The sequence below is a fragment of the Variovorax sp. GW821-FHT10B04 genome, from assembly GCF_059415645.1.
In genome coordinates, this window is record NZ_JBWKNQ010000010.1 from 1 (window position 1) to 54262 (window position 54262).

59 protein-coding genes and 1 riboswitch (1 of these 60 cut by a window edge) are annotated in these 54262 nt (G+C 67.8%); of the genes, 36 read left to right on the forward strand and 23 right to left on the reverse strand.

From position 1 onward, the window contains the following. The 7 genes from AC07PZ_RS22555 to AC07PZ_RS22585 form a co-directional block, all read right to left on the reverse strand. Positions 1-435, reverse strand: a 435-nt coding sequence (locus AC07PZ_RS22555) for a hypothetical protein (protein ID WP_495297387.1), incomplete at its 3' end; no start/stop codon positions are given. 72 nt (positions 436-507) lie between these two features. After that, positions 508-792, reverse strand: coding sequence for a hypothetical protein (locus tag AC07PZ_RS22560; RefSeq protein WP_495297388.1), 285 nt, complete (start codon positions 790-792; stop codon positions 508-510). A gap of 95 nt (positions 793-887) precedes the next feature. Beyond that, positions 888-1286: a SecDF P1 head subdomain-containing protein gene (locus AC07PZ_RS22565; RefSeq protein WP_495297389.1), complete on the reverse strand. Its 399-nt coding sequence runs from the start codon at positions 1284-1286 to the stop codon at positions 888-890. A 472-nt stretch (positions 1287-1758) separates the two neighbouring features. Then, complete coding sequence (locus AC07PZ_RS22570) at positions 1759-2649, reverse strand: thiamine phosphate synthase (protein WP_495297390.1); 891 nt, start codon at positions 2647-2649, stop codon at positions 1759-1761. Beyond that, complete coding sequence (locus tag AC07PZ_RS22575) at positions 2646-3473, reverse strand: thiazole synthase (protein ID WP_495297592.1); 828 nt, start codon at positions 3471-3473, stop codon at positions 2646-2648. Before AC07PZ_RS22575 ends, AC07PZ_RS22570 begins: the two co-directional genes overlap by 4 nt. Positions 3474-3491: 18 nt before the next feature. Further along, positions 3492-3689, reverse strand: coding sequence for a sulfur carrier protein ThiS (gene thiS, locus AC07PZ_RS22580; RefSeq protein WP_495297391.1), 198 nt, complete (start codon positions 3687-3689; stop codon positions 3492-3494). After that, entirely contained in the window at positions 3686-4741 is a 1056-nt protein-coding gene (locus AC07PZ_RS22585) for an FAD-dependent oxidoreductase (protein ID WP_495297392.1), read from the reverse strand. The genes thiS and AC07PZ_RS22585 overlap by 4 nt, the downstream gene beginning before the upstream one ends. A 23-nt stretch (positions 4742-4764) precedes the next feature. Between AC07PZ_RS22585 and thiD the strand changes: the two genes are divergently transcribed. Further along, positions 4765-5607 carry a bifunctional hydroxymethylpyrimidine kinase/phosphomethylpyrimidine kinase gene (thiD, locus tag AC07PZ_RS22590; RefSeq protein WP_495297393.1) on the forward strand — a complete coding sequence of 281 codons (843 nt, stop codon included), beginning with the start codon at positions 4765-4767 and terminating at the stop codon, positions 5605-5607. Between the two features lie 81 nt (positions 5608-5688). Beyond that, a riboswitch (TPP riboswitch) is annotated at positions 5689-5791 on the reverse strand. 53 nt (positions 5792-5844) lie between these two features. Here thiD and AC07PZ_RS22595 read toward each other — a convergent pair. From AC07PZ_RS22595 to AC07PZ_RS22625, 7 genes are all read right to left on the reverse strand, one after another. Further along, positions 5845-6909, reverse strand: a complete 1065-nt coding sequence (locus AC07PZ_RS22595) for an NAD(P)/FAD-dependent oxidoreductase (protein ID WP_495297394.1) — start codon at positions 6907-6909, stop codon at positions 5845-5847. Then, on the reverse strand, positions 6867-7196 hold the full coding sequence (fdxA, locus tag AC07PZ_RS22600) for a ferredoxin FdxA (protein WP_495297395.1): 330 nt from the start codon (positions 7194-7196) through the stop codon (positions 6867-6869). The genes AC07PZ_RS22595 and fdxA overlap by 43 nt, the downstream gene beginning before the upstream one ends. A 62-nt stretch (positions 7197-7258) precedes the next feature. Beyond that, the gene (locus AC07PZ_RS22605) at positions 7259-8584 is read right to left on the reverse strand and encodes a sulfate adenylyltransferase subunit 1 (protein ID WP_495297396.1); all 1326 of its coding nucleotides are present in this window, start codon (positions 8582-8584) and stop codon (positions 7259-7261) included. A 106-nt stretch (positions 8585-8690) separates the two neighbouring features. Next, complete coding sequence (cysD, locus tag AC07PZ_RS22610; protein ID WP_495297397.1) at positions 8691-9653, reverse strand: sulfate adenylyltransferase subunit CysD; 963 nt, start codon at positions 9651-9653, stop codon at positions 8691-8693. A 24-nt stretch (positions 9654-9677) separates the two neighbouring features. Further along, positions 9678-10298: a phosphoadenosine phosphosulfate reductase domain-containing protein gene (locus tag AC07PZ_RS22615; RefSeq protein WP_495297398.1), complete on the reverse strand. Its 621-nt coding sequence runs from the start codon at positions 10296-10298 to the stop codon at positions 9678-9680. 224 nt (positions 10299-10522) lie between these two features. Further along, the gene (locus AC07PZ_RS22620; RefSeq protein WP_495297399.1) at positions 10523-10924 is read right to left on the reverse strand and encodes a DUF934 domain-containing protein; all 402 of its coding nucleotides are present in this window, start codon (positions 10922-10924) and stop codon (positions 10523-10525) included. Next, positions 10921-12699 carry a nitrite/sulfite reductase gene (locus AC07PZ_RS22625; protein ID WP_495297400.1) on the reverse strand — a complete coding sequence of 593 codons (1779 nt, stop codon included), beginning with the start codon at positions 12697-12699 and terminating at the stop codon, positions 10921-10923. Before AC07PZ_RS22625 ends, AC07PZ_RS22620 begins: the two co-directional genes overlap by 4 nt. A 282-nt stretch (positions 12700-12981) precedes the next feature. On the opposite strand from AC07PZ_RS22625, the gene gnd reads away from it, so the two are divergent. After that, entirely contained in the window at positions 12982-14001 is a 1020-nt protein-coding gene (gene gnd / locus AC07PZ_RS22630) for a phosphogluconate dehydrogenase (NAD(+)-dependent, decarboxylating) (RefSeq protein WP_495297401.1), read from the forward strand. 39 nt (positions 14002-14040) lie between these two features. Here the strand turns inward: gnd and AC07PZ_RS22635 are convergent, their stop codons facing one another. The 3 genes from AC07PZ_RS22635 to AC07PZ_RS22645 all read right to left on the reverse strand — a co-directional run bounded on the left by AC07PZ_RS22635 (position 14041) and on the right by AC07PZ_RS22645 (position 17295). Beyond that, positions 14041-14937: a transglutaminase family protein gene (locus AC07PZ_RS22635; RefSeq protein WP_495297402.1), complete on the reverse strand. Its 897-nt coding sequence runs from the start codon at positions 14935-14937 to the stop codon at positions 14041-14043. A 105-nt stretch (positions 14938-15042) separates the two neighbouring features. Further along, on the reverse strand, positions 15043-16914 hold the full coding sequence (gene mnmC, locus AC07PZ_RS22640; protein ID WP_495297403.1) for a bifunctional tRNA (5-methylaminomethyl-2-thiouridine)(34)-methyltransferase MnmC2/FAD-dependent 5-carboxymethylaminomethyl-2-thiouridine(34) oxidoreductase MnmC1: 1872 nt from the start codon (positions 16912-16914) through the stop codon (positions 15043-15045). Positions 16915-17025: 111 nt separating this feature from the next. Next, on the reverse strand, positions 17026-17295 hold the full coding sequence (locus tag AC07PZ_RS22645) for an oxidative damage protection protein (protein ID WP_495297404.1): 270 nt from the start codon (positions 17293-17295) through the stop codon (positions 17026-17028). Between the two features lie 151 nt (positions 17296-17446). On the opposite strand from AC07PZ_RS22645, the gene AC07PZ_RS22650 reads away from it, so the two are divergent. The 14 genes from AC07PZ_RS22650 to AC07PZ_RS22715 all read left to right on the forward strand — a co-directional run bounded on the left by AC07PZ_RS22650 (position 17447) and on the right by AC07PZ_RS22715 (position 30003). Continuing rightward, positions 17447-18466 (forward strand): sulfate ABC transporter substrate-binding protein, encoded by a 1020-nt coding sequence (locus tag AC07PZ_RS22650; protein ID WP_495297405.1) that lies wholly within the window; start codon positions 17447-17449, stop codon positions 18464-18466. Positions 18467-18493: 27 nt separating this feature from the next. After that, positions 18494-19078 carry an NADPH-dependent FMN reductase gene (gene ssuE, locus AC07PZ_RS22655; RefSeq protein WP_495297406.1) on the forward strand — a complete coding sequence of 195 codons (585 nt, stop codon included), beginning with the start codon at positions 18494-18496 and terminating at the stop codon, positions 19076-19078. Between the two features lie 163 nt (positions 19079-19241). Continuing rightward, positions 19242-20204, forward strand: coding sequence for a sulfonate ABC transporter substrate-binding protein (locus AC07PZ_RS22660; protein ID WP_495297407.1), 963 nt, complete (start codon positions 19242-19244; stop codon positions 20202-20204). Positions 20205-20253: 49 nt separating this feature from the next. Then, on the forward strand, positions 20254-21423 hold the full coding sequence (gene ssuD / locus AC07PZ_RS22665; RefSeq protein ID WP_495297408.1) for an FMNH2-dependent alkanesulfonate monooxygenase: 1170 nt from the start codon (positions 20254-20256) through the stop codon (positions 21421-21423). 8 nt (positions 21424-21431) lie between these two features. Continuing rightward, complete coding sequence (gene ssuC, locus AC07PZ_RS22670; protein WP_495297409.1) at positions 21432-22280, forward strand: aliphatic sulfonate ABC transporter permease SsuC; 849 nt, start codon at positions 21432-21434, stop codon at positions 22278-22280. 21 nt (positions 22281-22301) lie between these two features. Then, on the forward strand, positions 22302-23282 hold the full coding sequence (locus tag AC07PZ_RS22675; protein ID WP_495297410.1) for an aliphatic sulfonate ABC transporter substrate-binding protein: 981 nt from the start codon (positions 22302-22304) through the stop codon (positions 23280-23282). A gap of 61 nt (positions 23283-23343) precedes the next feature. Continuing rightward, on the forward strand, positions 23344-24168 hold the full coding sequence (locus tag AC07PZ_RS22680) for an ATP-binding cassette domain-containing protein (protein ID WP_495297411.1): 825 nt from the start codon (positions 23344-23346) through the stop codon (positions 24166-24168). A 34-nt stretch (positions 24169-24202) separates the two neighbouring features. Continuing rightward, positions 24203-24418 carry a TOBE domain-containing protein gene (locus AC07PZ_RS22685; protein ID WP_183026473.1) on the forward strand — a complete coding sequence of 72 codons (216 nt, stop codon included), beginning with the start codon at positions 24203-24205 and terminating at the stop codon, positions 24416-24418. Positions 24419-24619: 201 nt separating this feature from the next. Then, positions 24620-25963, forward strand: a complete 1344-nt coding sequence (locus tag AC07PZ_RS22690) for an LLM class flavin-dependent oxidoreductase (RefSeq protein WP_495297412.1) — start codon at positions 24620-24622, stop codon at positions 25961-25963. A gap of 198 nt (positions 25964-26161) precedes the next feature. Next, on the forward strand, positions 26162-27031 hold the full coding sequence (locus AC07PZ_RS22695; RefSeq protein WP_495297413.1) for a methionine ABC transporter ATP-binding protein: 870 nt from the start codon (positions 26162-26164) through the stop codon (positions 27029-27031). Further along, the gene (locus tag AC07PZ_RS22700) at positions 27024-27686 is read left to right on the forward strand and encodes a methionine ABC transporter permease (RefSeq protein ID WP_495297414.1); all 663 of its coding nucleotides are present in this window, start codon (positions 27024-27026) and stop codon (positions 27684-27686) included. The genes AC07PZ_RS22695 and AC07PZ_RS22700 overlap by 8 nt, the downstream gene beginning before the upstream one ends. A gap of 43 nt (positions 27687-27729) precedes the next feature. Next, positions 27730-28545 (forward strand): MetQ/NlpA family ABC transporter substrate-binding protein, encoded by an 816-nt coding sequence (locus AC07PZ_RS22705; RefSeq protein ID WP_495297415.1) that lies wholly within the window; start codon positions 27730-27732, stop codon positions 28543-28545. A gap of 107 nt (positions 28546-28652) precedes the next feature. Then, complete coding sequence (gene epsC / locus AC07PZ_RS22710; RefSeq protein WP_495297416.1) at positions 28653-29573, forward strand: serine O-acetyltransferase EpsC; 921 nt, start codon at positions 28653-28655, stop codon at positions 29571-29573. Then, positions 29554-30003, forward strand: a complete 450-nt coding sequence (locus tag AC07PZ_RS22715) for a ribonuclease HI family protein (RefSeq protein ID WP_495297417.1) — start codon at positions 29554-29556, stop codon at positions 30001-30003. Before epsC ends, AC07PZ_RS22715 begins: the two co-directional genes overlap by 20 nt. Positions 30004-30034: 31 nt before the next feature. Here AC07PZ_RS22715 and AC07PZ_RS22720 read toward each other — a convergent pair whose 3' ends face one another. Continuing rightward, positions 30035-30748: a YebC/PmpR family DNA-binding transcriptional regulator gene (locus AC07PZ_RS22720; protein WP_495297418.1), complete on the reverse strand. Its 714-nt coding sequence runs from the start codon at positions 30746-30748 to the stop codon at positions 30035-30037. Between the two features lie 87 nt (positions 30749-30835). Between AC07PZ_RS22720 and alkB the strand changes: the two genes are divergently transcribed. The 4 genes from alkB (at position 30836) to AC07PZ_RS22740 (ending at position 33057) form a co-directional block, all read left to right on the forward strand. Continuing rightward, a complete protein-coding gene (alkB, locus tag AC07PZ_RS22725) occupies positions 30836-31471 on the forward strand; it encodes a DNA oxidative demethylase AlkB (protein ID WP_495297419.1) in 636 nt (211 codons plus the stop codon). A gap of 66 nt (positions 31472-31537) precedes the next feature. Next, positions 31538-31924 (forward strand): VOC family protein, encoded by a 387-nt coding sequence (locus AC07PZ_RS22730; RefSeq protein ID WP_495297420.1) that lies wholly within the window; start codon positions 31538-31540, stop codon positions 31922-31924. Further along, a complete protein-coding gene (locus AC07PZ_RS22735; RefSeq protein ID WP_495297421.1) occupies positions 31924-32487 on the forward strand; it encodes a nucleoside 2-deoxyribosyltransferase in 564 nt (187 codons plus the stop codon). The genes AC07PZ_RS22730 and AC07PZ_RS22735 overlap by 1 nt, the downstream gene beginning before the upstream one ends. A 27-nt stretch (positions 32488-32514) precedes the next feature. Next, the gene (locus AC07PZ_RS22740; RefSeq protein ID WP_495297422.1) at positions 32515-33057 is read left to right on the forward strand and encodes a DsbA family protein; all 543 of its coding nucleotides are present in this window, start codon (positions 32515-32517) and stop codon (positions 33055-33057) included. Between the two features lie 36 nt (positions 33058-33093). Here the strand turns inward: AC07PZ_RS22740 and panE are convergent, their stop codons facing one another. Next, positions 33094-34032, reverse strand: coding sequence for a 2-dehydropantoate 2-reductase (gene panE / locus AC07PZ_RS22745; RefSeq protein ID WP_495297423.1), 939 nt, complete (start codon positions 34030-34032; stop codon positions 33094-33096). Positions 34033-34153: 121 nt separating this feature from the next. Between panE and AC07PZ_RS22750 the strand changes: the two genes are divergently transcribed. After that, on the forward strand, positions 34154-34708 hold the full coding sequence (locus AC07PZ_RS22750; protein WP_495297424.1) for an NADPH-dependent FMN reductase: 555 nt from the start codon (positions 34154-34156) through the stop codon (positions 34706-34708). Between the two features lie 97 nt (positions 34709-34805). Here AC07PZ_RS22750 and AC07PZ_RS22755 read toward each other — a convergent pair whose 3' ends face one another. After that, positions 34806-35444: an FMN-dependent NADH-azoreductase gene (locus AC07PZ_RS22755; protein WP_495297425.1), complete on the reverse strand. Its 639-nt coding sequence runs from the start codon at positions 35442-35444 to the stop codon at positions 34806-34808. Between the two features lie 142 nt (positions 35445-35586). Here AC07PZ_RS22755 and AC07PZ_RS22760 point away from each other — a divergent pair, with 142 nt between their 5' ends. The 8 genes from AC07PZ_RS22760 (at position 35587) to AC07PZ_RS22795 (ending at position 42261) form a co-directional block, all read left to right on the forward strand. Continuing rightward, positions 35587-36549, forward strand: coding sequence for a LysR family transcriptional regulator (locus AC07PZ_RS22760; protein ID WP_495297426.1), 963 nt, complete (start codon positions 35587-35589; stop codon positions 36547-36549). A gap of 79 nt (positions 36550-36628) precedes the next feature. Then, a complete protein-coding gene (locus AC07PZ_RS22765) occupies positions 36629-37270 on the forward strand; it encodes a peroxiredoxin (RefSeq protein WP_495297427.1) in 642 nt (213 codons plus the stop codon). 10 nt (positions 37271-37280) lie between these two features. After that, entirely contained in the window at positions 37281-37856 is a 576-nt protein-coding gene (locus AC07PZ_RS22770; RefSeq protein ID WP_495297428.1) for an RBBP9/YdeN family alpha/beta hydrolase, read from the forward strand. Continuing rightward, positions 37853-38857: a sulfate ABC transporter substrate-binding protein gene (locus AC07PZ_RS22775; protein ID WP_495297429.1), complete on the forward strand. Its 1005-nt coding sequence runs from the start codon at positions 37853-37855 to the stop codon at positions 38855-38857. Before AC07PZ_RS22770 ends, AC07PZ_RS22775 begins: the two co-directional genes overlap by 4 nt. Then, positions 38857-39744, forward strand: a complete 888-nt coding sequence (gene cysT, locus AC07PZ_RS22780) for a sulfate ABC transporter permease subunit CysT (protein WP_495297430.1) — start codon at positions 38857-38859, stop codon at positions 39742-39744. Before AC07PZ_RS22775 ends, cysT begins: the two co-directional genes overlap by 1 nt. 1 nt (position 39745) lies before the next feature. After that, a complete protein-coding gene (gene cysW / locus AC07PZ_RS22785) occupies positions 39746-40645 on the forward strand; it encodes a sulfate ABC transporter permease subunit CysW (RefSeq protein WP_495297431.1) in 900 nt (299 codons plus the stop codon). Positions 40646-40657: 12 nt separating this feature from the next. Continuing rightward, positions 40658-41767 carry a sulfate/molybdate ABC transporter ATP-binding protein gene (locus AC07PZ_RS22790; protein ID WP_495297432.1) on the forward strand — a complete coding sequence of 370 codons (1110 nt, stop codon included), beginning with the start codon at positions 40658-40660 and terminating at the stop codon, positions 41765-41767. Then, the gene (locus tag AC07PZ_RS22795; RefSeq protein ID WP_495297433.1) at positions 41764-42261 is read left to right on the forward strand and encodes a disulfide bond formation protein B; all 498 of its coding nucleotides are present in this window, start codon (positions 41764-41766) and stop codon (positions 42259-42261) included. Before AC07PZ_RS22790 ends, AC07PZ_RS22795 begins: the two co-directional genes overlap by 4 nt. 37 nt (positions 42262-42298) lie before the next feature. Here AC07PZ_RS22795 and bla read toward each other — a convergent pair whose 3' ends face one another. Continuing rightward, positions 42299-43177 carry a class A beta-lactamase gene (bla, locus tag AC07PZ_RS22800; protein ID WP_495297434.1) on the reverse strand — a complete coding sequence of 293 codons (879 nt, stop codon included), beginning with the start codon at positions 43175-43177 and terminating at the stop codon, positions 42299-42301. Between the two features lie 117 nt (positions 43178-43294). Here bla and AC07PZ_RS22805 point away from each other — a divergent pair, with 117 nt between their 5' ends. Beyond that, the gene (locus AC07PZ_RS22805) at positions 43295-44155 is read left to right on the forward strand and encodes a LysR family transcriptional regulator (protein ID WP_495297435.1); all 861 of its coding nucleotides are present in this window, start codon (positions 43295-43297) and stop codon (positions 44153-44155) included. On the opposite strand, the gene AC07PZ_RS22810 is transcribed toward AC07PZ_RS22805, so the two are convergent. After that, positions 44156-44848, reverse strand: coding sequence for a P-loop NTPase family protein (locus AC07PZ_RS22810; RefSeq protein WP_495297436.1), 693 nt, complete (start codon positions 44846-44848; stop codon positions 44156-44158). A 265-nt stretch (positions 44849-45113) separates the two neighbouring features. On the opposite strand from AC07PZ_RS22810, the gene smc reads away from it, so the two are divergent. The 5 genes from smc (at position 45114) to def (ending at position 53076) form a co-directional block, all read left to right on the forward strand. Next, positions 45114-48626 carry a chromosome segregation protein SMC gene (gene smc, locus AC07PZ_RS22815; protein WP_495297437.1) on the forward strand — a complete coding sequence of 1171 codons (3513 nt, stop codon included), beginning with the start codon at positions 45114-45116 and terminating at the stop codon, positions 48624-48626. Between the two features lie 10 nt (positions 48627-48636). Next, a complete protein-coding gene (locus AC07PZ_RS22820; RefSeq protein ID WP_495297438.1) occupies positions 48637-49740 on the forward strand; it encodes a cell division protein ZipA C-terminal FtsZ-binding domain-containing protein in 1104 nt (367 codons plus the stop codon). Between the two features lie 4 nt (positions 49741-49744). Next, the gene (ligA, locus tag AC07PZ_RS22825) at positions 49745-51859 is read left to right on the forward strand and encodes an NAD-dependent DNA ligase LigA (protein ID WP_495297439.1); all 2115 of its coding nucleotides are present in this window, start codon (positions 49745-49747) and stop codon (positions 51857-51859) included. A 105-nt stretch (positions 51860-51964) separates the two neighbouring features. Further along, positions 51965-52486: a hypothetical protein gene (locus tag AC07PZ_RS22830; protein WP_495297440.1), complete on the forward strand. Its 522-nt coding sequence runs from the start codon at positions 51965-51967 to the stop codon at positions 52484-52486. Between the two features lie 50 nt (positions 52487-52536). Beyond that, positions 52537-53076, forward strand: a complete 540-nt coding sequence (def, locus tag AC07PZ_RS22835; protein ID WP_495297441.1) for a peptide deformylase — start codon at positions 52537-52539, stop codon at positions 53074-53076. A gap of 57 nt (positions 53077-53133) precedes the next feature. Here def and AC07PZ_RS22840 read toward each other — a convergent pair whose 3' ends face one another. Then, positions 53134-53538 carry a DoxX family protein gene (locus AC07PZ_RS22840; protein ID WP_495297442.1) on the reverse strand — a complete coding sequence of 135 codons (405 nt, stop codon included), beginning with the start codon at positions 53536-53538 and terminating at the stop codon, positions 53134-53136. A gap of 145 nt (positions 53539-53683) precedes the next feature. On the opposite strand from AC07PZ_RS22840, the gene AC07PZ_RS22845 reads away from it, so the two are divergent. Then, on the forward strand, positions 53684-54262 hold the 5' portion of the coding sequence (locus AC07PZ_RS22845; RefSeq protein ID WP_495297443.1) for an amino acid ABC transporter substrate-binding protein. Its footprint extends 456 nt past the window's final position; the window shows 579 of its 1035 coding nt (coding positions 1-579); the start codon lies at positions 53684-53686; the stop codon falls past the right edge of the window.

Consider the following 54262-nt stretch of genomic DNA (forward strand, 5'->3'; position numbering starts at 1 on the left):
CGGCCAGTAGTCCAGAGCCGCAGCGGTGCACTTGAGTGAGCGAGCCTTGACGAAGGCGGCTGACCGCTCTACTTCGTTTTGAAACGGTCCGCGCTCTTCGCCGTCATCCGAGAAGAGGTCAGCGGTGAACCCGACCAGGGCCGCAGTCGCCGGAAAATAGAGCATCAGGTGAAGCTGCTCATAGCCTTGGAACTGACCTTCGCCGAAGAACCCGAACTGGCGACAGAAGTCAACTTTGAACGCGGGCCGAAACGGTTGAAAGTCGAAATCGCAGAGACCGACATCTACTAGAACGTAGTCCTTGGCGCCGACGACCTCAACGCCAAGATGCTCTCGGAAGGCCTTCCAGGCAGTCTCGAGGTCCGGGCGCTCCAAGTCGAATCCAGCCTGGGCTAGACGTTTCTCAAGATCTGCTTTCGCGTCTGCAGGTGTCATGATGGAAATGCTTAGGAGATGCGTAGAAGGCGAAATTCTGAGCCGGCCTTGACCGTCCGATTCTGGCCGACTTCAGACTTCGGCATCATGGACTTCGCGCCCTAACGCCAGGGACATTCTGGCGCACAGAACCGTGAGCCACCCGGTCCACAAAGGCGTCTCGACCTCGCCAAAAAACTGGATACCGCCGGGTTCTACCGAGACTCCGATGTACCGCGCGTCACCTTCTCGACCGTACCAAGCCGCGCCGTTTTGGTCGCCTAGCCAGCCATCCAGCGACGCATAGACTCCCGCGACCTTTGCCCACTCCTCATCGGACAGGTCATACGCAATATTCAGGGTGATTTCTTGTCGCATGGCGCTTCTCCAGTGACGGCTACATGTGGCCCCTTTCTCGCTAATTTTGAGCCAAGGTTGACCGGCTGCTCCTGGCCGTGAGTCGACCTCGGGCGTCATACGCCACCAAGCCCTTGAGCAAGCCGTTGCAGCTCAGGCAGCTTGGCCCCGTCGATGCTCAGCTGGAGCGAGCCACTCGTGATAGCGCTGCGGATGACCGCCACAGAACGTATTTCGCCGTCGATAAGGACGACGATGGTCTGCCCAACAATCTGGCCGGTTGCCTTCTCAAGGACTTCGTGGCCTTCTGGGCTGAGCACGACCTTCAGCCGAGGTTCAGCGTATCGCCCTTCGTCCGGAAGCGGCGTCACGACGACAGCGGACGCAACGTGGCGGCTATTCAGTATCTCGGGGTCGTAGGCCGTCCATTTGCGTCCATTCCGGTCAGTGAGGCGGCTTACCCCGATGTTCAACACCTTGTCCTGAAGCTCGAAACCACTCGTCGCTCGCTTCACCTTGAAGTCGACTTTGTGTGTCAGAGGGGTCTTGCTCTGGCTGGCGATTCCAGAGGGGGCGGGCTGTGGCGCTGAGCTCGCTGCACATCCAGCTATGGCGAGGCAGACGCCGCATCCGAAGGTCGAGAAAAATCGTCTATGAAACATCATTCTTGACCTGAGTACGAAGGACTGCTGACGACGACCTCTGCGGTGTCGAGCCTGGACTATGACGAACGAATTCTGCCCGAGTTGTACGGCGCGCCGGAAGGTCCGGTCCTGGCCGAGAGCGGCCGGTCACGCCGAGCGGATTTTGCCTCACGAGGCTGCTGCAGCGAACTCTGACATCGCGCGCGCGTTGCCCTGGCGCAGAGCAGCGGGCCGCGCGACAACCAGCAAATTGGTTCGTAGTGAGCGTTCCTCGGGGAGCCAAAACAAACCCTCGTGGTTCCTGGAAGGCCCGCTATTCTAAAGATAGCGGGCCTTTTCATTTTCAGCGTCCTTGCAGCGCACGCATGAAGCGCTCGGCCTCCGCTTCGGGCGATGCCGCCGCGACCAGCGCGCGTACCACCGCCACCGAACCGACACCACTGGCCAGCACCTCGGGCAGCCGCGCGAAGTCGATGCCACCGATCGCCACCAGCGAGCGGTTGCGCATCAGCCGCGCATAGGCGGCGAGCCGCGCGGTCCCTTGCGGCGCTGTTGCCATCTGCTTGAGCGTTGTCGGAAACACGGCACCCATCGCGATGTAGCTCGGGCTCCAGGCGTCGGCGCGCAGCAGCTCTGCATAGCCGTGCGTGCTCAGGCCCAGGCGCAGCCCGGCGCGGCGGATGGCGCCGAGCTCGGCGGTGTCGATGTCTTCCTGCCCGAGGTGCACGCCATAGGCGCCGGCATCGATGGCCGCCTGCCAGTGGTCGTTGATGAAGAGCAACGCGCCGGTGCCGGCAACGGCGTCGATGGCGGCGTGTACCTCGCGGGTGACGGCTGCCGCGTCGTCCGACTTGAAGCGCAACTGCAGCGTCGGCACGCCGGCCCGCGCCATGCGGCCGATCCAGGCGGCGTCCGGCAGCACGGCGTACAGGCCCAGCGCGGCCGGGCACGGCGCGAAGGCGCCCTCGCGCGGCCATGGGCGAAGGCCGAAGTCGATTGGGTCGTCGGGCCAGGCAGCGGCGTCGAATCCGAGTCGTTCGCTGCGCGCAGCCCAGGCCTGCGCGAGGCATTCGGCGTCGCGCGCGATGAAGCCCAGGCGGAGGCAAGCCTCTTTGGCGGCGCGGTAGACCGGATCGTCGCGGGTGACGGCGTCGGTGACGTCCGTCGGAGCGGCCGCCGTGCCGAAGCGCTCGGTGTGCGCTTCGAAGATTTCTTGTGCAAGGGATCGGGTCATGACTGGTGCCAGAAAGGGGTACCGAGCACGGGCGTGCTCGGCTGGGCGCTGTCCTGTGCGCGCATTGCGCCGGCGCGGTGGGCCGCACGGCCGGCATCGACGGCATCGGCGAAGGCGCCGGCCATCGCGACCGGGTCTTGCGCAAGCGCCACCGCGGTGTTGAGCAGCACGCCGTCGTAGCCCCACTCCATCACCTGGCAGGCGTGCGAGGGCAGGCCGAGCCCGGCGTCGATCAGCATCGGCACCTCGAGTCGCTCGCGCAGCATCTGCAGCGCATACGGGTTGACCGGGCCGCGCCCGGTGCCGATCGGTGCCGCCCACGGCATCACGGCCTGGCAACCGACGTCGACCAGGCGGCGGCACAGCACCAGGTCTTCGGTGCAATAAGGCAGCACGCGAAAGCCATCGCGGATCAGCTGCGAGGCCGCGTCGACCAGGTTCAGCGTGTCGGGCTGCAGCGTGTAGTCGTCGCCGATCAGTTCGAGCTTGATCCACGGCGTGTCGAACAGCTCGCGTGCCATCTGTGCCGTGGCGATCGCCTCCTGCGCGCTGTGGCAGCCCGCGGTGTTGGGCAGCACGGGCACGCCGAGCTGGCGCAACAGCGTCCAGAAGCCGTTGTCGCTCGCGCTGCCCGCGGGCGTGGCTGCGGCCGTCTGACGGCGCAGCGACGCGGTCAGCATCGCCGGCCGTGCACGCCGCACGGCGGCCTCCAGCACGTCGGGCGATGGGTAGCGCGCGGTGCCGAGCAGCAGCCGGCTCGGGAAAGCCTGGCCGTAGAGAACCAGTGGATCGGCCATTGGGCCATCGCTCGCGTTGTCGTTCATCGGTGTGTTCTTCATGGGTCAGCCACCCGTCACGGGGCGGATCACTTCGATGCGGTCGTCCGGCTGCAGTGCGTGCCCGGCATGGGCCGAGCGCGGCACGAAGGCGCGGTTGACGGCGGCGGCGTAGGGCGGCACGGCCGCCAGCGCGGCGATCGCATCGGCCAGCGTGGCGCCTTCGGTCAGGGTGTAGGGCGTGTCGTTGATCAGGACGTTCATGGCACGGGATGGCTCAGCAGTTCCAGGGTCCGGTCCAGCAGGGCCGGGGCGATCAGGAAGCCGTGTCGGTACAGGCCGTTGACCTGCAGCACGCGTGGCTGCAACTGGCGGACTTCCGGCAGGTTGTCGGGGAGCGTGGGACGGCACTGCGCCGCGATCTCGAGGATGCGTGCCTCCGCGAAGCCGCTGTGCACCGTGTAGGCGGCGCTCAGCAGTTCGAGCGTCGACCGCACGCTGGCGGGCGACATGTCGTCGGACTCGATTTCCGTCGCGCCGATCACGAACACGCCGTCGGGCTTGGGCGCGATGTAGAGCGGATAGCGCGGATGCACGAGCCGTGTCGGCCGCGTCAGTCCAACCTCGGGCGCATGCACGCGGATCACCTCGCCACGCACACCGCGCAGCGCGGGCCATTGAGGCCGTGCGCCGAGACCGCGGCAGTCGATCACGCGCTCGGATGCGTCGGATGCGAAGTCTTCCGGTGTGCGCGGGCTGTGCCAGTGGAGCTGCACGTTCGGCAAGGCTTGCAACGTCGCCAGCAGCGCCGCGAGCAGGGCGCGGTTGTCGAGCTGTCCTTCACCGGGCAGCCACAGTCCCTGCATGAAGCGCTGGCCGATATCGGGTTCTAGCGCGGCGATGCCGGCTGCGTCGAGCCGCTGCAGCGCGGGCAATTCGGGCAGCGCCTGCGCATTGCGTTCGAGCGTGGCCGCGAAGCGCGCAGCCTCGGCGGCGTCCTGCCGGTGCCACAGCACGAGCGTGCCTTCGCGCTGGAAGAACACGGGCCGCGCCAGTTCCGCCAGCAGTTCGGGCCAGCGCCGCAGGCCGTAGTGACCCATGCGCGCGACCGAAAGCGGTGCGATCGCAGACTCGGCCAGCGGCGCGAGCATCGCTGCGGCCACGCGCGCCGCCGCGCCGTCGGCGTCGGGGCCGTACGCCTCGTGCAGCGACACCGCGCAGCCGCGCCGGGCCAGCGCGACCGCAACGAGGCGGCCCATCAGCCCGGCTCCGAGCACCGTTGCCTTGTCGAACGGAAGCGATGACGGCGCGGTCATGGGCCTGTCCGATAATTTTGGGAATGACCAACGCTCCCTTGCGCTACGCGCGCGTGCTCTCGATCGCCGGGTCCGACAGCGGCGGCGGTGCCGGCATCCAGGCCGATCTCAAGACCTTCGCGGCGCTCGGTTGCTACGGCATGACGGCGATCACCGCGCTGACCGCACAGAACACGTGTGGCGTGCGTGGCATCCATGCAGTGCCGGCGGATTTCCTGCGCGCGCAGATCGAGGCCGTGGTCGAGGACATCGGCGTCGACGCGGTCAAGCTCGGCATGCTGCACTCGCCCGAGGTGGTCGAGGTGGTGGCGTGGGCGATCGACCGCTACCGGCTGCCGAACGTGGTGTTCGACCCGGTGATGGTCGCGACCAGCGGCGATCGCCTGATCCAGGGCGACACGGTGCAGCGCCTGGTCGGCGAGCTGTTTCCGCGCGTGCGCGTGGTCACGCCCAACCTCGACGAGGCGGCCTTGCTGATCGGCCGCTCGATCGATGGCGTCGACGGGCTCGAGCGCGCGGCCGGCGACCTGCTCGCGCTCGGCGCGCCGGCTGTGCTGCTCAAGGGCGGCCACTTGCAAGGCGATGAAATCGTCGACGTGCTGGCCGAAGCCGGCCGACCGTCGCAGCGCTTCGGTTCGGCCCGCATCGCGAGCCGCAACCTGCACGGCACCGGCTGCACGCTGTCGTCGGCCATTGCCGCGTTTCTGGCGCTGGGCCGCACGCTGCCCGAGGCCGTGCAGCAGGCGCGTGGCTACCTGCTTGGCGCGATGCGCGCCGGTGCCGATGTGCGGATCGGTGCCGGGCATGGGCCGCTCGACCACGGCTTCGCGCCCGTGGCGACGCACCGGTTGCCGATGAAGATCTGAAGGCTGTGCCATCCATGGGCTCCCTGCAAAATGATCGGCAGGTCGCGGTTGGATGGCGGTGCATGCACGCGAGACGACGTGCTGCCACCCAAGCTGCTTCCCTGCGCGAGGATTACCTCAATCAGGTTCAAAGGGACTCTCTCAGCCGACCGTCCTTCGACGGCCAGCACCCCTAGCGATGGCCCTGCACTGGCAGGGCGGTCTGGATTCTAGGCGCGCGCGGCGCGCACCGTGTGGCTAACCGACCTGCAGCAGCGTGTGCAGCCGGGTGCTGGTCGTCGTGTACTGCAGCGGTATGGCCTTGCCGGGGAACACGATCGCGGTGGCGCCCCAGGCGGCCAGCGTGGCTTCGTGGAAACCGCAGACGATCAGCTTGCGCTTGCCCGGATAGGTGTTGATGTCGCCGACCGCGAACACGCCGTGTTCCGATGTCTCGAACTTCGCGGTGTCGACCGGCACCTGCTTGCGTTCCATCGCCAGGCCCCAGTCGGCAATCGGGCCGAGCCGCGGCGAGATGCCGTGGAAGGCGAGCAGCGCATCGACCGGCAACGTGACGGTCTGCGCATCGGGTGTGGCGACCTGCAACTGCGTGGCGTCGAGAGCGGTCGGCTGGCCGATCAGCAACTGCAGCGAGCCTGCGGCAACCTGCGCGCGCATCGTGGCGACCAGCGCATCGTCCGCCTGGAAGACGTCGCGGCGGTGCAGCAGCGTGACCTGCTTCGCCTGCCCGGCCAGATCCAGCGCCGCTTCGATCGCCGCCGTATCCCCGCCGTTCACCACCACGGCCCGACCGATGAATCGGTCCAGCGAAGCAGGGTGATAGAACAGGCGGCTGCCTTCGAAGGCTTCGATGCCGTCGAGCGCGATGCGCCGCGGCACGAAGGCGCCGACACCGGCCGCGATGAACACCGTTCTTGCCAGGAACTGCGTCCCGCCCGAAGTGCCGAGCAGCAGCCGGCCGTCGTCGGTGCGCGTCAGCGTCGCGACCTGCTCGCCCCAATGGAATTGCGGATGGAAGGGCGCCACCTGCTCGCGCAACGCGTCGATCAGCCCTCGGCCCGTGGTCGAAGGCACACCCGGGATGTCGTAGATCGGCTTGTCGCCATACAGCTCGACGCACTGGCCGCCCGCGTGGGGCAGTGCGTCGACGACGTGGCAGGAGATTTCAAGCAGGCCCAACTGGAAGGCCTGGAACAGCCCAACCGGACCGGCGCCGATGACGAGTGCGTCGGTTTCGATCGGAAGGGATGCCGCCTGGCTCAGCGCACCAGCTCCGACAGCTTGTTGGGCTTGTCTTTCCACTCGTCGGCATCCGGCAGCGCGGGCTTGCGCTTGGTGATGCTCTTCCAGCCATCGGCCTGCGCCAGCTCGGCGTTGATCTTGATGAAGGCGATCTGGTCGGCCGGAAGGTCTTCTTCGGCAAAGATCGCGTTGGCCGGGCATTCGGGGATGCAGACGGCGCAATCGATGCACTCGTCCGGATCGATCACCAGCATGTTCGGACCTTCGCGGAAACAGTCCACGGGACACACGTCAACGCAATCGGTGTATTTGCAGCGGATACAGGAATCGGAGACGACGTGGGTCATTTGGTCTTGTGGCCGAAGGAATCTTGGCAGGTAGAAACGGGGAAAACCCGGATTTTAAAGGCTCAGGCAGCCGGCCGTACGAGGACGGCGGCCGAAGTCCTGTGGGAAGCAGTGTCAACCAGCACCAGCGAGCCCAGCGCGCGCGACTGCGCGAAGGGCAGCACGGCCAGCGGCTGCTGAAGTGCGAGCACCACATCGCCGATGGCGTTGGCTTCGAGCTGCGTGGCGGGCTCGGCGTCGAGCGTCGTGATGTTCAGCCGATCGACGATGCGCGCGACCTTGGCTTTCACCCAGCGGTGCCCCTGCAGCGCCCAGTAGATGCGCCCGGCCACCAGCGGCTCGTCGTCGAGCCAGGCGACCGTGGCGGTGATCTCCCGCACGGGTTCGAAGGCGCCGGGTGCGAGCAGCCAGTCGCCGCGCGATACGTCGAGTTCGCGGTCGAGCACGATGCCGGCGCTGTGGCCGGCATGCACGGTGCCAGGCTGGCGCGTGTGGCTCAGCACCTGGGCGACCGTCGCGGTCTTGCCGCTCGGCAACACCGTGACTTCCTGGCCCGGCGCCACATGGCCGCTGGCCACGCGGCCCCAGAACACGCGGCGGCCCTGCGAGGTGTCCGACGACGACGAAAACTTTTCGACCCACTGGACCGGGAAGGCGAAGGGCACGGCCTCGTCCTGCACGGTCACCGGCAGGGCTTCGAGCAATTCGAGCAGGCTCGGGCCGGCGTAGCCGCACCAGCCGGCGTGGGGCGTGACCACGTTCCAGCCCTTGAGCGCGGACATCGGCACGACCGCCGCCACCGTGACGTTCGCTGCATCGGCAAAGCGCGCAAGAGCGGCCGAGATGCGCTGAAAGGCCGTGGCCGCGTCGGCGATGGCGTCGAGCTTGTTCACGGCGAACACGATCGACTGCACGCGCAGCAGGCTGCACAGCAGCGTATGGCGACGTGTCTGCGCCAGCAGCTCGTGCGTCAGCACGTCGCCACCATCGGCTTCGGCGGCCCAGCGCAGCTTGGTCGCGTCGACCAGCACCACGGCCGCGTCGGCGCTCGAAGCGGCCGTGACCATGTTGCGCGTGTACTGCTCGTGGCCGGGCGCGTCACCGATGATGAACTTGCGCGTGGCGGTCGAGAAGTAGCGGTAGGCCACGTCGATCGTGATGCCTTGCTCGCGCTCGGCGGACAGCCCGTCCGTCAGCAGTGCCAGGTCGGTCTCGCCGCCGCGCTGCACGCCCGCGAGCTGGTCCTGCAGCACGGTCTTGCTGTCGACCAGCAAACGGCCGATCAGCGTGCTCTTGCCGTCGTCGACCGACCCGCAGGTGATGAAGCGCAGGGCGGTACCGGTGTCGGTTGCGGCAGCAGCAGGAGATGAAAAAGCGGTTGCATTCATAGGTTTCTTTCCAGGGACACCGCGGAACCGGCTTCGCCGGGCCGCCGGTGCCGCCCCCTTGAGGGGGGAGTCGAGCTACACGAAGTGAGCGAGGGACGGGGGTGGGTCAGAAATATCCGTCTTTTTTCCGTTTTTCCATCGACGCTTCGGACGTCATGTCGTCCATCCGCGTGGCGCCGCGTTCGCTCACGTCGACCGTGAGCGTCTCGATCACCACATCGCCCGCGTCGGCGGCCAGGCTTTCCACCGGGCAGGTCGTCGTGATGTCGCCGACAGTGCGGAAGCGCACGTCGCGCACCTGCACGGTTTCGCCGTCACGCGGCGGCGTGAGGTCGGTCACCGGCACCAGCAGGCCGCGGCGCTCGACCACGTTGCGCTTGTGCGTGTAGTAGATCGACGGCAGCGCAACGTGCTCGCGCTCGATGTACTGCCAGACGTCCAGCTCGGTCCAGTTGGAGATCGGGAACACCCGGAAGTGCTCGCCCGGTGCCAGGCGCGTGTTGAATAGCGTCCACAGTTCGGGCCGCTGGTCCTTCGGCTGCCATTGGCCGAAGGCGTCGCGGTGCGAAAAGATGCGCTCCTTGGCGCGGGCCTTTTCTTCGTCGCGGCGGGCGCCGCCGATCAGCGCGTCGAAGCGGAATTCCTCGATCGCCTCCAGGAGCGTGACCGACTGGTGCGCGTTGCGCGATTCGCCGGGATGCGCGAGCCGCACCGTGCCGCGTGCCATCGAGTCCTCGACGCTGCGCACGATCAGGTTGGCGCCCAGTTCCCTGGCGCGCAGGTCGCGGAAGTCCGTGACCTCGGGGAAGTTGTGGCCGGTGTCGATCATCAACAGCGGATAAGGCAGGCGGCCCACGCCGAAGGCCTTCTCGGCGCACTTCAGCAGCACCAGCGAATCCTTGCCGCCGGAGAACAGCAGCGCGGGGCGCTCGAAGGCCGCTGCGGTCTCGCGCAGGATGAAGATCGCTTCTTCTTCGAGGGCGTCGAGATGCGTGTTGGAAATGCTGGCGTGGGGCGCGGTGGCTTGCATCGGGGTCTGCAGGAGATCGGGTTCGGTTCGGGCGTTCATCGCGGGAATGTCGTCGCTGGAATGTCAGTGCGCGAGATGCAGGCCGCACTCGCGGTTGTCTTCGCCCTTGGTCGGGTCGACGTAGTCGAAGTTGTTCGGCAGGCCGTGTGCCTCGCAATAGGCGTACAGCTCCTTGGACGACCAGTGCAGCAGCGGAGCGACCTTGATCAGCCCGTCCGGGTTGACGCTGACCGGGTCCATTTGCGCGCGCACCGCGGTGTCGGTGGCGCGCAGCGCGGTGAACCAGACCTTGGGTGCCGTCTCGCGCAAGGCGCGCGCGAAGGGTTCGAGCTTCACTTCTTCCGTGAAGGCGGCGTGGCGCGGATCGTCGAGCGCCGGCGTCGGGCCTTCCACCGCTTCGCGATGTGCGCGCGAACGCCGCGGCAGGTAGATGTGCAGGTCCAGCTTCAGTTGCTTCGTCACTTCGTCGGCGAAGCGGTAGGTGGCGTCGGTGTTGTAGCCGTTGTCCATCCAGATGACGGGCACGTCGGGCTTGGCGCGCGTGACCATGTGCAGGATCACCGCTTCGAAAGGGCGGAAGTTGGTGGTGATGATCGCGGGCTGGCCCAGGCCGATGGCCCAGTCCACGAGGCCGTTCGCATTGCGGCCGAGTTCAGCGTTGACGTGTGTGAGATCGATGCTCATTGGGCTGGATTCCGGTGGAGAACTGAACTTTAGGGAGAGGCCTTATGAAAGCAAACGATCTTTTAGTTCGCGCTTTATGCGGATAAGCAAATGCCCCAGTGTTCATGCGGGTTGCGGGACGATTCCGGCGCTGTCCTGGATATGGAGCGGGCCGGAGTCCGAGGCAGCGCACGGCGCGATGCGTGCGTGCCTCAGGCGCGGCCTGCGGGCCGCGCGATGCCGGCTCAGGCGCCGGCTGCGGGCTGCACGAAGTGCGGCGCAGTCTGCACCGCATCGCCCTGGTAGAACGCCGGGAAGCGATCGAACTGCCGCTGCGCATCGGCGGCGTCGACGCCTTCCTTCAGCACCGCGCTCGTGAAGCCGGTGCGCTCCATCTGCACCAGCTGGTCGATCAGCACGTCGCCGGTGGCACGGATGTCGCCCTGGAAGCCCAGGCGGCGGCGCAGCAGGAAGGCCTGGCTGTAGGCCCGGCCATCGGTGAACTTGGGGAAGTGCAGGTCGATGCGCTCGATGCCGTCCAGCGCCGTTTCCAGCGCCTGCGGATCGGCGTCGTTCTGCAGCTTCAGCACTTTCGGGTTGCCGTCGTCGACATGGTCTTCCGACGCGATCAATTGGAGCTTCTTCATGCTGCCACCTCCGCCTTGAAGCGCGCGCCATTGGCCGCGGTCTTGAACGGGTCAGGCCCGACGCGCCGCAGCGTGTCGATGAAGGTTTCGCCTTGCGAGCGCGTATCGCGGTAGGTGTTGAGGACCGCCTCGATCACGTCCGGCACCTCGGCCGCCGAGAACGACGGGCCGACCGCCTTGCCGGCTTGCGCGGCACCGCTCAGCGCGGAGCCGTCGGCGCCGCCGAGCGTCACCTGGTACCACTCCTTGCCGTCCTTGTCGACGCCCAGGATGCCGATGTGGCCGCTGTGGTGGTGGCCGCAGGAGTTGATGCAGCCGCTGATGTGCAGGTCGATCTCGCCCAGGTCGTCGAGCTCGTCGAGGTCCTGGTAACGCTCGGTGATGGCTTCCGCGATCGGGATCGAGCGCGCGTTGGCCAGCGCGCAGAAGTCGCCGCCGGGGCAGGCGATCATGTCGGTCAGCAGCCGCACGTTGGCGCTCGCGAAGCCGGCTTCGCGCGCGGCGAGCCATAGCGCGTGCAGGTCTTCGGCATGGACCCAGGGCAGCAGCAGGTTCTGGTCGTGCGTCACGCGCACCTCGCCGGCGCTGAAGCGGTCGGCGAGCTGGGCGGCGATGTCGAGCTGGTCGGCCGACGCGTCGCCGGGCGCCTGCTTCAGGCGCTTGAACGAGAGCGTCACGGCGCGCAGCGCGGGGTTCTGGTGCGGCGCGACGTTGCGCTGCAGCCAGCGTGCGAACTGAACGTCGTCGGCCGCCTGGGTGCGCAGCGCGGCGTCGGTCTGTTCGGCGCTCTGCAGCACGCGGGTGGCGAGCGCCGGCGGCACGAAGGACGCCGCCACGCGGTCGTACTCGGCCTGGGTGATGGTGTGCGGCGCGCCGTCGTGCTCGAGGATCTGCTTGTATTCGGCATCGACGTCGTCGATGTAGCGCTGGCCTTCGGCCTTCACCAGGATCTTGATGCGCGCCTTGTAGATGTTGTCGCGGCGGCCGTAGCGGTTGTAGACCCGGATCACCGCTTCGAGGTAATTCATGATCTGGTTCCAGGGCAGGAACTCGCGCAGCACGGTGCCGACGATCGGCGTGCGGCCCATGCCGCCGCCGACCTGCACGCGGAAGCCGAGCTCGCCGGCCTCGTTCTTGATCAGATGCAGGCCCACGTCATGCCAGCCGGTGGCTGCGCGGTCTTCGGTGGCGCCGGTGATCGCGATCTTGAACTTGCGCGGCAGGAAGGCGAATTCGGGGTGCAGCGTGCTCCACTGCCGCATGATTTCCGCGAAGGGGCGCGGATCGGCGATCTCATCGGCCGCGATGCCGGCGCGCTCGTCGCTCGTGATGTTGCGGATGCAGTTGCCGCTGGTCTGGATGCCGTGCATGTCGACGCTGGCCAGCAGGTCCATCACGTCGGCGCTCTTCGACAGCGGAATCCAGTTGTACTGGACGTTCTGGCGGGTGGTGAAGTGGCCGTAGTGCGTCGGCAGCTTCACGGAACCCAGCAGGCCCTGCTTCTCGATCGCGGTCTTGTAGACCTCGGCTTCCGGCTCGTCGTACTCGCGCGCGATGCGGGCCAGCACACGCAGTTGCGCGCTCGACAGTTCGCCGTAGGGCACGGCCACGCGCAGCATCGGCGCATAGCGTTGCACATACCAGCCGTTCTGCAGGCGCAGCGGCCGGAATTCGTCTTCTGCGAGCTTGCCGGCCTGCCAGCGCTCGAGCTGGTCGCGAAACTGCGCGGCGCGCTGGCGCACGAACTGGCGATCGAAATCTGTGTATTGGTACATCGTGTGTCTTGCGAGAGGGCGTGCGTCCACGTCGGCTGCGAGGAGCCGCGGACTGTAGACGCACGCTTTATGGAAGCAAACTATTTTTTGATTCGCGCCTTATGCGGATAAGCATATTCGCCAGCATCCATGCGGGTTGCGAGGCGTTCGACGTGTATTTCCGGATAAGCCGATCTGCTGCGGCAGGCACCGCGGCGGGCTGCGATTGTCGCGCGTCCGGGGTGCATGGCCGTGCCAGCGGCTAACCTCGGGGTATTTTCCTCAGGATCTCAGGAGTCAGGCATGCAACTAGGAATGATCGGCCTCGGCCGGATGGGCGCCAACATGGCGCGTCGCCTCATGAAGAACGGGCACGAATGCGTGGTGTTCGACCGCTCGCCCGATGCGGTGGCGGCGATGGCCGCGGACGGCGCGATCGGCGCTGCCTCGACGGCCGATTTGCTGCAGAAGCTGGCCAAGCCGCGAGCACTGTGGCTGATGGTGCCGGCCGCGGTGGTCGACGCGACCATCGACGCGCTGCTGCCGCTGCTCGACGCCGACGACGTGCTGATCGACGGCGGCAACTCGTATTACGTCGACGACATCCGCCGTGCCAAGGAACTCGCCGCCAAGGGCGTGCACTACGTCGACGTCGGCACCAGCGGCGGCGTCTGGGGCCAGGAGCGCGGCTACTGCATGATGATCGGCGGCGAGGTCGAGGCCGTGAAGCGGCTGGAGCCGATCTTCAAGACGCTGTCGCCCGGCATCGGCAGCATCGACCGCACGCCCGGCCGCGCAGGCGAACCGACGCAGGCCGAACAGGGCTACCTGCACTGCGGCCCGAACGGCGCGGGCCACTTCGTGAAGATGGTCCACAACGGCATCGAGTACGGAATGATGGCCGCGTATGCCGAAGGCCTCGGCATCCTGAAGTCGGCCAACATCGGCCACCGCGACCACGCGGTCGACGCCGAAACCACGCCGATGCGCAATCCCGAGCACTACCAGTACGACTTCGACCTCGGCGACATCACCGAAGTCTGGCGGCGCGGCAGCGTGGTGGCTTCGTGGCTGCTGGACCTCACGGCCAAGGCGCTGCAGGCCGACCCGGGCCTCGACCAGTTCAAGGGCCGGGTGTCCGACTCCGGTGAAGGCCGCTGGACCATCCAGGCCGCGATCGACGAAGCGGTGCCCGCACCGGTGCTCACCAGCGCGGTGTTCTCGCGCTTCGCCTCACGCGGCGAGGCCGATTTCCAGAACAAGGTGCTGTCGGCGATGCGCAAGGAATTCGGCGGCCACCACGAGTCGAGCGGCGGCAAGTAAGCGGGCAGGCAGGCGAAGCGGCGGGCCGGCGGGCAGGGCTCAGCCCGCCAGCCGCGTGACCGTCACGCTGGCTTCCAGGCCGACATAGGCGTCCGCCTCGCCGAACCAGCTGCCCGACACCGGCGCCGCAAAGGCCGGGTCGCGCGCCACCCCGACGCGGATCAACTGGCTGCCGCCGAGCAGGTTGTTGGTCGGGTCGTACGCCACCCAGCCGGCGCCCGGCAGGTACGCCTGCAGCCAGGCGTGCGTGGCACCGGCGCCGACCGTCGTCTCGCCGATCGGTGCGGCGTTCACGTCGAGCGCGGCGTCATAGAGATAGCCCGACACGAAGCGCGTCGCCACGCCGAGCCGGCGCGCGGCCTCCATCATCAGCAAGGCGTAGTCGCGGCAACTGCCGCTGCCGAGCGCCAGCGTCTGCAGCGGCGACTGCGTGCCTTCCTCGTCGCGCGTTTCGTAGCGGAAGTTCTGGTTGATGAACTGGTTCATGCGCCCGAGCAGGTCGCGCGTGCCGGTCGGGCCGTCGTGGCGAAAGAACTGATGCGCCCAGGCGATCAGCTTGCCGCCCGGATCGTCATGGTGCGGCCGCAGGTAGTGCTCCAGGTCGAGCCGGTCCTGCAGCGAATAAGCGAAGGGCAGGTACTCCGCGGACGGCGACAGCAGCGACAGGTCCTGCGACACGTCGGCCCGCTCGATTGTGAAGCTGCAGACCAGCCGCAGCTCGGTCGCGGGCTTCAGCGGTTGCACCAGCGCGACGGAATTGGAGTGCGGGTCCTGGATCATCCGCACGATGGCCTCGGGGCTGACCTGGAGGTCGGTGGCCAGCACGCGCAGATCGTGGCTGTCGCGCGGGCGGAACATCACCCGGTGTTCGCCGAAGGTGACGGGCTGGCTGTACTTGTAGATCGTGGTGTGGGTGATGGCGTAGCGGACGGGCATGCGCGGATTGTGGGACCCCGCCTGCAGCGCGGGCGGGATTTGCGCGCTTCGCCTACAGCTCGGCAACCGGGCCACGCGCCCCATCGCGGAAGCCTTTCCAACTTTCTAATCGGCGGACCGTGATGCGGCGCGCGTGCGGGCCGTGTCCAACGCCGCCGCCAGCCGGGATGGCAAGGGCAGGGGCTCCGCATGCCAGCGCGCTGCGAGCAGCTCGGCGCACAGCGCGACGAAGCTCAGGCCGCGCGAGCCCATCGCGGTACAGAGCCAGACGCCGTCCTGCGCGGTAGCGTCGCAAGGCCCGACGAGCGGGCGGCGGTCGGCGGAAGCGCAGCGGATGCCGGTCCAGGAGGCCACGCGGCCATCGGCGAAGGCCGTGTTCAGCAGGGCGGCGGCGCCCGGATGCAGCCGCAGCAGCCGGGCGCGGTTGGCCTCGAGGTCCGCAGCGTGCGCCTGCAGGTCGCGGCTGTCGCGATCGAAGGTGGCGCCGGCCAGCCAGAAGTCGCCGTCCGCGTCGGGCACCTGCGCGATCAGGTGGCCGTCGCCGTTGATCGGGACCACAGGCATCGACGACGGCGTTGCCGCGTCGGCCATGCGCCCCCAGCTGACTTGGCCACGCACCGGCTGCAGCGGGAAGCCGGACACGAGCACATGGCTGTCGGCGCCCGTGGCGATCACGATCCGGTCGGCCTGCGCAAGCGTCTGGCCATCGCTGCCGATCGCGGCCCAAGCACCGGCCGCGACGCGTTCCACCCGCGCGACCCGACTGCCGGCCTGGAAGCGGATGCCGGGCTGCGCGAGCCAGGCATCGATCAGCCGTGCGGGCTTCACCCAGGCGCCGCGGCCATGCCACAGCGCCTGCGCGTCGGCCGGAAGCCCCGCGTCGGCCAACTGCGCCGCCGATGCGTGCCAGGATTCGTTCGGCCCATCGGGCGTCCAGTCGGCGGGCAGGCGCACGTCGGCGGGGCCACGGCGTTCGACTACGCCGGTCGGCCGCCAGTCGGCGCCGGCCTGCAGCATCGTTTCGAGCTGCTGCCAGGTCGCGCGCACGCCGGCCCGCGTGAGCCGCGAGAGCAGCGCGTCGTCGGGCGACACGTGCGGCGCCATCAGGCCGACCGGCAGGCCCGAGGCGCCCGCGGCGGGGCCTGCGCCCGCGTCGATCACGGTCACGCGCCAGCCGCGCCGCGCGAGGCTCGCGGCGACGGCCGCGCCAGCCAGCCCGGCGCCGATCACGGCGCAGCGGCCTGGCGTTGCGGGGAGCGCTTCGGGCGTGCGGCGGCGTGGCGCCCAGGTCGGGTCATAGACGCCCTGCAGGCAGTCGCGCTTGGGCGGCAGGCCCTTTTCCTTGCGGACCTGGAAGCCGGCTTGCGCGAGCACGTCGCGAACGGCGCGCGCGATGGTCCAGGTTGCAATGCGGGTGCCGCGCCGCGCAAAACGTGCCACCGCCTTGAGCGTCTCGGGCGACCACATCGCCGGGTTGCGATCGGGGCTGAAGCCATCGAGAAAGATGCTGTCGGCCTCGAAGTGCTGCGCGCGCAGCATCGCCTGCACGTCGCCGATGCACAGTGTCAGCAGGACGCGCCCGCCATCGAAAGCCAGCCGGTGGAATCCGGGCAGCAGGCCGTGCCATTGCGCCGCCAGCAGGCCGGCCAGATCGGCGAGCGCCGGATAGGCCGACGCAGCGCGCCGCAGGTCGTCGGCCGACACCGGGTGCGCCTCGATCGACACGAAGTGCAGCAGCGTCGCGCGCTGCGGATCGTCGCGCCACGCCTGCCAGGCCGCCAGAAAGTTGAGGCCGAAGCCGAAACCGGTCTCCAGCACCCGCCACTGTGCTGCACCGGCCCAGGCCTTCGGCAGCCCGCAGCCGCCCAGGAACACATGCCGCGACTGCGCCAGCGCACCGGCTTCGGTGTGATAGATGTCGCCGAAGCGCGCGCTCATCGGCACGCCGTCGGCGCGCCAGGTCACAGCCTCACTCATCGGCATTTATTCCAGCAACACCACGGATCTGGCTTCGCCAGTCCGTCGGTGTTGCCCCCGGAAGGGGGTTGGCGAAAGGCGACACGCAGTGCGCCGAAGCCTGGGGGAGAGTCAAGCCTGCGGTACGTAGCCCTGCGCCGTGTCGGCACCGTCGCCGAAGAAATGCTTTTCCATCTGGCGGGCCAGGTACTGGCGCGCGCGCAGGTCGGCCAGGTTCAGCCGGTTTTCGTTGACCAGCATCGTCTGCTGCTTGAGCCAGGCGGCCCAGGCTTCCTTGCTGACGTTTTCCCAAAGGCGCTTGCCGAGGTCGCCGGGGTAGGGCGGGAAATCGAGGCCTTCGGCCTCTTTGCCGAGCTTGATGCACTGGACCATGCGTGCCATTGGGGACTGCTTTCTGAAGTGGGTTGTGGTGGCCGGACCGGCCGCCTTAGTTGATTTGGCTATTAGGAACTGAATAAACGGTAGTTCCTGTTTGAAGGGGCGACTTCCAGAATCCGCAGCTTCTACTGCTGATTGCCTCCGAAAGAACCCCATGAGCCTTCGCCGCGACTTTATCAAGCTTTCCATCGGTGCCGCGCTGGGCACGAGCATGGCCCTTGCGGCTCTGCCGTCGTTTGCGCAGACCGTGAATCTGCTCAACGTGTCGTACGACCCGACGCGCGAGCTCTACGTCGACTACAACGCCGCCTTCGCCAAGTACTGGAAGGCCAAGACCGGTCAGGACGTGGTGATCAAGCAGTCGCACGGCGGCTCGGGCAAGCAGGCCCGTTCGATCATCGACGGCATCGATGCCGACGTCGCCACGCTGGCGCTGGCCGGCGACACCGACGCGCTCGTCACCAACGGCGGCCTGGTCAAGCCCGACTGGCAGAAGCGCCTGCCGCACAACTCGGCGCCCTACACCTCGACCATCGTGTTCCTCGTGAAGAAGGGCAACCCGAAGGGTGTGAAGGACTGGGACGACCTGATCAAGCCGGGCGTCCAGGTGATCACGCCGAACCCGAAGACCTCGGGTGGCGCACGCTGGAACTACCTCGCCGCCTGGGAATTCGCCAAGCGCAAGTACGGTGGCGACGACAAGGCCAAGGACTTCGTCGCGAAGCTGTTCAAGAACGTGCCCGTGCTCGACACCGGCGCGCGCGGCTCGACCATCACCTTCGTCCAGCGCGGCGTCGGCGACGTGCTGCTGGCCTGGGAGAACGAGGCCTACCTGGCGCTGAAGGAATTCGGTCCCGAGAAGTTCGACATCGTCGCGCCTTCGATCAGCATCCTTGCCGAGCCCACTGTGGCCGTCGTCGACAAGGTGGTCGACCGCAAGGGCACGCGTGCCGTCGCCGAGGAATACCTGAAGTACCTGTACTCGGACGAAGGCCAGGACATCGCCGGCCGCAACTACTACCGCCCGACGTCCGAAAAAGCGAAGGCGAAGTACGACAAGCAGTTCCCGAAGCTGACGCTGTTCACCATCGACGAAGCCTTCGGCGGCTGGACGAAGGCCGACAAGGCGCACTTCGCTGACGGCGGTTCGTTCGACCAGATCTACGTGAAATAAGACGACGAAACGAACGAAAGCTGCTGCGTGACTGTTCTTCTCATTGCCGGAAGCCCTTCCGCTCCGTCGCGCTCCACCGCGCTGCTGGAGTCGGTGGGCGAACGCCTCGCACGGCGCGGCGCATCGATCGACCGGCTGACCATCCGTGAATTGCCTGCGCAGCCGCTGCTGCTGGCCGAATGGGGCCATCCGGCCATCGAGCGCGCGATCGCGCAGGTCGCACAGGCCCGCGTGATCGTGGTGTCGACGCCGGTCTACAAGGCGGCGTATTCCGGCGTGCTCAAGGTCTTTCTCGATCTACTCGCGCAGGACGCCCTGAAGGGCAAGACGGTGCTGCCGCTGGCCACCGGCGGCAGTCCGCACCACATGCTGGCGCTCGACTACGCGTTGCGGCCGGTGCTGCAGTCGTTGTCGGCGCGGCACATCCTTCCGGGCGTGTACGCCTCGGATGCGCAGATCACGCTCACGCCGGAGCGCGCCTACCAGGTCCATGCCGACCTCGCGCACCGGCTCGACGAGGCGGTCGAGACGCTGGCCACCGAAGGCCTGAAGCTGGCGCCGGCGCAGGGTTTCGCGCCGGTCGCGTTCTCGTCGGTGCGATGTAGCGTCTGACGGGCTGGCGCCGATCCGGCCGCCCGTCGTCGCTCCGCGTGCTGCGGTCGCCGTGCCTGCGCGGCTTTCCGCAGCGCCCGACCCGTCACTTTTCCTGTCCCGCACAACGCCGCCGATGCGCGGCCGGGACGAACGCATCCCGAACACAGACAACGGACCTCGAATGACCTCCATCTCGCTACCCCGCCGCCGCCTGATCCAGGGCGCTGCCGCCACTCTCGCACTGCCTGCCTTCGCCGCGCTCGCGCAGCCGGCGGGTGCCGCGCGCACGCTGCGCGTCGGTAACCAGAAGGGCAGCCTGAACCTGCTCAAGGGCCGCGGCACGCTCGAAAAGCGGCTTGCCCCGCTGAACGTCTCGGTCAAATGGACCGAGTTCACGGCCGGCCCGGTGCAACTCGAGGCGCTCAACGTCGGCTCGATCGACTTCGGCGACGTCGGCGAAGCGCCGCCGATCTTCGCGCAGGCCGCCGGTGCGCCGCTGGCCTATGTCGCCGCGACCGTGCCGCGTCCGCAGTCCGAAGCGGTGCTGGTGCCGAAGGACTCGCAGATCCGCACCGTGGCCGACCTGCGCGGCAAGAAGATCGCGCTGAACAAGGGCTCGAACGTCCACTACTTCATCGTCAAGCTGTTCGAGAAGGCCGGCCTGCCGTACAGCGACCTGAACCTGGTCTACCTGCCGCCGGCCGATGCCCGTGCCGCGTTCGAGAAGGGCTCGATCGACGCCTGGGTGATCTGGGACCCGTTCCTCGCCGCCGCCGAGAAGACGCTGGACGCCCGCGTGCTGGCCGACGCCACCGGCGTGGTGGGCAACCGCGCCTACTACTTCTCGTCGCTCGACTACGTCGCGAAGAACGCCGACGTGCTGGCCATCGTGACGGAAGAGATCAACCGCATCGACCAATGGGCCGTTGCCAACAAGGACGCGTTCTCCACCGAGCTGTCGGCGCTGTGGGGCATCCCGAAGCCCGTCGTCGACGTGGCGGTCGGCCGGTCGGGCTACGGCACCACGCCGATCACGAAGGCGATCCTGGCCGAGCAGCAGCGCATTGCCGACACCTTCTTCGACCTGAAGCTGATCCCCAAGAAGATCAACGTGCTCGACGCCGCTGGCGCCAGCATCGCCTGACGGCGACTGCGCCGCGCATCTCGGCGGCGCTTCCAGACAAGGACTTCCCATGCAAATCTTCTGGTTCCTCCCCACGCACGGCGACAGCCGCTATCTCGGTACGACCGAAGGTGCGCGCCAGGTCGACCTGGCCTACCTGCAGCAGGTGGCCGGCGCGGCCGATCGGCTCGGCTATGAAGGCGTGCTGATCCCGACCGGCCGCTCCTGCGAAGACCCGTGGGTCATCGCGTCGAGCCTGATCGGCGCGACGAGCCGGCTGAAGTTCCTGGTCGCGGTACGCCCGGGGCTGCACCAGCCGAGCCTGGCTGCGCGCATGGCGGCGACCTTCGACCGGTTGTCCGGCGGGCGCGTGCTGGTGAACCTGGTGACCGGTGGCGACCAGGCCGAGCTCGAAGGCGACGGCGTGTTCCTCGACCATGCATCGCGTTACGAGCAATCGGCGGAATTCATCCGCATCTGGCGCGAGATCATCGCGCGCAGCCATGACGGCCAGAGCTTCGACTACGAGGGCAAGCACCTGAGCGTGAAGGGCGCGAAGCTGCTGTTCCCGCCGACGCAGAAGCCGTATCCGCCGGTCTGGTTCGGCGGTTCGTCCGAAGCCGCCCATGAGCTGGCCGCCGAACAGGTCGACACCTACCTGACCTGGGGCGAGCCGCCCGCCGAAGTCGCGAAGAAGATCGCCGACGTGAAGGCGCGCGCAGCCCGCAAGGGCCGCAACGTGAAGTTCGGCATCCGCCTGCACGTGATCGTGCGCGAGACCGAGGACGAAGCCTGGAAGGCGGCCGAGTCGCTGATCAGCCGCGTCGACGACCAGACGGTGATCCGTGCGCAGGCCGCGTTCTCGAAGATGGATTCGGTCGGCCAGCGCCGCATGGCCGCGCTGCACGCCGGCGGCGCCAGGCGCAAGCGCGAGGACCTCGAGATCAGCCCGAACCTGTGGGCCGGGGTGGGCCTGGTTCGTGGCGGTGCGGGCACGGCCCTGGTCGGCGACGCGAAGACCGTGGCCGCGCGCATCGAGGAATACGCGGCGCTCGGGCTCGACAACTTCATCCTCTCGGGCTATCCGCACCTGGAGGAGTCGTACCGCTTCGCCGAACTGGTGTTCCCGCTGCTGCCGCGCAAGCAGCGCCCCGGCTTGCCGGGCCAGACGCTGACAGGCCCGTTCGGCGAGGTCGTCGCCAATCTCGATGCGCCGTCGCGCCTCGTTTCGCAGAGCTGAGCACCGCGATGAACGAACAAGTCCATGAACTGCCGCCAAGCAGCCTGAACGTGCCACCGGTGATCGGCCCGGCGCTGCGCCAGTTCGCCCTGCGTTCGGCGCAGCGGCTGATTCCCTGGCTGGTGCCGGTCGCGCTGATCGCCGTCTGGCAGGTCGCGTCGTCGCTCGGCTGGTTGTCGACGCGGGTGCTGCCGGCACCGGTCGACGTGGTCAAGGCCGCGTGGAAGCTCACTGCTTCGGGTGAACTCTGGACGCACGTCAAGGTCAGTGCGGGCAGGGCGCTCGGCGGCCTGGCGATCGGCGGCGGACTCGGGCTCGCGCTCGGGCTGCTGACCGGCTCGGTGCGCTTCTTCGAGACGCTGCTCGACTCGACGATCCAGATGGTGCGCAACATCCCGGCGCTCGCGCTGATCCCGCTGGTGATCCTGTGGTTCGGCATCGACGAGTCGGCCAAGCTGTTCCTGATCAGCATTTCGGTGTTCTTCCCGATCTACCTGAACACCTTCCACGGCATCCGCAACGTCGACCCGCAGCTCATCGAGATGGGTCGCACCTACGGGCTCACGCGCTGGCAACTCTACAAGGAAGTGATCCTGCCGGGCGCGCTGTCGTCGATCCTGGTCGGCCTGCGCTTTTCGCTCGGACTGATGTGGGTGATCCTGATCGTGGCCGAGACCATCTCGGCGCAATCGGGCATCGGCTACCTCACGATGAACGCCCGCGAGTTCCTGCAGACCGACATCGTGCTGGTTGGCATCCTGCTGTATGCGCTGCTGGGCAAGCTGGCCGACCTGTTCGCGCGCGGCCTGGAGCAATGGTGGCTCCGCTGGCATCCCGGCTACCAGAAGAAGGCCTGAGGCCTGAGTGAAAGACACTTCATGAATCCCACATTCGTTCTCCGCCGGCGCCATGCGCTCGGCGCACTGGCATCGCTGGCCGCCATCGGCAGCGGCCTGGCTTCGGCCCAAGGCACGGCACCGTCGACCGTGCGCATCGGCTACCAGAAGTCGTCGACCCTGACCGCCGTGCTCAAGGCGCAGGGCACGCTGGAAAAGCAACTCGCACCGCTCGGCGTCAAGGTCAGCTGGCATGAGTTCACCAGCGGGCTGCCCTTGCTGGAGGCACTGAACCTCGACAACCTCGACTTCAGCGCCGACGTTGCCGACACCGTGCCGGTGTTCGCACAGGCGGCCGGTGCCAAGTTGACCTTCGTGGCGCAGGAGGCGCCATCGCCATCCGCGCAGGCGATCGTCGTGAAGGCCGACTCGCCGCTGAAATCGGTGGCCGACCTGAAGGGACGCAAAGTCGGTTTCGCCAAGGCGGCCGGCGCGCATTACCTGCTGATCGCCGCGCTGGAGAAGGCCGGCCTGTCCCTGAAGGACGTCGAGCCCGCCTACCTGACACCGGCCGATGGCCGCGCGGCATTCGAGAAGGGCGCCATCGACGCGTGGGTCGTGTGGGACCCGTTCCTGTCGGCCGCGCAGCGGCAGTCGAACGTGCGCGTGCTGGCCGACGGCACGGGCATCGCGTCGTACCAGCGCTATTACCTCGCGGCGACGCGCTTCGCCCAGGCGCGGCCCGACGTGCTGAACGTGATCTACGCCGAGCTCGACCGGGCCGGCAAGTGGGTCAAGCAGAGCCCGAAGGACGCGGCTGCGCTGCTCGCGCCGGTCTGGGGCATCGACGCCGCCACGGTCGAGCAGGCCAACGAACGGCGCAGCTACGCGGTGCGCCCCGCGACGGCGGCCAACATCGGCGAGCAGCAGAAGATCGCCGATGCCTTCTTCGCCGAGAAGCTGCTGCCGCGCAGGATCGACGCGCTGGACGTGGCGCTGTTCAAGCCGGGAGCTGCATCATGAGCGCAGCGCCGGGCCGCCCCAAGCAAGCTCGTACCGCAGTGCGCAGCACGGAGGTTGACGAATGAGCGCAGTGATCGACGCGCCAGCCATTCCGGGCGGCGTGAAGCTCGAGATCCGCCACGTCCACAAGCGTTACGGCGAGCGCGAGGTGCTGCGTGACACGCAGCTGAAGATCGAGCCCGGCCAGTTCATCGCGATCGTGGGCCGGAGCGGCTGCGGCAAGAGCACGCTGCTGCGCCTGGTGGCCGGGCTGGAGCCCGCGTCCGACGGCGCGCTGTACACCGACGGCCGCGCGATCGACGGCCTGCACGACGACACGCGGATCATGTTCCAGGAGGCGCGCCTGCTGCCCTGGCGGCGGGTGATCGACAACGTGACGCTGGGCCTGCCCCCGAACCTGCGCCAGCGGGGCCGCGAGGTGCTCGCGCAGGTCGGCCTGGCCGAGCGCGAGGCCGAATGGCCAGCGCGCCTGTCGGGCGGCCAGCGGCAGCGTGTGGCGCTGGCGCGTGCGCTGGTGCATCACCCGCGGCTGCTGCTGCTCGACGAGCCGCTCGGCGCGCTCGACGCGCTGACGCGCATCGAGATGCACCGGCTGATCGAGAACCTCTGGCAGCGCCATCGCTTCACGGCCTTGCTGGTGACGCACGACGTGCAGGAGGCGGTGGCGCTGGCCGACCGCGTGATCCTGATCGAGGACGGCCGCATCGCGCTCGACGAGAACATCGCATTGGCACGCCCGCGCTCGCAGGGCGACGCGGCGTTCGCGGCGATCGAGAAACGCATCCTCGACCGCGTGCTGCAGAAGCCCGATGCCGAGAGCGGCGATCCCGCCAACGACACGCGCTGGGCCGACGGCCCCGCGCACGCCCTTCGCTGGGCGCTCTGATTCATCTTTTCGCTTTCAACCCAAGGAGTTTTTCATGTCCATCCAAGCCATCAACGTCCGCAATCAATTCAAGGGCAAGGTCAAGGAGATCATCCGCGGCGACGTCGTGTCCGAAGTCGACGTCGAAACGCCGTGGGGCATCGTGACCTCGGTGATCACCACGCGCTCGGTCGACGAGCTGCAGCTGAAGCCGGGCTCCGACGTGGTCGCGCTGGTGAAGTCGACGGAAGTGTCGATCGCCAAGCTCTGACGTCGGCGGGGCCGGGGGCGATGGGTGGCTCCTTCCGCTCATGTCCCCCGGATCGGCCTGCGCCCGATCCTCCTCCTTGACTTCGCTGCAGGAACCACCCATCGCCCCCGGCCCTGGACGCGCTGTGGCTGTTCGACCTGCAGCCTGCCAGCCCATCGGGATCGCCGCAGAATGCCGCGACCCTCTTCCGGATCTCCATCGATGGCCTCCAGCAAACAACTCCGGCTCGGCGCGTTCATGCGCCCCGTCAGCATCCACACCGGCGCCTGGCGCTATCCGGGCGCGTGGCGCGATGCCAACTTCAGCCTTCCGCGCCTCACGCAGCTGATCAAGACACTGGAGCGCGGGCGCTTCGATGCGTTCTTCATGGCCGACCACCTGGCGCTGCTCAACATGCCGGTGGAAGCGCTCAAGCGCAGCCACACCGTGACGTCCTTCGAGCCGCTCACGCTGCTGTCCGCACTGTCGCAGCACACCGAGCACATCGGCCTGATCGCGACGGCGTCGACCACCTTCGACGAGCCCTTCCACATCGCGCGCCGCTTCGCGTCGCTCGACCATCTGAGCGAAGGGCGCGCCGGCTGGAACATCGTGACCACGTCGAACCCCGACGCCGCGCTCAACTTCGGCCGCGACGACCACATGGAACACGACGAGCGCTATGCGCGCGCCCGCGAGTTCTACGACGTCGTGACCGGCCTCTGGGACAGCTGGGCCGATGACGCCTTCCTGCGCGACGCCGAGAGCGGCCTGTTCTTCGACACCGAACGGCTGCATGTGCTGAACCACAAGGGCAAGCACCTGTCGGTGCGCGGGCCGCTGCACATCGCGCGGCCGGTGCAGGGCTGGCCGGTGATCGTGCAGGCCGGTGCGTCCGAGGCCGGCCGGCAAGTTGCGGCCGAGACCGCCGAGGTCGTGTTCTCCGCGCCGGGCTCGCTCGCCAATGCGCGCAGCTTCTACGCGGACATCAAGGGCCGCATGCGTGCGCTGGGGCGCGAGCCCGATCACCTGAAGATCCTGCCCGGCGCCTTCGTCGTGGTCGGCGACACGGTGGAAGAGGCACATGCGATCCGCGCGCGGCTCGACAGCTTCGTGCATTACGACAGCGCGATCGCGTCGCTGTCGATAGCGCTGGGCCACGACGCGTCGAAGTTCGACCCCGACGCGCCGTTGCCCCCGATCCCCGAGACCAATGCGAGCAAGAGCAGCCGCGAGCGCACGATCGAACTCGCCCACCGCGAAGGCCTGACCGTGCGCCAGCTGGCGCAGCGGCTCGGCGGCTATGGCGGCCAGGCCTTTGTCGGCACGCCGCAGTCGATCGCCGACGAGATGCAGGAATGGCTCGAGACGGAGGCCAGCGACGGCTTCAACGTGATGTTCCCGTGGCTGCCGGGCGGGCTCGACGATTTCGTCGACAAGGTCGTGCCGGAACTGCAGCGCCGCGGCATCTTCCGCCGCGAATACGAAGGCCGCACGCTGCGCGAGAACCTCGGGCTGCCGCGGCCGGCCAACCGTTTCTTCGACAAGGGTGCCGCACCGGATTGAGCGGCGGCGCGCGCGCCGAGGCCTCTGCCGAGGAGGCCTGCCGAACTGCGCACGGAACGACCGCTTCGGGCGCTGCTTATGTTTTTTACAATATAAGCACTGCCCGATTTGTTCGTTCCCTTTTGTGGCGATCGTTCACATACTCGCCACCCGGCACCTGGAGCGCCTACCGCGCACCGTGCCACTGACCATTTCTCCATGAGCTCTTCTCCTCCCGCCACGCGGCCCGACGGCCCCGTGATTCGTCTCCAGTCCGTCCAGAAGTCATTTGCCCTGCCCAGTGGCGAGGTGTTCGACGCGGTGCGAACCGTGTCGCTCGACATCGCCCAGGGCGACGTGTTCGGCCTGATCGGCACCAGCGGCGCGGGCAAGTCGACGCTGCTGCGCCTCATCAACCTGCTCGAGCGTCCCGATTCGGGCCAGGTGTTCGTGGGTGGCCGCGACCTGATGACGCTGTCGCGCAGCGAACTGCGGGACACGCGCCAGAACATCGGCATGGTGTTCCAGCAGTTCAACCTGCTGCAGAACGCCACGGTGTTCGACAACGTCGCGTTCCCGCTGAAGATCCATGGCCGCCACTCGCGGGCCGAGATCGATGCGCGCGTGCGCGAATGCCTGGCGCTGGTCGGCCTGAGCGAGAAGATCGACACCTACCCGGCGCAACTCTCGGGCGGACAGAAGCAGCGCGTGGCGATCGCCCGTGCGCTCGCGCCGCGCCCGCAGGTGCTGCTGTGCGACGAGCCCACCTCCGCACTCGACACCGAGACCACGCGCTCGCTGCTCGAGACGCTGCGCGAGATCAACCAGAAGATCGGCGTGACGATCGTGATCGTGACGCACGAGCTGTCGGTGGTCGAGGTGCTGTGCCGCCACGTCGCCATCCTCGAAAAGGGCCGCGTGATCGAGCAGTTCGCCGTCGACGCACCGAGCGAGGTGCCGCGCACCTCCGCGCTGGGCCGCGAACTCGACACGCTGCTGCGCCGCCGCGTGCGCGACGCGCGCGAAGCCGCCGCTGCGCAGGCCGACGCCGGCGCAGGTGCTGGCGCTTCGGAGATCAGCTATGTTTGAAAACATCATCCCCATCCTTCCCGAGCTCTGGACCGCCATCGGCCAGACCTTCCTGATGCTGGCGATCGGCCTGTCGGCCGCGGTGCTGATCGGCGGCCCGCTGGGCATCCTGCTGTTCCTGCTCGGCCCGGGGCAGTCGCTGGCCAACAAGCCGGCTTTCCTGGTGCTGAACTGGTTCGTGAACACGGTCCGTTCGTTCCCCTTCATCATCCTGCTGGTCGCGATGGTGCCGCTCACGCGGGTCATCGCCGGCACCTCGATCGGCCCGCTGGCCGCGGCCGTGCCGCTGTCCGTGGCGGCGATCCCGTACTTCGCGCGGCTGGTCGACCAGTGCCTGCGCGAAGTGCCGCGCGGCGTCATCGAGGCGGCCCATGCCATGGGCGCGTCGGAACTGCAGATCGTCTGGCGCGTGCTGCTGGTCGAGGCGCGTTCCGGCCTGGTGCTGGCGCTGACCGTGCTGTCGGTGAGCTTCCTGTCGTACTCCGCCATTGCCGGCGTGGTCGGCGGTGGCGGCATCGGCGACCTGGCCATCCGCTACGGCTACTACCGCTTCCAGACCGACGTGATGGTGCTCACCGTGGCGCTGCTCGTGGTGCTGGTGCAGATCCTCCAGTTCGTCGGCAACACGACGGCGCGCCGTCTCGACAAGCGCTGATCCTCTTTTCCTCCAAGTCCTTTCCGCTTCCATGAAAAACACCATGCTCCGCCGTTCCGTTCTCGCCCTGTCGCTCGTCGCGCTGTCCTTCGGCGGCCTCTCGCTGCAGGCCCAGGCCCAGCCGGCCACTAAGAAGGAACTCGTGATCGGCGGCACCGCCGGCTCGAACACCGACCAGCTCAAGTCCGGCATCGTGCCGCTGCTCGAGAAGAAGGGCTACAAGGTCAAGCTGGTCGAGTTCAACGATTACGTGCAGCCGAACCTCGCGCTGGCGCAAGGTTCGCTCGACGCCAATTTCTTCCAGCATCTGGTCTACCTGAAGAAGTTCGCGGCCGATCAGAAGCTCGACCTCGTCGACCTGGTGCAAGGCCCGATTGCACCGATGGGCGTGTACTCGAACACCCGCAAGACGCTGGCCGAAGCCAAGGAAGGCGACCGCATCACGCTGCCGAACGATCCGAGCAACCTGGCGCGCGCGCTGCTGCTGCTCGAACAGAACAAGCTGATCACGCTGAAGCCCGGAATCGACCCGATCCGCGCGTCGGAAAAGGACATCGCCGAGAACCCGCGCAAGCTGAAGCTGCTGCCGCTCGAGGCCGCCCAGCTGCCGCGCACGCTGGGTGATGCCGAGTACGCCATCATCAACGGCAACTTCGCGATCTCGTCGGGCCTGAAGCTGACCGGTGCGGTGGCGCTCGAAAAGACGCCCGACCACTACCTGAACGTGGTCGCCGTGAAGCGTGCCGACAAGGACACGCAGTGGGCCAAGGACATCGCCGAGGCCTTCCACTCGAACGAGTTCAAGGCCGTGGTCGATAGCAAGTTCCCGGGCTACGCCAAGCCGGCCTTCCTGCAGTAAGCCGGCTGCAGACCGCGCCAGGGGCCTGACGGGCCCACTGGCGCAGAGTCTTTCGTTTGGTGCGATGCTCCGCGTTTTCCAGAGAAAACGAGAGAAAGAGGCACGCGATGACGACAGGCTTCCAGGTGGACGAGATCGTGGGTGCGCTGCACCAGGTGCGGCGCGACTGGCGCGAGTCGCAGCGGCGCGTGCAGGAAGGCGGCGAGCGCGAGCTGCCGTCGCGCGACGTGGTCGGCGAGGTGGTGGAGGCGCTCACCGGCGCGCTCTTTCCGATGCGCCTCGGCCCGACCGATCTGCGCCAGGAGAGCGAGGATTTCTACGTCGCCCACACGCTCGACGCCGCGCTGCACCAGTTGCACGCGCAGGCCACGCTCGAACTTCGGCATGAACGCCGGCACACGCCGGCCGAACTGGCCGCGCTGAGTGCCGAGGCGCAGCGCCGCATCCGTGCCTTCGCCACGGCGTTGCCCGGCATCCGCAGCCTGCTCGACACCGACGTGCTGGCCGCCTTCCATGGCGACCCGGCCGCGCGCAGCGTCGACGAGGTGCTGCTGTGCTACCCCGGCGTGCGCGCCATGATCCACCACCGCATGGCGCACCAGCTGTACCGGCTCGAACTGCCGCTGCTGGCGCGCATCGTGGCCGAGCGTGCGCATGGCCTGACCGGCATCGACATCCATCCGGGCGCGCAGATCGGCGCGAGCTTCTTCATCGACCACGGCACGGGCGTCGTGATCGGCGAGACCGCCGTCATCGGCGAGCGCGTGCGGCTGTACCAGGCCGTGACGCTGGGTGCCAAGCGCTTCCCGACGGACGCCGAAGGCAATCTCCAGAAAGGCCTGCCGCGCCATCCGGTGGTGGAAGACGACGTGGTGATCTACGCGGGCGCGACGATCCTCGGGCGCGTCACGCTGGGGCAGGGCGCGACCATCGGCGGCAACGTCTGGGTGACCAGCCATGTGCCGGCCGGTGCGAGCGTGACGCAGGCCAGCCTGCAGAACAAGCCGCATGGCAATCCCTGCGACTGAAGTCTGGACGGTGCATTGCGACGGCAGTGCGGTACCGAATCCGGGCCGCATCGGGCTGGGCGCGGTGATCGTCGCGCCCGACGGTGCACGCCGGACCTTGTCCGAATCTCCTTCGCTGCACGGCTGCAACAACGAGGCCGAGTTGCGGGCGCTGATGGCGTCGCTGGTCCAGCTCAGGCAGCAGGGCGCCAGGGCACTGCGCGTGCATTCGGACAACAGCGTGATCGTGGCGCAGCTGAGCGATCCGCCGGCCCGGCCGATCGCCAGGCTGGCTGCGCTGTTCGACGAAGCGCGCGCGCTGATCGCTTCCTTCGACAGCGTGCAATTGCAATGGATTCCGCAGCATCGCAACGGCGAGGCCGACGCGCTCGCGCGTGCGGCGCTCGGCATGCCGCCACGTGCGCCGGCCAAGGTGCGACGCCGCCGCTAGCGCCGTTCGCTGCGGCGTCTTGGCCGCGGCGTCAGCCGGCCAGGCCCACGAACACGTTCTGCACGTCGTCGTTCGCGTCGATGGCTGCGAGGAAGGTCTCGACTTCTTCCAGCGCCTCGGCGCTCAGGCTGGCCGGATCGACCGGGTTCTTCGCCTTGTAGCCGAGCTTCGCGGCCAGCACGGTGAAGCCGTGGGCGGGCAGGGCGCGGCTCACGAGGTCGAGGTCGGCCGGGTCGGTCAGGAACAGCGTCGTGCCGTCTTCCGTGCCGGGCTCGAAGTCCTGCGCGCCGGCCTCGATCGCGGCGAGTTCGGCGTCGGCGCCGGCCGCCGATGGCTCGGCCTCGATCATGCCCAGGTGGTCGAAGTCCCAGGCCACCGAGCCGGAGGTGCCGAGCTGGCCCTTGCGGAACAGCACGCGCATCTCGGGCGCGGTGCGGTTCACGTTGTCGGTCAGGCATTCGACCATCAGCGGCACGCGGTGCGGCGCGAAACCTTCATAGATCACGTGCTCGAAGTTCACCGCGTCGCCCGAGAGGCCGGCACCCTTCTTGATGGCGCGGTCCAGGGTGTCCTTGGGCATCGACACCTTGCGTGCCTGCTCGACCACCAGCCGCAGCTTCGAGTTCGACGCCGGGTCGGCACCGCTGCGCGCGGCGATCATGATTTCCTTGGCCAGCTTTCCGAACAACCGGCCCTTGGCATTCGCCGCGAGGTCCTTGTGTTTTGCTTTCCACTGCGCGCCCATGTCCGAGACTTCCTTGATGTTGTGCGGCGTTCAGAATGCGAACGCCCTGTTCCCCGGATGATGCCATCCCCATGAACTCATGAACCCATGAACCTGTTCGACGATGCGGATGACGATCTGCCGCTCGCGCCCGGCGCGCTGAAGCTCGGCGGCTTTGCCCGCGACATCGATGCCGCGCTGCTGGTGGCCGTGGCGGACATCGCACGGGACGCGCCTTTTCGCCACCTGGTCACGCCAGGCGGCCTGCGCATGTCGGTGGCCATGACCAACTGCGGCGAGGCCGGCTGGGTCAGCGACCGGACCGGCTACCGCTACGAGCCCTGCGATCCCGAAAGCGGTCGGCCATGGCCGGCGATGCCGGAAGTGTTCAAGGGCCTCGCGGCTCGCGCTGCGGCGCATGCAGGTTTTGCGGATTTCCGGCCGCAGGCCTGCCTCGTCAACCGCTACGTGCCGGGCTCGAAGCTGTCGCTCCACCAGGACCGCGACGAACGCAACCTGGACGAGCCGATCGTCTCGGTGTCGCTGGGCCTGCCGGCGACTTTTCTCTGGGGCGGCGCCACGCGCGCCGTTCGGCCGCATCGGCTGCCGCTGGTGCATGGCGACGTGGTCGTCTGGGGCGGCCCGTCCCGCCTCAACTTCCATGGCATCGACACGTTGGCGCAGGGCGTCCACCCGGCCACCGGTGCGCTTCGCTACAACCTCACTTTCCGCCGCGTGCGCTGACGGGTTGCTACAGTGGCGGATGCGTGCGGCAGCCCCTGCCGCGCTGCCTTTTGCGAGGGGAAGAACATGATTGATCACACCGGCATCTTCGTCGCCGATCTCGCCGCAAGCCGCGCGTTCTACGAGGCCGCGCTGGCGCCGCTGGGCTACGTCGTGCTGCGAGCGTTCGACGAGGCGGTCGGCTTCGGTGCACGCGACCTGCAGCCTGGCGACGACCCGGCCGGCGATTTCTGGCTCACCGCCACGACGCCGATGACGCCGCGCAGCCACATCGCATTTCGTGCCATGAACCGCGCGCAGGTCGACGCATTCCACCGGGCTGCGATGGCCGCCGGCGCAACCGATCACGGGGCAGCGGGCTTGCGGCCGCACTACCACGCGAACTACTACGCGGCCTTCGTGCTGGACCCCGACGGGTACAACGTCGAGGCGGTCTGTCACCGGGAGAGCTGATGCCGCATGACGTTTCGCCTCGCGGCCGGCGGCCACGGATCTACCTGGCGGGGCCCGACGTCTTCTTTCGCGAGAGCGAGGCCGTGTTCCGCCGACTGATGACCGCGTGCGAGCGCCTCGGCCTGGTCGGCGTACCGCCGTCGGACGGCGGCTTGTCGGCAGGCTTCGTCGGCAGCGACGACGTGCTCGCCCAGCGCATCTACGAAGGCAATGTCGCGCTGATTCGCGATGCCGATGGCGTCATTGCCAACCTTGCCAGCTTTCGAGGCCACGAGCCGGATTCGGGCACCGCCTTCGAGGTCGGCTTCGCGGCTGCGCTGGGCAAGCCGGTGGTCGCATACAACGTGCCGGAGCCGACGTATGCGCAGCGCGTGTCGTCGGCCGTGGCGTGCGAGCGCGATGCGTCGGGCGTCCTGCGCGAATGTGCGAGCGGCACGATGGTCGAAGGCCTGGGGCAGCGGCTCAACCTGATGTTGACGCGGTCGGCGCACATCGCCGCGTCGGCTGAAGAGGCCCTGGCCCTGCTCGCGGACAGGCTGCGCGCACGTGCCCATACTGAGTGACCGAGTGACGATTTCTCTGGAGAACCCATGACTGCCCCCATCCATCCCTTGCTGGTGCCCGATGCGGCCACCGACCACGTGCTCGGCCCGGCGACCGCCCGGGTCACGCTCATCGAGTACGGCGACTTCGAATGCCCGTCCTGCGGGCAGGCGCATCCGGCCGTGAAGATATTGCGCGACCGCTTCGGGTCGCAGGTGCGCTTCGTGTTCCGGCATTTCCCGTTGCGCGAAGTGCATCCGCACGCGGAGCTGGCCGCCGAAGCCGCCGAGGCGGCGGGTGCCCAGGGGCAGTTCTGGGCCTTTCACGATCTGCTCTTCGCCCATCAGCAGCATCTGAGTGCGGCGCACCTCAAGAGCTATGCGGAGCAGCTCGGGCTGGACATCCCGCGCTTCGAGAACGAACTCCGCGACCACGTCTACCTGCAGCGCGTGCAGGAACAGATGCAGGGCGCCGTGGCTTTGCGCGTGCGGGCCACGCCGACCTTCTTCCTGAACGGCGAGTTCTGCGACGTGTCCTTCGGGCTGGCGCACCTGCAGCAGCAGATCGAGAAGGCGCTGGGCGCGGCCTGAGCGGCGCGCCGCCCGGCTCGGGCGTGCGCGGTCTCGCTATCCGGCCGCGAGCCGTGCGCGCTGCGCCTCGTAGGTCTTCAGGTGCACGTAGGCCGTGCGCAGCACGGACGGGCCCGCACCGGCGGCGGCCGGCGCGGCGCGGCCCAGCAGGTCGCCCAGGATGTGGTCGGCCTCGACGGCGGCGTTCAACTGGATGTCGCGGTACATCGACGCCGTCATCGGCGAACCGGTGGCCGTGAGCATCGCGTGGCCGCGCTCGACCGCCGCGGCCCGCGGGGCGTGGCCGTTGTGTGCGGCGATGGCGGCACACTCGTCGAAGATCGACAGCGCCACGTCGCGGCCGCCCGCCGCGATGATGTCGCCGACCGATGCGCGCATCAGGCTGGTGAGTCCGGCGGCCGAAGCGATGAACACCCACTTCTCCCACATGGCCTGGAGGATGTCGTCGCTGGCGGTGGCGTCGAATTTCGCGCCGTCGAATTCGGCACGCAACGCATCGATGCGCTTCGACCGCGAGCCGTCGCGCTCGCCGTAGGTCAGTCCATGCATCGGGTTCAGGTGCAGCACCGTGCCGTCGGCATCGAGCGTGGCGGAGATCATGCACAGGCCGCCGAGCACCTTGTCGCTGCCGAAGCGCTCGACCAGGCGGTCGACGTGCTGCATGCCGTTGAGCAGCGGCAGGATCATCGTGTTCGGCCCGACGGCCGCCGCGAACGAGTTCATCGTCTCTTCGAGGTCGTAGGCCTTGCAGCCCACCACGACCACGTCGAAGGGTTCGCTCAACTGCTCGGACAGCAGATGGGGCGGTGCGGGCAATTGCAGGTCGCCGACCGGGCTGCGGACCACCAGCCCCGTGCGCTGGATCTGCGCCGCGCGCCGGGCGCGCAGCAGGAAGGTGACGTCGCGGCCGGCCTCGATCAGCCGTCCGCCGAAATAACCGCCGAGCGCACCCGCGCCAACGAACAGGAATCGCATGCTTGTCTTGCTCCGGAAATGGGATGGGCCATGATGCCCCGGTCCGCGGCGATCCGCCGATGCACGGCCTTTCAAAGCTTTCCATAATGACCGGCCATCCAACTGTTCCATGGAGATTCGAATGAGCCAGTACAAGATCGCCGTCGTCATCGGCAGCCTGCGCAAGGATTCCTTCAACCGCAAGCTCGCGCTCGCCCTTGCGCACCTTGCGCCCTCGGACTTCACCTTCGAGCACGTCGACATCAGCGATCTGCCGCTGTACAGCCAGGACGACGACGGCAACCAGGCCGCCCCGGTGAAGCGGTTGAAGAGCGAGATCGCGGCGGCGCAGGGCCTGCTGTTCGTCACGCCCGAATACAACCGCTCGTTCCCGGGCGTGCTCAAGAATGCGATCGACCATGCATCGCGCCCCTACGGTCAGAGCGTCTGGGGCGGCAAGCCGGCCGGCGTGATCGGCGTGTCGGTCGGGGCGATCGGCACGGCGCTGGCGCAGCAGCATCTGCGCAACGTGCTGGCCTACCTCGATGTGCCCACGCTGGGCCAGCCGGAAGCCTTCATCCAGAACAAGGAAGACCTGTTCGATGACAAGGGCCATATCGGCAACGAAGGCACGAAGAAATTCCTGCAGGGCTGGGTCGACAAGTACGTCGCCTGGGTCAAGATCCATAACGCCTGAAGTGCGCATGCGCCCGTGCGGCGCCCACGAAAAAGCCCGCATTCGCGGGCTTTTTGCTTTTCCAATGGTGCATGCGGGCGCGAAGCCCGCGGTGCGGTCAGGCTGCGACGGCTTCGGCCACTGCCGGCTTCACGGCGGTGGCGATGTGCGCACGGGCCGTTTCGAGGGCCGCGGCCTTGGCCGCTTCGCCCATGGCCAGGCCTTCGGCGCGAACGATGCGCACGTCGGTGATGCCGAAGAAGCCGAACACGACCTTCAGGTAGCTTTCCTGATGTTCCATGGCCTGGCCGCCTTCGGACGTCGAGTACAGGCCGCCACGGGTCGAGGCGACGATCACGGTCTTGCCGCCAGCCAGGCCGATCGGGCCCTTCTCGGTGTACTTGAAGGTGCGGCCGGCTTGCGCCAGGCGGTCGATCCAGGCCTTGAGCTGGCTCGGAACCGAGAAGTTGTAGAGCGGTGCGCCCACCACGATCACGTCGGCGGCCAGGAACTGGTTCACCAGCGCTTCCGACACGGCGTTCTCGGCGGCCTGTGCGGGCGTCGGCTCGGCTTGCACGCCGACCTTGATGCCGAGGGCGTCGGCGCCGAAGTGGCTCGGGGCGTTCGCGGCGACGTCGAGGTAATCGACGGTGATGCCGGGGTTGGCGGCACGCCAGGCGGCCACGATCTCGGCGGTGAGTTGGCGCGACACGGAGTTGGTACCCAGGACGCTCGAATCGACTTGCAGCAGCTTCATGATGGAAATCCTTGTTGGAACAGTGCGTCCGGAACGGACGATGGGTTGATTCTATTTTTGGAACGAACTTCCGATAACTCCCTAGAATCGCGACTGATCGTCCTGTTCATGGTGTGAATCAGGCGCCAGCGATAAGGTAGATATGCAGGATCTGAACGACATGGTGTTCTTTGCCGAGGTCGCGGAGCGTGGCGGTTTCGCTGCGGCGGGCCGCGCGCTCGGCGTGCCGAAGTCGCGGTTGTCGCGTCGTGTGGCCGATCTGGAGACGCGGCTCGGCGTGCAACTGCTGCAGCGCAGTACACGCAGCCTGTCCCTGACGCCGGCCGGCGAGCTCTACCTGCGCCACAGCAGTGCCATGCGCGATGCGGCGCAAGCCGCGGCCGAGGCGGTTTCGCAGGTGCAGACCGAACCGCGCGGCACCGTGCGCATCAGCTGCCCGGTGACGCTGGCACAAAGCAGCGTCGGGCCTCTGTTGCCGATCTTCATGCGGCGCCATCCGGGCGTTCGGGTCGAAATGCGGGTGCTGAACCGGCCGGTCGATCCGGTGGAAGAGGGCGTCGACATCGCGCTGCGCGTGCGTCCGGTGATCGAGGACAGCGCCACGCTGGCTGCGCGCAGCTTCGGCACCAGCCGCGGCATCCTGGTGGCGAGCGCCGACCTGCTGCAGCGCCAGGGCTCGGTGCAGACGCCGGAAGACCTGAAGCGTCTCGATGCCATCGGCATGTCCGCCGCCGACGGCCGCGCCAGCTGGACGCTGCACGGGCCGGACGGTGCGACCTGGGTGCACGCGCACGAGCCGCGCTACGTGGTCGACGATCTGCTCACGCTGAAGTTCGCGGTGGTGCACGGCGTCGGCGCCTCGGTGCTGCCCGACTACATGTGCCGTGCCGAGGTCAAGAGTGGCACCTTGGTCGAGGTGCTGCCCGGCTGGGGGCCACCGCCCGGCATCACGCATGCGATGTATCCGCCGCGTCGCGCGCTCGTTCCGGCGGTGCGGCTGCTGATCGATTTCTTCGCCGAGCATCTGAATGGCGACGAGCCGCACGCGCTCGCACCGATGAAGGAGTGCCCGGCGCACCCGCCCCTTATGCGCAAAGCACCATAACCAAACAAGTAGATATTCGTTTGCCGATGAAAGGCTTGTTCCCACAATCGCAGCCTCTGACTCCATTCAAGGAACGACCATGGCGACATTGCGACTCGGCGACACCGCACCCGACTTCACCCAGGACTCGAGCGAAGGCTCCATCAGCTTCCACGAATGGGCTGGTAATTCATGGGTTGTCCTGTTTTCGCACCCCGCCGACTTCACGCCGGTCTGCACCACCGAACTCGGCAAGACCGCAGCGCTCGCGACCGAATTCGCCAAGCGTGGCGTCAAGCCGATCGCCGTGAGCGTCGACCCGGTCGACAAGCACAAGGACTGGATCGCCGACATCAACGAGACGCAGAACACCACCGTCAACTTCCCGATCCTCGCGGATGCGGACCGCAAGGTGGCGTCGCTGTACGACATGATCCACCCGAACGCATCGGCCACCGCCACCGTTCGCAGCGTGTTCATCATCGATCCGAAGCACGTGGTGCGCACCACGCTGACCTACCCGGCCAGCACCGGCCGGAACTTCGACGAGATCCTGCGCGTGATCGACTCGCTGCAGCTGACCGACAGCCACAAGGTCGCGACGCCGGCGAACTGGAAAGACGGCGACGACGTCGTCATCATCCCGTCGCTGCAGGACCCGGCCGAGATCGCCGAACGTTTCCCGAAGGGCTACAAGGTCGTGCGCCCCTACCTGCGCGTCACGCCGCAGCCGAACAAGTGAACGCGGCGCAGTGAACGCAACGGTCGTCATCGTTCCAGGCTGGCGCGACTCGGGCCCGGGCCACTGGCAGAGCCTGTGGCAAGAGGGCATTCCGGGCGCGCTGCGCGTGGTGCAGGACGACTGGGTCACGCCGACACGCAACGCCTGGGTGTCCGCGCTCGAGAGGCTGGTGCTCGCGCAGGACGGCCCTGTCGTGATCGCCGCGCACAGCCTCGGCTGCATCGCCACGACGCACCTGGGCGAAGCCGCCACGGCACGCATCGCCGGTGCGCTGCTGGTGGCCCCGGCCGACCCCGAGCGCCGCGCCGTGCTGTCCGATTTCGCGCCGGTGCCCTATGCGAAACTGCCCTACCGCAGCATCGTGGTTGCAAGCAGCAACGACCCGTTCTGTCCTGTGAGACTGGCCGGCGCCTACGCCCGCGCCTGGGGCAGCGAATTCGTCCGCATGCAGAATGCGGGCCACATCAACATCGACTCGGGGCATGGGGACTGGCCGCTCGGCCTGGCACTGCTCCAGTCGCTGACGGACGAGCCGGCGTCGCTGCTGGCCCGCCGTACTTCCATCGAACCTTTGGCAACCCTATGATTTCCAGAACCAAGATCCTTCTCGCCGGCCTCGCCATGCTCGCAAGCGCTTCGGGCTTTGCGCAAAGCAACACGCTGCTGAACGCCTCGTACGACGTGGCCCGCGAGTTCTACAAGGACTACAACGCCGCCTTCGTGGCGAACTACAAGAAGACGACCGGCAAGGACGTCAAGGTCGATCAGTCCCATGGCGGTTCGAGCGCCCAGGCGCGTGCCGTGGCCGATGGCCTCGATGCCGACGTCGTGACGATGAACACCACCACCGACATCGACTTCCTCGCGAACACCGGCGTGGTCGCCAAGGACTGGAACAAGCGCTTCCCGAACGATGCATCGCCGACCACGTCGACCATGCTGATCCTGGTGCGCAACGGCAATCCGAAGGGCATCAAGGACTGGGACGACCTGATCAAGCCGGGCGTGCAGGTCGTGGTGGTCAACCCCAAGACCGGCGGCAACGGCCGCTACGCCTACCTGGCCGCCTGGGGCTACGTGAAGAAGAAGGGCGGCACCGACGCGCAGGCCGCGGAGTTCGTCGGCAAGCTGTTCAAGAACGTGCCGGTGCTGGCACGCGGCGGCCGCGACGCGACCACGGCCTTCCTGCAACGCAACATCGGCGACGCGCTGATCACCTTCGAATCCGAAGTGCTGTCGATCGACCGTGAATTCGGCGCCGGCAAGGTCGATGCGGTGTACCCGTCGATCAGCGTGCTGGCCGAGAACCCGGTGGCCGTCGTCGAACGCACGACCGCCAAGAAGGGCACCGGCGAACTCGCCAAGGCTTACCTCGACTACCTTTATTCCGACGAGGCACAGGAAATCGCTGCCAAGCATGCGCTGCGTCCGCGTTCGCCGGCCGTGCTGAAGAAATACGCCAGCACCTTCAAGCCGGTGCAGCTCTTCACCGTGCAGGAACTGTTCGGCGGCCTGGGTGAAGCGCAGAAGGTGCACTTCAACGACGGCGGCCAGTTCGACAAGCTGTACACCCCCGGCGCCAAGTAATGGCCGGTGCCACTTCATCGGCGCTGTCGTCCGCGGCAGCGCCGCTTTCGCGTGCGGGAGCCCGGGGCGCCTCCAAGAGGGTGCTGCCGGGCTTCAATCTGACACTCGGCTACACGCTGCTGTACCTGAGCCTGATCGTGCTGATCCCGCTGTCGGCGCTGGTCTTCAAGACCTTCACGATGACCTGGGACCACTTCTGGGTGGCGGTGACTTCGCCGCGCGTGATGGCGTCCTACCGGCTGACGTTCGGCGCCTCGCTGATCGCAGCGCTCGTCAATCTGGTGTTCGGGCTGCTGGTCGCGTGGGTGCTGGTGCGCTACAAGTTTCCGGGCAAGCGCATCGTCGATGCGCTGGTGGACCTGCCGTTTGCGTTGCCGACGGCCGTCGCCGGTATTTCGCTGACCGCGCTGCTGGCCGGCAACGGCTGGGTCGGCCAGTTCCTCGAGCCCCACGGCATCAAGCTGGCGTTCACGCCGGCGGGCATCGTGATCGCGCTGATCTTCATCGGGCTGCCCTTCGTCGTGCGCACGGTGCAGCCCGTGCTCGAGGACACGGAGAAAGAACTCGAAGAAGCGGCCAGCAGCCTCGGCGCGACGCGGCTGCAGACCTTCACCAAGGTGATCCTGCCGTCGATCGCTCCCGCGCTGCTGACCGGCTTCGCGATGGCGTTCGCGCGGGCCGTCGGCGAGTACGGCTCGGTGATCTTCATCGCCGGCAACATGCCGATGATTTCCGAGATCACGCCGCTGATCATCATCGGCAAGCTGGAGCAATACGACTACGCCGGCGCGACCGCGGTGGCCCTGGTGATGCTGGTGATCTCGTTCCTGCTGCTGCTCGTGATCAACGGCCTGCAGGGCTGGAAGCGGCGACGCTCGGAGGCATGAGATGAGCACGTCCCCAACCCGCAATACCCGCCGCGCGAAGGCCGGCACCACCGAGGCACCCTGGGTCCGCCGCACGCTGATCGGCTTGGCGCTGCTGTTCATGTTCCTGTTCCTCGTGCTGCCGCTGGCCGCGGTCGCGGCCGAGGCACTGCGCAAGGGCTTCGGTGCCTACCTCGCCGCGCTGCAGGAACCCGACGCCTGGAGCGCCATCGTCCTGACGCTCATCACGGCGGCCATCGCCGTGCCGCTGAACCTCGTGTTCGGCGTGGCGGCGGCCTGGGCCATCGCCAAGTTCGAGTTCCGCGGCAAGGCCATCCTGACGACGCTGGTCGATCTGCCCTTCGCGGTGTCGCCGGTCGTGGCGGGCCTGATCTACGTGCTCGTGTTCGGCGCGCAAGGCTGGTTCGGCCCCTGGCTGCAGGCCCACGACATCAAGATCATCTTCGCCGTGCCCGGCATCGTGCTGGCGACCGTGTTCGTGACCTTCCCCTTCATCGCGCGCGAACTGATTCCGCTGATGCAGGCGCAAGGTACCGACGAGGAGCAGGCTGCGATCGTGCTCGGCGCCACCGGCTGGCAGACCTTCTCGCGCGTGACGCTGCCCAACATCAAGTGGGGCCTGCTGTACGGCGTGATCCTGTGCAATGCGCGCGCCATGGGCGAGTTCGGTGCGGTGTCGGTGGTGTCGGGCCACATCCGCGGCCAGACCAACACCATGCCGCTGCACGTCGAGGTGCTCTACAACGAATACCAGTCGGTGGCTGCGTTCGCCGTCGCGTCGCTGCTGGCCATCCTGGCGCTGGTCACGCTGGTGATCAAGTCAGTGATCGAATGGCGCCACGAGCGCGAGATGAAGGCCATTGCCGAACTGCCCCCGGAACGTCCGCCGGCCGTGGCTTGAGAGAACAGAACCATGAGCATTGAAATCCGCAACGTCAGCAAGCAGTTCGGCGACTTCCGCGCGCTGAACAACGTCAATCTCGATGTCGAATCGGGCGAGCTGGTCGCGCTGCTCGGCCCCTCGGGCTGCGGCAAGACCACGCTGCTGCGCATCATCGCGGGCCTGGAGACGGCCGACCAGGGCAGCATCCTGTTCTCCGGCGAGGACACGACCGACGTGCACGTGCGCGAGCGCGGCGTCGGCTTCGTGTTCCAGCATTACGCGCTGTTCCGCCACATGACCGTGTTCGAGAACGTGGCCTTCGGCCTGCGCGTGAAGCCGCGCAGCGAGCGCCCGAGCGACGTGCAGATCAAGAAGAAGGTGACCGACCTGCTGAAGCTGGTGCAGCTCGACTGGCTCGGGGACCGCTATCCGTCGCAGCTCTCGGGCGGCCAGCGCCAGCGCATCGCGCTGGCCCGTGCGCTGGCCGTCGAGCCGAAGGTGCTGCTGCTCGACGAACCCTTCGGCGCACTCGACGCCAAGGTGCGAAAGGAACTGCGCCGCTGGCTGCGCCGCCTGCACGACGAGCTGCACGTCACGTCGATCTTCGTCACCCACGACCAGGAAGAGGCGCTTGAAGTGGCCGACCGCGTGGTGGTGATCAACAAGGGGCAGATCGAACAGGTCGGCTCGCCGCAGGAGGTCTGGGACCATCCGGCCAGCCCCTTCGTCTATGGCTTCCTCGGCGACGTGAACCTGTTCCAGGGACGTGCGCGCGATGGCGAGGTCAGCGTGCAGGGCATCCGCATCGATGCGCCGGAACACAGCCAGGTCAAGGACAGCCGCGCGCTGGCCTACGTGCGCCCGCACGACCTGGAAGTCGAGCGCTACGTGGCCGGTGCGGTTGGCGACAGGCCGGCGGGCATCGTCGCGACGCTGTCGCGTGCCATCGTGGTCGGCCCGATCGCGCGGCTGGAACTTGAGCCCACCGAAACGAATCCAGATAATCCAGCGACCGGGACCATCATCGAAGCGCAACTCCCTGCGCAACAGTTCCGGGACCTGGGCTTGAAGGAAGGCGACACCGTCGTTGCCACGCCGCGCAAGGCCAGGGTGTTCGTCGAAGACTGGGTGTCTCCTTGATCTCTTGGTATTTCTCCGCGCCGCGTCGCGCGCTGGCCCTGATCTGTCTCGCCTGTGTGCTCATGCTGGCCTTCGGCATGTACCTGCAGCACGTCGTCGGCCTCGAGCCCTGCCCGATGTGCATCGTCCAGCGTTACGCGCTGGTGCTGGTGGCGATCTTCACGGCCATCGGCAGCGCGACCGCACGTCGCGGCCTGCAGGTTGTCGGCATGTTGCTGGCGCTGGTGTCCGCGGTCGGCGGCGCCTACACCGCAGCCCAGCAGAGCTGGCTGCAGTGGTATCCGCCGGAAGTCGTCTCCTGCGGCCGCGACCTCTACGGGATGATCGAGACCTTCCCGCTGAAGCGCGCGCTGCCGATGATCTTCCGCGGCGGCGGCGACTGCTCGCAGATCGACTGGACCTTCCTCGGCCTGTCGATCGCGAACTGGTCTTTCATCTGCTTCGTCGGCTTCGGGCTGCTGCTGCTCGTCCTGCTGTTCAAGCGGGCGCGCTGAGCCGGTCCGCGCGGCTGCCTGCGGCCTCGTCGGGTCGTCAGGCGCCGGCCAGCGTCGGAAGCAGTGCGCCAACCGCCGCCAGCGTCGCATTGCGCTGTTCCATCGGCGCTGCGGTCTGCGTGAGATAGGTCGCGACCAGCAGCGGTGGCCGTCCGGGCGGGAAGACGATGCCGACATCGTTGTGGCTGCCGTGCGCGCCGGAGCCCGTCTTGTCTCCCACCCGCCAGCCCGCAGGCAAGCGTGCACGCAGCCGGCCCTCGCCGGTCTGGTTGGCCAGCAGCCAATCCCTCAATTGATCGCGCGACGCCGGGCTCAAGGCCTTGCCGATCAGCAGCGCCTGCAGCAAGCCGAGCATGGCGGCCGGCGTGGTCGTGTCGCGCGGGTCGCCGGGCGTGCTTTCATTCAGCGTGGGTTCGTTGCGGTCGAGGCGCGTCACCTTGTCGCCCAGTCCGCGGATGTAGCGCGTCAGGCCGGCCGGTCCGCCGAAGCTGGCCAGCATCAGGTTGGCGGCGGCGTTGTCGCTTTGCGTGATGGCTGCTTCGCACAGCTCGGCCATCGTCATGCGTCCGCCGACGCGCGGCTCCGTCAGCGGCGAGTGCGGAAGGATCGCCGAGCGGGCGATGGCGATCGGCCGCGCGAGTTGCTCGCGCCCCGCGTCGACGCGCTGCAGCACGCAGGCTGCAGCCAGCAGCTTGAAGGTGCTGCACATCGGGAAGCGCTCGTCGGCGCGATACCCGACGCGCCGGCCGTTCGCCGTGTCGAGGATGCACACACCCAGTCGGCCACCGCTCGCGGCTTCCGCCGCTGCAATGGCCTTGGCGATGCCTTCGGTGCCATCGGATTTCTTGGCTTGGGTGGTGGTCGCGAGGCTGGCCAGGCTGCTGCCCAGCGCCAGGGCGAACGTGCGTCTCTGCATTCTTTTCCTTGTGAAGTGGTGATTCGGGAGCCTGGACCATACCGATTGCGGTGCACGCAATCCAATGCAAAGAAAGCAGCCGAGCCATAAGAAAATCCGGGGCTCGAGGATCACGACATGCAGCTTCCACTCAATGCCCTGCGCGCTTTCGAAGTGTCGGCGCGCCACCTGAGCTTCACGCGGGCCGCGCTCGAACTCCATGTCACCCAGACGGCCGTGAGCCAGCACGTGAAGAATCTGGAGGCGCGCATCGGCGCGCCGTTGTTCCGTCGCCTGCCGCGCGGCCTGGTGCTGACCGACGAGGGCGCTGCGCTGCTGCCGGTGCTGGCGCAGTCCTTCGCCCGCATTTCGAGCGTGCTGGCGCAGTTCGGCGAAGGTCGGGCGCGCGAGGTGCTGACGGTGGGTGTGGTCGGTACTTTCGCCGTCGGCTGGCTGATGCCGCGCCTGCAGGATTTCCAGCAACTGCATCCCTTCGTCGACCTGCGGCTGTTCACGCACAACAACCGGGTCGACATCGCGGGCGAGGGGCTGGACTATGCGATCCGTTTCGGCGACGGCGCATGGCATGGCACCGAGGCCGAGGCGCTGATGGCCTCGCCCATGTCGCCGATGTGCGCGCCGGCGCTGGCCGCCGGGCTGCAACGGCCGGCGGACTTGCACGGCGCGACGCTGCTGCGCTCCTACCGCAGCGACGAGTGGGCGGTCTGGTTTGCAGCCGCGGGAGTCGAATGCCCGGTGGTCCGCGGCGCCGTGTTCGATTCGTCGCTGACGATGGCCGAGGCCGTTGCGCAAGGCGCCGGTGTCGCGTTGTTGCCGGTCGGCATGTTCTCGCGGGAAGTTCGCCAGGGCCGGCTGGTGCAGCCCTTCGGCATCGCGACGCAGAACGGCGGCTACTGGCTCACCCGCCTCAAATCGAAACCGGAGGGTGCGGCGATGCAGGCCTTCCGGGGCTGGCTGCTCGAGGCTGCCCGAACCTGATTACAGCGGCAGCGTGTCGAACGCGGCGTAGCAGGTCGCCAGCCAGCTCTTCACGCGCTGGCGCTCCAGCAGGCCGAGTGCATGCGGGCCTTCGCGGTCGTTCACGGCCTTCCAGAAGCTGCTGTTGTGCGCATCGATCTTGCGCATGCTGGCCTCGTGCAGGCGCGGGAGCGTGATCACGCGGGCACCGTTCTCCGTGGCCTTGGCCAGCGCGGACGAGGCGAGCAGCAGGCCGAAGTCGCTGCCGCGGCCGTAGTTCTGCACCACCACGTAGTTCGGGCGCTTGCCGAAGGTGTCGACCAGCGTGCCGAGCAGGTCGCTCGAATCCTTGCCGTCGTCCAGCACGTGCCAGAAATTGACGGCGACGCCGAGTTCGGCAAACACGTCGAACAGCTCCGACTCCTTGATCCAGCGCGACAGCGGTGCGAGCGTCTGCGCGGCGAGGTCGACGATCACGCTCTGGCCGGGGTTCGACTCGAAGCCGTTCACGACGGTGTCCAGGCCTTCGTAGCTGTCGACCACCACCGGCGACGCGAAGCCTTCGTAGAAGCGCGTGAAGGAACTGTGCGAGCGGTCGGTGTCGAAGCCGGTGAAGGGGCGGCTGTGGTCGATGAAGTACTGCGCCAGCACCCGCGATGTGACCGACTTGCCGACGCCACCTTTTTCGCCGCCGATGAAATTGATGGAACTCATGTGTTACCTGGAAGGTTGGGAATGGAGAAGGGCTCGCGGATTCTAGGTGCGGCTTCGTGACGGATGGGCCGACGCAGGCGGCTTCTTCGGCCGGCTGGCCGCCTGGATTCGCGGGCTTGTGGCAAGGGTCTGCGAGAGGGCGGCGCAGGGCGACTGCGCCGGGGAGCTCACGTTATCATCGTGAGCCTCGGGCGGCCGCCATCCGGCGTGCGTTTTCCTTACAAATCAATACCTTGGCGTTCGCGCCAGGACGGAACGACCACTCGTGCGTCTCAATTCCATCAAGCTCTCCGGCTTCAAGTCGTTTGCCGAACCCACCAACTTCCTGTTGCCGGGCCAACTGGTCGGGGTCGTGGGGCCGAACGGCTGTGGCAAGTCGAACATCATGGACGCCGTTCGCTGGGTGCTCGGCGAATCGCGCGCCAGCGAACTGCGCGGCGAATCGATGCAGGACGTGATCTTCAACGGCACGACCACGCGCAAGCAGGCCAGCCGGTCGAGCGTCGAACTGGTGTTCGACAACGCCGACCACCGCGCGGGCGGCCAGTGGTCGCAGTTCGCCGAGATCGCGGTGCGCCGCGTGCTCACGCGCGACGGCACCAGCAGCTACTACATCAACAACCAGCCGGTACGCCGCCGCGACGTGCAGGACGTGTTCCTCGGCACCGGCCTCGGGCCGCGCGCCTACGCCATCATCGGCCAGGGCACGATCAGCCGGATCATCGAATCCAAGCCCGAGGAACTGCGCCTGTTCCTCGAAGAAGCGGCCGGCGTGTCGAAGTACAAGGAGCGCCGCCGCGAGACCGAGAACCGGCTCGGCGACACGCGCGAGAACCTCACCCGCGTCGAGGACATCCTGCGCGAGCTCAACGCCAATCTCGACCGCCTGGAGAAGCAGGCCGAGGTGGCGCAGCGCTACAACACGCTGCAGGCCGACGCCACGAAGAAGCAGCATCAGCTCTGGTTCCTGAAGCGTGCCGAGAGCGAGAACGACCAGGCGCGGATCCAGGCCGACGCGGGCAAGGCGCTGAACGACCTCGAATCCCGTACCGCCGACCTGCGCCGCGTCGAGGCCGACCTCGAGACCATCCGGCAGGCCCACTACGGCGCGGGCGACCACGTCAACCAGGCGCAGGGCAAGCTCTACGAGGCGAGCGCCGAAGTCGGCCGGCTCGAAGGCGAGATCCGCTTCGTGGTCGAAGGCCGGCAGCGCGTCGAGGCGCGGCTGGTCCAGCTGCGCGAGCAGATCGGCCAATGGGGCACGCGCCGCGAGGATGCCGAGGTCGAGCTCGAAGCGCTGGCCGGCCAGGGCGTCGATGCCGAAGAGCAGGCCGAACTGCTCGCTGCGCAGATCGAGGAACACGAGGCGCGCCTGCCCGAGCTGGAAGACGCGCAGCAACGCGCCCAGCAGGAAGCCAACACCCAGCGCACGGCCGTCGTGCAGGTTCAGCAGCAGATCCAGGTGCTGGCGGCCGACCAGCGCAACATCGAGGAACAGAGCCGTCAGCTCACGCAGCGCAGCGAGCGCCTGCGCAGCGACAAGAACGCGCTGGCCGTGCCCGACGAGGCCCGCCTGCTCGACCTGCAGTCGCAGTACGAAGCGGCACAGGAGGCCGCCGCCGAGGCCGACGCCCGCCTGCAGGATCTGCAGGAGGCCGTGCCGCAGCGCGACGACGACCGCCGCACGCGCCAGCAGGCCGTCAACACCGAAGGCGCGCGCCATGCCGAGTTCTCGGCCCGGCTCGAGGCGCTCAAGGCGCTGCAGGAAAAGGTCAAGACCGACGGCAAGCTCGCACCCTGGCTCGCCAGGCACGGGCTCGACGGATTGCAGGGCCTGTGGAGCCGCATCCACATCGAGCAGGGTTGGGAGAACGCGCTCGAAGCCGCACTGCGCGAACGGCTCGGCGCCCTCGAGGTCTCGCGGCTCGAGATGGTCCGTGCTTTCGGCAACGACGCGCCGCCGTCCCGGCTCGCGTTCTACAGCCCGCCGCTGGCCGCCGCGCTGCAAGCCGCCGGTGCGTTGCCGCGGCTGGCCGATCTGCTGCGGCTGAACGATGCGGGCCAGCAGGCGCTGCTGGGCGACTGGCTGCAGGGCTGCTACACCGCCTCGAGCTTCGAGGAGGCGCTCGCGCAGCGCGCCCAGCTCAAGCCGGGCGAGGTCATCTACGTGAAAAGCGGGCACGCCGTCGGTGCCCACAGCGTGAGCTTCTACGCGCAGGATTCCGAGCAGTCGGGTCTGCTGGCGCGGGCGCAGGAGATCGAGAACCTCGAACGCCAGTTGCGCGCGCAGACATTGATCAACGACGAGGCGCGGACGGCCCTGGTGCGCGCCGAAGCGGCCTACGCCGATGCGGCCCAGCGGCTCGTGACGGCACGGCGGGAAGCCGCCGACACGCAATCGCGCGCGCACACCTTGCAGGTCGAGACGCTGCGCCTCACACAGCTCGCCGAGCAGGCGCGCGCGCGCAGCCAGCAACTGGGCGCCGACCTGGAAGAGGTCGATGCGCAGCTCGAAGAACTGCAGGAGCGCCGCATCGCCGCCGAAGGCCGCTTCGAGGAACTCGACATGCAACTGGCCGACAGCCAGGAGCGCCATGCGCAGCTCGACGAGCGCGTGATCGAGGCCGGCCGCGCGTTGACTGCCAGCCGCGAACAGCACCGCGGCCTCGAACGACAGGCGCAGGAGGCCACCTTCACGCAGCGCTCGGTCGAGGCGCGCCGTGGCGAGCTGGGCCGTGCGATCGAAACGGCGGCGCAGCAGACCGTGTCGCTCGCCGACGAGCAGGAGCGCGCGCAGGCCGAGCTGGGCCGGCTGTCCGACGCGGCGGCCCAGGCCGGCCTGCAGGACGCGCTGTCGCTGAAGCTCGAGCGCGAGACCGCGCTGGGCGCCGCGCGCAGCCAGTACGACGACCTCACGCTCAAGCTGCGCGCGAGCGACGAGCGCCGCATCACGCTGGAGCGCGAACTCGATCCGCTGCGCCAGCGCATCACCGAATTCCAGCTGAAGGAGCAGGCCGCGCGCCTGGGCTTCGAGCAGTACGCGCAGTTGCTGGCCGATGCGCAGGCCGACCTCGAGGCCGTGGCGCTGTCGATCGAGACCGACAAGGTGCGGCTGACCGGCCTGCAGGGCGAGATCGACCGGCTGAACCGCGAAGTGGTCGCGCTCGGCGCCGTCAACCTGGCCGCGCTGGACGAGCTGGCCGTGGCGCGCGAACGCAAGACCTTCCTCGACGCGCAGTCGGCCGACCTGAACGAGGCCATCGGCACGCTGGAAGACGCGATCCGCAAGATCGACGGCGAGACGCGCGAGCTGCTCGGCGGCACCTTCAAGATCGTCAACGAGCACTTCAGCCGCATGTTCCCCGAGCTGTTCGGTGGCGGCAACGCCCGGCTCGTGATGACCGGCGACGAAATCCTCGACGCCGGCGTGCAGGTGCTGGCCCAGCCGCCCGGCAAGAAGAATCAGACCATCCACCTGCTGTCGGGCGGCGAGAAGGCGCTCACCGCCATCGCGCTCGTGTTCGCGATCTTCCAGCTGAACCCCGCGCCGTTCTGTCTGCTGGACGAGGTCGATGCGCCGCTGGACGACGCCAACACCGAGCGCTACGCCAAGCTCGTGTCGGCCATGAGCAAGGAGACGCAGTTCCTGTTCATCAGCCACAACAAGATCGCGATGGAGATGGCCGAGCAGCTGATCGGCGTGACGATGCAGGAGCAGGGCGTCTCCCGCATCGTGGCGGTCGACATGGAAGCCGCTGTCTCGATGGCGGACGCATGAGGGGCGAACGATGAGCAGTTTGACCGTCGCCCTTGCGATCCTCGGCGGGCTCGTGCTCGCGGGGCTGGTCGCCTACAACACCTGGGTGTCGCGCCGGAACGCGCCCCGCCAGCCCGATGCCGCCGACAGCGAGTTGCCGGAGGATGCCGGCACGGCAGCCTCGGTCGGCAACATGCAGGAGCCGATGCTGCACACCGACCCGAACGCGGTGGCTGCGAGCGAGCGCCATGAGCCATTGTTCGACCCCGACCTGCCGGCACCCAGTGTGCTGCCGCCGCCGTCCGGCGAGCGCCGCGGCGGACTCGACCCGCTGATCGACGTGATCGCGCCGGTCTCGCTCGACGGGCTGGTGTCCGGCGACGCGGCGATCGCCGCCATGCCGGCCACGCGCCGCGCCGGCAGCAAGCCGGTCGCGATCGAAGGCTTGAACGCGCACAACGGCGAATGGGAGCCGCCCGCGCCGGGCCAGCGCTATGGCGCGTTCCAGGTCGGCGTGCAGCTGGCCAATCGGACTGGCGCACTCAACGAAATCGAGTATTCGGAATTCGTCGTCAAGGCGCAGGCCTTTGCCGATGTCATCAACGGCGCGCCCGAGTTTCCCGAAATGCTGGACGAGGTGGCGCGCGCGCGCGAACTCGACCAGTTCGCGAGCGCGCACGATGCGCAGCTCGGCTTCGTGCTGCGTGCGCGGCATGCGGCCTGGAGCCCCGGCTACGTGCAGCAGAACGCGGCGCGGCTGGGCTTCGTCGCGGGCATCATCCCGGGGCGCATGGTGCTGCCGACCGGCGAGCCGGGCATGCCACCGATCATCGGCTTGTCCTTCGACACGCAGGCTGCGCTGGCGGACGATCCGGCACAGTCGGCGATCCGCGAACTCACGCTGAGCCTGGACGTGCCGCAGGTCGAGCGCGGCGAGCAGCCCTTCGTGCGGCTGCGCGAAGCCGCCGCCACGCTGGCGCGCGAGATGGACGGCGTGGTGACGGACGGCGATGGCCAGTTGCTGCGCGAAGAGACGATGGACGTGATCGGCGGCGACCTCGAGCAGCTGTACGACACGCTCGATTCGCGCGATCTTCCGTCGGGCTCGCCGCTCGCACGGCGCTTATTCAGCTAAGGCCATGACCTCTTTTGTCGATGCGGCGCGCGAGGCCCTTGCCTTGGGCAAGAAGCTGCGCCACCACGCACACCTTTATTACGTCCTCGATGCGCCCGCGTTGCCGGACGCCGAATACGACCGGATGTTCCAGCGGCTGCAGGCCCTGGAAGACGAATTTCCCGACCTCCGGACGCCGGACTCACCGACGCGCCGGGTCGGCGGCAAAGTGCTCGAAGGCTTCACCAAGGTGCGCCACAAGGTGCCGATGCTGTCGATCCGGACCGAGACCGACATCACCGCCGGCGGCGCGAGCGCCTTCGACGCGCGCGTGCGGCGCGAACTCGGGCTGGCTGAAGATGCACCGCCCGTCGGCTATGTCTGCGAGCTCAAGTTCGACGGCCTGGCGATCAACCTGCGCTACGAGCAGGGCGTGCTGGTGCAGGCCGCGACGCGCGGCGACGGCGAGGTCGGCGAGGACGTCACGCACAACATCCGCATGCTGAGGCAGATTCCGTTGCGCCTGCATGGCGACGCCGTGCCGCCGGTGGTCGAGGTCCGCGGCGAGGTCTACATGCGTCGCGACCAGTTCGAGGCGCTCAACGAGCGTCAGCGCGAAAAGATCGCGGCCGGCCAGAAGAACGAGAAGGTCTTCGTGAACCCGCGCAATGCCGCTGCCGGCGCGGTGCGTCAGTTGGACCCGGCCATTGCGGCGCACCGTCCGCTGAGCTTCTTTGCCTATGGCCTCGGCGAGGTCAGCGCGCCGGAGGACGGCGGCCCCGATTGCCCGACGCAGTTCGACTGGCTGCAGCAGTTCCGGGCCTGGGGCTTTCCGGTGGCCGCGCAGACCCGGCGGGCGACGGGCGCCGAGGAACTGGTCGCCTTTCATGAAGCGATGGGCCGGCAGCGCGACACGCTGCCCTACGACATCGACGGCGTCGTCTACAAGGTCGACAGCGTGGCGCTGCAGCGGCAACTGGGCTTCGTCTCGCGCGAGCCGCGCTGGGCGGTCGCGCACAAGTACCCGGCGCAGGAGCAACTGACCGAGGTGCTGGCGATCGAGGTGCAGGTCGGCCGCACCGGCAAGCTCACGCCGGTCGCCAAGCTGGCGCCGGTTTTCGTCGGCGGCGTGACCGTGACCAACGCCACGCTGCACAACGAGGACGAGGCGCGCCGCAAGGACGTGCGCGTCGGCGACACCGTGATCGTGCGCCGCGCGGGCGACGTGATCCCCGAGGTGGTCGGCGTCGTGCCGGACAGCCTCGCCAAGCCGGACGATCAGCGCGGCCCGGTGTTCACGATGCCGCGCAAGTGCCCGGTCTGCGGCTCCGACGCGCTGCGGGAGGAGGGCGAGGTCGACTACCGCTGCACCGGCGGCCTGTTCTGCGGCGCGCAGCGCAAGGAGGCGATCCTGCATTTCGCGGCACGGCGTGCCGTCGACGTCGATGGCCTCGGCGACAAGCTGGTCGAGCAACTGGTCGACGCCAACCTGATCCGCACGCTGCCCGACCTCTACAAGCTGGGCTTCACGACCCTGGTCGGGCTCGAGCGCATGGCCGACAAGTCGGCCGCCAACCTGGTCGAGGCGCTGGAGAAGTCGAAGCAGACCACGTTGCCGCGCTTTCTTTTCGGCCTGGGCATCCGCCACATCGGCGAGAGCACGGCCAAGGATCTCGCGAAGCATTTCGGCAAGCTCGACGCGATCATGGACGCCTCGGAGGAGGCGTTGCTGGAAGTCAACGACGTCGGACCGGTCGTCGCGACCAGCCTGCGCACCTTCTTCGACCAGCCGCACAACCGCGAGGTGGTCGAGCAGTTGCGTGCCTGCGGCCTGACCTGGGAAGAGGGCGAGCCGGCAGCGCGCGCCCCGAAGCCGCTCGCCGGCAAGACCTTCGTCATCACCGGGACGCTGCCGGCGCTCAGCCGCGACGACGCCAAGGACATGCTCGAAGCAGCTGGCGCCAAGGTGGCGGGCTCGGTCAGCAAGAAGACCGATTACGTGGTGGCCGGCGCCGAGGCTGGCAGCAAGCTCGAGAAGGCGATCACGCTGGGCGTGAACGTGATCGACGAGGCGGCCATGCTGGCGCTGATCCAGAACGGCCCCGGCGATGCGACGGCGGTGCAGCCGCAGGCGTCGTAGGCGGACTCCCGCATTACCTCAGGTTACGTGGCTTCACACGGGCGCAGTCGGCGAGCTTTACCTTGGCGCGTTGAACCGTCAGGTCATTCAGGGAGTCACAAAGTCATGAACAAGATTCGTTTGCTTGGAAGCTGCCTGGCACTGGGCGGCGTCGCCGTGCTGAGCGGCTGTGTCGCCTATCCCGGCGGCGTGTATGAAGGTTCCGCGGTGTATTCGGAGCCGTACTACGCGAACCCCGGGCCGGCCGTTGCGCCGGTCTACATCAACGGTGGCTATTACAACGGCGGCTATTACAACGGCCCCACGTACTACAGCCGGCCGGCCTACCCGGGTTACTACGGCCGGCCGGGCTACGGTCCGGGCCCGCGCCCGGGTTATCCGGGTTATGGCCCTGGCCCGCGCCCTGGCGATGGTCCGCGTCCCGGAGCCGGGCCGGGCCCACGTCCCGGTGACGGGCCCCGGCCAGGTCCCGGCGCCGGCCCCGGTCCACGACCGGGCGGCCCGCAAGGTGGCCCTCCGCCGCAAGCCGGCCCGGGACCGCAGGGCGGCGCAGGCCCGCGTCCGAACCTGGGTCCGCGTCCCGGTGCATTGCCTGGTGCGCGACCGCGGGCCTACCAGCAGGACTGAGCCGCATCGTCGCGGTGATCACGCACCCCGACCCTTCGCGATAATGGCCCATGACCATTCGCGAGATCCTCAAGATGGGCGACCCGCGGCTGCTGCGCATCGCTCAGCCCGTCACCGCCTTCGACACCGATGAGCTGCACCTGCTGGTGCGCGACATGTTCGAGACCATGCATGCCGTCAACGGCGCGGGCCTGGCGGCGCCGCAGATCGGTGTCGACCAGCAACTGGTGATCTTCGGCACGAGCACGGTGAACCCGCGCTACCCGGACGCGCCCATCGTGCCGCGCACGGTGTTGCTGAACCCGGTGATCACGCCACTCGACGACGAGGAAGAAGAGGGCTGGGAAGGCTGCCTGTCGGTGCCGGGCCTGCGCGGCGTGGTGCCACGCTTCGCGAACATCCGCTACACCGGCTTCGACCCCTACGGCGACCCGATCGACCGCACCGTGAGTGGCTTCCATGCACGCGTCGTGCAGCACGAGGTCGATCACTTGCTGGGCAAGCTCTATCCGATGCGCGTGCGCGACTTCTCGCGATTCGGCTTCACCGAGGTCCTGTTCCCGGGCCTCGATGCGTCCGAGGACGACTGAGCCCGAGGGCGCCGCGCGAGCCGCGATGGCTGCGGCTTGCGCCCATCGACCGAGGTGTCAGTTGTATTTGCCGCCGCGGCCGCCGAGGCTGATGGCGCCGGCGCCCAGCAGCGCCACCGCGATGGCGCCGAACAGGTACATGCCTTGCAGTTCGAGCGCCCATCCGCCGGTCTTGGTGATGGCGGTCAGGTCCTTCATGTGGACCAGGCCGAAGGCGAACAGCATGTTGATCGCGATGACCAGCGCGGCAGGCCGGGTGAACACACCCACGATGACCAACACCGGTGCGACGACTTCGCCGATGTACGCGAGATAGGCCAGCGCGGCCGGCAGTCCGTGAGAAGCCAGCATGCCCGAGATGAAGCCTACGCCCGAACTCAGCTTGGCGATGCCGTGCAGCAGGATCAGGATACCCAGGGCCAGGCGAAGAACGAGTTTGCCGGTGTCGTCGGAACGGGTCATGGAATCACTACCTTTTCTAAAAAGACGCGCGATTGTGAGCCAAGAAGGCGCGCGTTTTCTGAAGAATTTGCTTGTGCCCATCCCTTCTTTGGCAGACTGTTCACACGCCCCGTAAACTGCCGGCGCCGTCATTGAGGAATACACCATGAACCAGAACATCCGCCCGGCCCTCGTGGCCATCGCCGCCGTCCTGGCGTTCGCCGCAGCACCGGCAGCCTTTGCAGGCAAGACGCTCGATGCCGTCAAGCAGCGCGGCACCGTCAAGTGCGGCGTTACCAACGGGGTCGCCGGCTTCTCGGCACCCGACACCCAGGGCAACTGGTCGGGGCTCGACGTCGACACCTGCCGCGCAGTCGCCGCCGCGGTGCTCGGCGATGCCAAGAAGGTCGACTTCGTGCCGCTCAATTCGCAGCAGCGCTTCTCGGCCCTGCAGGCCGGCGAGATCGACATCCTCGCCCGCAACACGACCTGGACGCTGACGCGCGACGCGTCGCTCGGCTTCAACTTCACCACCATCACCTACTACGACGGCCAGGGCTTCCTGGTGCCGAAGAAAATCAAGGTGACGAGCGCCAAGCAGCTCAAGAACGCCACCATCTGCACGCAGTCCGGTACCACCAACGAGAAGAACGTGGCCGACTACTTCAAGGCGCAGAACATCCCGGTGAAGACCGTGGTGTTCGAAAGCTTCGAGGCCTCGTTCAAGGCCTTCTTCGCCGGTCGC

Excerpts from the sequence above, each read along its gene's own strand:
- AC07PZ_RS22560 (WP_495297388.1), bottom strand. The coding sequence starts at position 792 with ATGCGACAAGAAATCACCCTGAATATTGCGTATGACCTGTCCGATGAG.
- AC07PZ_RS22570 (WP_495297390.1), bottom strand. The coding sequence starts at position 2,649 with ATGACCCGATCCCTTGCACAAGAAATCTTCGAAGCGCACACCGAGCGC.
- AC07PZ_RS22575 (WP_495297592.1), bottom strand. The coding sequence starts at position 3,473 with ATGAACGACAACGCGAGCGATGGCCCAATGGCCGATCCACTGGTTCTC.
- thiS (WP_495297391.1), bottom strand. The coding sequence starts at position 3,689 with ATGAACGTCCTGATCAACGACACGCCCTACACCCTGACCGAAGGCGCC.
- AC07PZ_RS22585 (WP_495297392.1), bottom strand. The coding sequence starts at position 4,741 with ATGACCGCGCCGTCATCGCTTCCGTTCGACAAGGCAACGGTGCTCGGA.
- thiD (WP_495297393.1), top strand. The coding sequence starts at position 4,765 with ATGACCAACGCTCCCTTGCGCTACGCGCGCGTGCTCTCGATCGCCGGG.
- fdxA (WP_495297395.1), bottom strand. The coding sequence starts at position 7,196 with ATGACCCACGTCGTCTCCGATTCCTGTATCCGCTGCAAATACACCGAT.
- AC07PZ_RS22605 (WP_495297396.1), bottom strand. The coding sequence starts at position 8,584 with ATGAATGCAACCGCTTTTTCATCTCCTGCTGCTGCCGCAACCGACACC.
- cysD (WP_495297397.1), bottom strand. The coding sequence starts at position 9,653 with ATGAACGCCCGAACCGAACCCGATCTCCTGCAGACCCCGATGCAAGCC.
- AC07PZ_RS22615 (WP_495297398.1), bottom strand. The coding sequence starts at position 10,298 with ATGAGCATCGATCTCACACACGTCAACGCTGAACTCGGCCGCAATGCG.
- AC07PZ_RS22620 (WP_495297399.1), bottom strand. The coding sequence starts at position 10,924 with ATGAAGAAGCTCCAATTGATCGCGTCGGAAGACCATGTCGACGACGGC.
- AC07PZ_RS22625 (WP_495297400.1), bottom strand. The coding sequence starts at position 12,699 with ATGTACCAATACACAGATTTCGATCGCCAGTTCGTGCGCCAGCGCGCC.
- gnd (WP_495297401.1), top strand. The coding sequence starts at position 12,982 with ATGCAACTAGGAATGATCGGCCTCGGCCGGATGGGCGCCAACATGGCG.
- AC07PZ_RS22635 (WP_495297402.1), bottom strand. The coding sequence starts at position 14,937 with ATGCCCGTCCGCTACGCCATCACCCACACCACGATCTACAAGTACAGC.
- mnmC (WP_495297403.1), bottom strand. The coding sequence starts at position 16,914 with ATGAGTGAGGCTGTGACCTGGCGCGCCGACGGCGTGCCGATGAGCGCG.
- AC07PZ_RS22645 (WP_495297404.1), bottom strand. The coding sequence starts at position 17,295 with ATGGCACGCATGGTCCAGTGCATCAAGCTCGGCAAAGAGGCCGAAGGC.
- AC07PZ_RS22650 (WP_495297405.1), top strand. The coding sequence starts at position 17,447 with ATGAGCCTTCGCCGCGACTTTATCAAGCTTTCCATCGGTGCCGCGCTG.
- AC07PZ_RS22660 (WP_495297407.1), top strand. The coding sequence starts at position 19,242 with ATGACCTCCATCTCGCTACCCCGCCGCCGCCTGATCCAGGGCGCTGCC.
- ssuD (WP_495297408.1), top strand. The coding sequence starts at position 20,254 with ATGCAAATCTTCTGGTTCCTCCCCACGCACGGCGACAGCCGCTATCTC.
- ssuC (WP_495297409.1), top strand. The coding sequence starts at position 21,432 with ATGAACGAACAAGTCCATGAACTGCCGCCAAGCAGCCTGAACGTGCCA.
- AC07PZ_RS22675 (WP_495297410.1), top strand. The coding sequence starts at position 22,302 with ATGAATCCCACATTCGTTCTCCGCCGGCGCCATGCGCTCGGCGCACTG.
- AC07PZ_RS22680 (WP_495297411.1), top strand. The coding sequence starts at position 23,344 with ATGAGCGCAGTGATCGACGCGCCAGCCATTCCGGGCGGCGTGAAGCTC.
- AC07PZ_RS22685 (WP_183026473.1), top strand. The coding sequence starts at position 24,203 with ATGTCCATCCAAGCCATCAACGTCCGCAATCAATTCAAGGGCAAGGTC.
- AC07PZ_RS22690 (WP_495297412.1), top strand. The coding sequence starts at position 24,620 with ATGGCCTCCAGCAAACAACTCCGGCTCGGCGCGTTCATGCGCCCCGTC.
- AC07PZ_RS22695 (WP_495297413.1), top strand. The coding sequence starts at position 26,162 with ATGAGCTCTTCTCCTCCCGCCACGCGGCCCGACGGCCCCGTGATTCGT.
- AC07PZ_RS22700 (WP_495297414.1), top strand. The coding sequence starts at position 27,024 with ATGTTTGAAAACATCATCCCCATCCTTCCCGAGCTCTGGACCGCCATC.
- AC07PZ_RS22705 (WP_495297415.1), top strand. The coding sequence starts at position 27,730 with ATGCTCCGCCGTTCCGTTCTCGCCCTGTCGCTCGTCGCGCTGTCCTTC.
- epsC (WP_495297416.1), top strand. The coding sequence starts at position 28,653 with ATGACGACAGGCTTCCAGGTGGACGAGATCGTGGGTGCGCTGCACCAG.
- AC07PZ_RS22715 (WP_495297417.1), top strand. The coding sequence starts at position 29,554 with ATGGCAATCCCTGCGACTGAAGTCTGGACGGTGCATTGCGACGGCAGT.
- AC07PZ_RS22720 (WP_495297418.1), bottom strand. The coding sequence starts at position 30,748 with ATGGGCGCGCAGTGGAAAGCAAAACACAAGGACCTCGCGGCGAATGCC.
- alkB (WP_495297419.1), top strand. The coding sequence starts at position 30,836 with ATGAACCTGTTCGACGATGCGGATGACGATCTGCCGCTCGCGCCCGGC.
- AC07PZ_RS22730 (WP_495297420.1), top strand. The coding sequence starts at position 31,538 with ATGATTGATCACACCGGCATCTTCGTCGCCGATCTCGCCGCAAGCCGC.
- AC07PZ_RS22735 (WP_495297421.1), top strand. The coding sequence starts at position 31,924 with ATGCCGCATGACGTTTCGCCTCGCGGCCGGCGGCCACGGATCTACCTG.
- AC07PZ_RS22740 (WP_495297422.1), top strand. The coding sequence starts at position 32,515 with ATGACTGCCCCCATCCATCCCTTGCTGGTGCCCGATGCGGCCACCGAC.
- panE (WP_495297423.1), bottom strand. The coding sequence starts at position 34,032 with ATGCGATTCCTGTTCGTTGGCGCGGGTGCGCTCGGCGGTTATTTCGGC.
- AC07PZ_RS22750 (WP_495297424.1), top strand. The coding sequence starts at position 34,154 with ATGAGCCAGTACAAGATCGCCGTCGTCATCGGCAGCCTGCGCAAGGAT.
- AC07PZ_RS22755 (WP_495297425.1), bottom strand. The coding sequence starts at position 35,444 with ATGAAGCTGCTGCAAGTCGATTCGAGCGTCCTGGGTACCAACTCCGTG.
- AC07PZ_RS22760 (WP_495297426.1), top strand. The coding sequence starts at position 35,587 with ATGCAGGATCTGAACGACATGGTGTTCTTTGCCGAGGTCGCGGAGCGT.
- AC07PZ_RS22765 (WP_495297427.1), top strand. The coding sequence starts at position 36,629 with ATGGCGACATTGCGACTCGGCGACACCGCACCCGACTTCACCCAGGAC.
- AC07PZ_RS22775 (WP_495297429.1), top strand. The coding sequence starts at position 37,853 with ATGATTTCCAGAACCAAGATCCTTCTCGCCGGCCTCGCCATGCTCGCA.
- cysT (WP_495297430.1), top strand. The coding sequence starts at position 38,857 with ATGGCCGGTGCCACTTCATCGGCGCTGTCGTCCGCGGCAGCGCCGCTT.
- cysW (WP_495297431.1), top strand. The coding sequence starts at position 39,746 with ATGAGCACGTCCCCAACCCGCAATACCCGCCGCGCGAAGGCCGGCACC.
- AC07PZ_RS22790 (WP_495297432.1), top strand. The coding sequence starts at position 40,658 with ATGAGCATTGAAATCCGCAACGTCAGCAAGCAGTTCGGCGACTTCCGC.
- bla (WP_495297434.1), bottom strand. The coding sequence starts at position 43,177 with ATGCAGAGACGCACGTTCGCCCTGGCGCTGGGCAGCAGCCTGGCCAGC.
- AC07PZ_RS22805 (WP_495297435.1), top strand. The coding sequence starts at position 43,295 with ATGCAGCTTCCACTCAATGCCCTGCGCGCTTTCGAAGTGTCGGCGCGC.
- AC07PZ_RS22810 (WP_495297436.1), bottom strand. The coding sequence starts at position 44,848 with ATGAGTTCCATCAATTTCATCGGCGGCGAAAAAGGTGGCGTCGGCAAG.
- AC07PZ_RS22820 (WP_495297438.1), top strand. The coding sequence starts at position 48,637 with ATGAGCAGTTTGACCGTCGCCCTTGCGATCCTCGGCGGGCTCGTGCTC.
- ligA (WP_495297439.1), top strand. The coding sequence starts at position 49,745 with ATGACCTCTTTTGTCGATGCGGCGCGCGAGGCCCTTGCCTTGGGCAAG.
- AC07PZ_RS22830 (WP_495297440.1), top strand. The coding sequence starts at position 51,965 with ATGAACAAGATTCGTTTGCTTGGAAGCTGCCTGGCACTGGGCGGCGTC.
- def (WP_495297441.1), top strand. The coding sequence starts at position 52,537 with ATGACCATTCGCGAGATCCTCAAGATGGGCGACCCGCGGCTGCTGCGC.
- AC07PZ_RS22840 (WP_495297442.1), bottom strand. The coding sequence starts at position 53,538 with ATGACCCGTTCCGACGACACCGGCAAACTCGTTCTTCGCCTGGCCCTG.